At 60.6% G+C, this 43,748-nt stretch carries 39 protein-coding genes and 1 pseudogene (1 of these 40 running past the window's edge); 39 read left to right on the top strand and 1 reads right to left on the bottom strand.

Features of this window, described 5'->3' with window-relative positions:
* The 34 genes from M0808_RS05815 to fliJ all read left to right on the top strand — a co-directional run.
* Positions 1-305 carry the end of a glycosyltransferase gene (locus M0808_RS05815; RefSeq protein ID WP_247840262.1) on the top strand. Its footprint begins 3,289 nt before the window's first position, so 305 of the gene's 3,594 nt are visible here — the last part of the coding sequence; its start codon lies beyond the left edge, outside the window; its stop codon occupies positions 303-305.
* 214 nt (positions 306-519) lie between these two features.
* Positions 520-4,173: a calcium-binding protein gene (locus tag M0808_RS05820; RefSeq protein ID WP_247840264.1), complete on the top strand. Its 3,654-nt coding sequence runs from the start codon at positions 520-522 to the stop codon at positions 4,171-4,173.
* Between the two features lie 96 nt (positions 4,174-4,269).
* Positions 4,270-6,276, top strand: coding sequence for a calcium-binding protein (locus M0808_RS05825; protein ID WP_247840265.1), 2,007 nt, complete (start codon positions 4,270-4,272; stop codon positions 6,274-6,276).
* Between the two features lie 255 nt (positions 6,277-6,531).
* Positions 6,532-7,305 (top strand): glucose-1-phosphate cytidylyltransferase, encoded by a 774-nt coding sequence (rfbF, locus tag M0808_RS05830; RefSeq protein ID WP_095139348.1) that lies wholly within the window; start codon positions 6,532-6,534, stop codon positions 7,303-7,305.
* Positions 7,287-8,369, top strand: a complete 1,083-nt coding sequence (gene rfbG, locus M0808_RS05835) for a CDP-glucose 4,6-dehydratase (protein ID WP_247840267.1) — start codon at positions 7,287-7,289, stop codon at positions 8,367-8,369. The genes rfbF and rfbG overlap by 19 nt, the downstream gene beginning before the upstream one ends.
* Positions 8,366-8,926, top strand: a complete 561-nt coding sequence (gene rfbC, locus M0808_RS05840) for a dTDP-4-dehydrorhamnose 3,5-epimerase (protein ID WP_247840269.1) — start codon at positions 8,366-8,368, stop codon at positions 8,924-8,926. The genes rfbG and rfbC overlap by 4 nt, the downstream gene beginning before the upstream one ends.
* Positions 8,923-10,149: a class I SAM-dependent methyltransferase gene (locus M0808_RS05845; RefSeq protein WP_247840271.1), complete on the top strand. Its 1,227-nt coding sequence runs from the start codon at positions 8,923-8,925 to the stop codon at positions 10,147-10,149. Before rfbC ends, M0808_RS05845 begins: the two co-directional genes overlap by 4 nt.
* Complete coding sequence (locus M0808_RS05850) at positions 10,146-10,997, top strand: NAD(P)-dependent oxidoreductase (RefSeq protein ID WP_247840273.1); 852 nt, start codon at positions 10,146-10,148, stop codon at positions 10,995-10,997. The genes M0808_RS05845 and M0808_RS05850 overlap by 4 nt, the downstream gene beginning before the upstream one ends.
* Positions 10,994-12,064: a class I SAM-dependent methyltransferase gene (locus M0808_RS05855; protein ID WP_134785732.1), complete on the top strand. Its 1,071-nt coding sequence runs from the start codon at positions 10,994-10,996 to the stop codon at positions 12,062-12,064. The genes M0808_RS05850 and M0808_RS05855 overlap by 4 nt, the downstream gene beginning before the upstream one ends.
* A 17-nt stretch (positions 12,065-12,081) precedes the next feature.
* Complete coding sequence (locus M0808_RS05860; RefSeq protein ID WP_027614220.1) at positions 12,082-12,819, top strand: cephalosporin hydroxylase family protein; 738 nt, start codon at positions 12,082-12,084, stop codon at positions 12,817-12,819.
* Positions 12,820-12,874: 55 nt separating this feature from the next.
* Positions 12,875-15,790, top strand: a complete 2,916-nt coding sequence (locus tag M0808_RS05865; RefSeq protein WP_247840275.1) for a TIGR00180 family glycosyltransferase — start codon at positions 12,875-12,877, stop codon at positions 15,788-15,790.
* 30 nt (positions 15,791-15,820) lie between these two features.
* Entirely contained in the window at positions 15,821-16,822 is a 1,002-nt protein-coding gene (gene pseB, locus M0808_RS05870; protein WP_027614222.1) for a UDP-N-acetylglucosamine 4,6-dehydratase (inverting), read from the top strand.
* Complete coding sequence (gene pseC / locus M0808_RS05875) at positions 16,819-17,976, top strand: UDP-4-amino-4,6-dideoxy-N-acetyl-beta-L-altrosamine transaminase (protein ID WP_247840277.1); 1,158 nt, start codon at positions 16,819-16,821, stop codon at positions 17,974-17,976. Before pseB ends, pseC begins: the two co-directional genes overlap by 4 nt.
* A 31-nt stretch (positions 17,977-18,007) precedes the next feature.
* Positions 18,008-18,628, top strand: a complete 621-nt coding sequence (locus tag M0808_RS05880) for a pseudaminic acid biosynthesis-associated methylase (RefSeq protein ID WP_003222837.1) — start codon at positions 18,008-18,010, stop codon at positions 18,626-18,628.
* Positions 18,625-19,320 carry a pseudaminic acid cytidylyltransferase gene (gene pseF / locus M0808_RS05885; protein WP_247840279.1) on the top strand — a complete coding sequence of 232 codons (696 nt, stop codon included), beginning with the start codon at positions 18,625-18,627 and terminating at the stop codon, positions 19,318-19,320. The genes M0808_RS05880 and pseF overlap by 4 nt, the downstream gene beginning before the upstream one ends.
* Entirely contained in the window at positions 19,317-20,822 is a 1,506-nt protein-coding gene (gene pseG / locus M0808_RS05890; RefSeq protein ID WP_247840281.1) for a UDP-2,4-diacetamido-2,4,6-trideoxy-beta-L-altropyranose hydrolase, read from the top strand. The genes pseF and pseG overlap by 4 nt, the downstream gene beginning before the upstream one ends.
* Positions 20,815-21,867, top strand: a complete 1,053-nt coding sequence (gene pseI, locus M0808_RS05895) for a pseudaminic acid synthase (RefSeq protein WP_097090146.1) — start codon at positions 20,815-20,817, stop codon at positions 21,865-21,867. Before pseG ends, pseI begins: the two co-directional genes overlap by 8 nt.
* A gap of 227 nt (positions 21,868-22,094) precedes the next feature.
* A complete protein-coding gene (locus M0808_RS05900; RefSeq protein ID WP_096796272.1) occupies positions 22,095-23,021 on the top strand; it encodes a ketoacyl-ACP synthase III in 927 nt (308 codons plus the stop codon).
* A gap of 85 nt (positions 23,022-23,106) precedes the next feature.
* Positions 23,107-24,396 carry a 6-hydroxymethylpterin diphosphokinase MptE-like protein gene (locus tag M0808_RS05905; protein ID WP_096796271.1) on the top strand — a complete coding sequence of 430 codons (1,290 nt, stop codon included), beginning with the start codon at positions 23,107-23,109 and terminating at the stop codon, positions 24,394-24,396.
* Entirely contained in the window at positions 24,393-24,665 is a 273-nt protein-coding gene (locus M0808_RS05910) for a hypothetical protein (protein WP_123589240.1), read from the top strand. Before M0808_RS05905 ends, M0808_RS05910 begins: the two co-directional genes overlap by 4 nt.
* Positions 24,666-24,902: 237 nt before the next feature.
* Positions 24,903-25,754, top strand: a complete 852-nt coding sequence (locus M0808_RS05915) for a flagellin domain-containing protein (RefSeq protein WP_007920059.1) — start codon at positions 24,903-24,905, stop codon at positions 25,752-25,754.
* 73 nt (positions 25,755-25,827) lie between these two features.
* Positions 25,828-26,187 carry a flagellar protein FlaG gene (locus tag M0808_RS05920; protein WP_027614231.1) on the top strand — a complete coding sequence of 120 codons (360 nt, stop codon included), beginning with the start codon at positions 25,828-25,830 and terminating at the stop codon, positions 26,185-26,187.
* Between the two features lie 83 nt (positions 26,188-26,270).
* Entirely contained in the window at positions 26,271-27,740 is a 1,470-nt protein-coding gene (gene fliD, locus M0808_RS05925) for a flagellar filament capping protein FliD (protein WP_027614232.1), read from the top strand.
* A gap of 129 nt (positions 27,741-27,869) precedes the next feature.
* A complete protein-coding gene (fliS, locus tag M0808_RS05930) occupies positions 27,870-28,268 on the top strand; it encodes a flagellar export chaperone FliS (RefSeq protein ID WP_027614233.1) in 399 nt (132 codons plus the stop codon).
* An 11-nt stretch (positions 28,269-28,279) separates the two neighbouring features.
* Positions 28,280-28,576: a hypothetical protein gene (locus M0808_RS05935; RefSeq protein ID WP_007966233.1), complete on the top strand. Its 297-nt coding sequence runs from the start codon at positions 28,280-28,282 to the stop codon at positions 28,574-28,576.
* Positions 28,577-28,748: 172 nt separating this feature from the next.
* Positions 28,749-30,224 carry a sigma-54 dependent transcriptional regulator gene (locus M0808_RS05940; protein WP_003222863.1) on the top strand — a complete coding sequence of 492 codons (1,476 nt, stop codon included), beginning with the start codon at positions 28,749-28,751 and terminating at the stop codon, positions 30,222-30,224.
* Positions 30,225-30,349: 125 nt separating this feature from the next.
* A complete protein-coding gene (locus M0808_RS05945; protein ID WP_179353308.1) occupies positions 30,350-31,543 on the top strand; it encodes an ATP-binding protein in 1,194 nt (397 codons plus the stop codon).
* Between the two features lie 5 nt (positions 31,544-31,548).
* Complete coding sequence (locus M0808_RS05950) at positions 31,549-32,928, top strand: sigma-54 dependent transcriptional regulator (RefSeq protein WP_247840283.1); 1,380 nt, start codon at positions 31,549-31,551, stop codon at positions 32,926-32,928.
* Between the two features lie 252 nt (positions 32,929-33,180).
* Positions 33,181-33,510 carry a flagellar hook-basal body complex protein FliE gene (fliE, locus tag M0808_RS05955; protein WP_003222869.1) on the top strand — a complete coding sequence of 110 codons (330 nt, stop codon included), beginning with the start codon at positions 33,181-33,183 and terminating at the stop codon, positions 33,508-33,510.
* Between the two features lie 15 nt (positions 33,511-33,525).
* Positions 33,526-35,313 carry a flagellar basal-body MS-ring/collar protein FliF gene (fliF, locus tag M0808_RS05960; RefSeq protein ID WP_027614236.1) on the top strand — a complete coding sequence of 596 codons (1,788 nt, stop codon included), beginning with the start codon at positions 33,526-33,528 and terminating at the stop codon, positions 35,311-35,313.
* Positions 35,306-36,325, top strand: a complete 1,020-nt coding sequence (gene fliG, locus M0808_RS05965; protein WP_007920042.1) for a flagellar motor switch protein FliG — start codon at positions 35,306-35,308, stop codon at positions 36,323-36,325. Before fliF ends, fliG begins: the two co-directional genes overlap by 8 nt.
* Positions 36,326-36,329: 4 nt before the next feature.
* Positions 36,330-37,136, top strand: coding sequence for a flagellar assembly protein FliH (gene fliH / locus M0808_RS05970; RefSeq protein WP_183781883.1), 807 nt, complete (start codon positions 36,330-36,332; stop codon positions 37,134-37,136).
* On the top strand, positions 37,126-38,484 hold the full coding sequence (gene fliI, locus M0808_RS05975) for a flagellar protein export ATPase FliI (protein ID WP_047599980.1): 1,359 nt from the start codon (positions 37,126-37,128) through the stop codon (positions 38,482-38,484). The genes fliH and fliI overlap by 11 nt, the downstream gene beginning before the upstream one ends.
* Positions 38,485-38,490: 6 nt before the next feature.
* Positions 38,491-38,940 carry a flagellar export protein FliJ gene (fliJ, locus tag M0808_RS05980; RefSeq protein WP_095139370.1) on the top strand — a complete coding sequence of 150 codons (450 nt, stop codon included), beginning with the start codon at positions 38,491-38,493 and terminating at the stop codon, positions 38,938-38,940.
* Between the two features lie 35 nt (positions 38,941-38,975).
* Here the strand turns inward: fliJ and M0808_RS05985 are convergent, their stop codons facing one another.
* A complete protein-coding gene (locus M0808_RS05985) occupies positions 38,976-39,320 on the bottom strand; it encodes a hypothetical protein (RefSeq protein WP_247840284.1) in 345 nt (114 codons plus the stop codon).
* A gap of 136 nt (positions 39,321-39,456) precedes the next feature.
* Between M0808_RS05985 and M0808_RS05990 the strand changes: the two are divergent.
* The 5 genes and pseudogenes from M0808_RS05990 to M0808_RS06010 all read left to right on the top strand — a co-directional run.
* Positions 39,457-39,567: pseudogene (locus M0808_RS05990) on the top strand (flagella biosynthesis chaperone FliJ); the annotation flags it as partial.
* A gap of 193 nt (positions 39,568-39,760) precedes the next feature.
* The gene (locus tag M0808_RS05995) at positions 39,761-40,066 is read left to right on the top strand and encodes an STAS domain-containing protein (protein WP_247840286.1); all 306 of its coding nucleotides are present in this window, start codon (positions 39,761-39,763) and stop codon (positions 40,064-40,066) included.
* A gap of 5 nt (positions 40,067-40,071) precedes the next feature.
* Positions 40,072-41,769, top strand: coding sequence for a fused response regulator/phosphatase (locus M0808_RS06000; protein WP_247840288.1), 1,698 nt, complete (start codon positions 40,072-40,074; stop codon positions 41,767-41,769).
* 37 nt (positions 41,770-41,806) lie between these two features.
* On the top strand, positions 41,807-42,154 hold the full coding sequence (locus M0808_RS06005) for an Hpt domain-containing protein (RefSeq protein WP_135295222.1): 348 nt from the start codon (positions 41,807-41,809) through the stop codon (positions 42,152-42,154).
* A 106-nt stretch (positions 42,155-42,260) separates the two neighbouring features.
* Positions 42,261-43,655 carry a flagellar hook-length control protein FliK gene (locus M0808_RS06010; protein WP_247840290.1) on the top strand — a complete coding sequence of 465 codons (1,395 nt, stop codon included), beginning with the start codon at positions 42,261-42,263 and terminating at the stop codon, positions 43,653-43,655.
* Positions 43,656-43,748: the final 93 nt, after the last annotated feature.

The following is a 43,748-nucleotide window of genomic DNA, read 5'->3' on the forward strand; positions in this document are numbered from 1 at the left end:
TGGCCCTCGCGCCGCTGGAATTCCACGTGTTCAATGACTGCAAAAGCAACTTGCGGCTGTTGGAGTACGGTGCCTGCGGCTATCCGGTGATCTGCACCGACACCGAGGCCTATCGTGGTTATCTGCCGTGTACCCGGATCAAGACCAACAGCACGGACGAGTGGCTGCAAGCGATCCGGATGCACCTGGCCGATCCGGATGCCAGTTACCGCATGGGTGATGAGTTGCGTGAGGTAGTGCTGCGTGACTACGTGTTGCGTGGCGATAACCTGCGGTATTGGGAGTATGGCTGGCTGGCGGATTGATCTGCGTTCGGCTACCGGAAAAAGGCGACCTGAAGGTCGCTTTTTTTTGTCCGTGAAATGCGTGTCAGCGTTAAATGCCGACGGATTTGCGCGCGGATTAAAGCTTTGGTTTTTCCCTGTCGATATCAACGTATTCTCGATTTATCAATGTGCTTGGCGGGGGATGATCGCCACGCAAGCAGGGGCCGGTTCATAACAAGGCAAGGAAGAAGTAATGGCAGTTATAAACGGAACAAACGGCGCGGATACGCTGACCGGTACCAGTGGGGATGATGAAATCAATGGCCTGGCCGGCAATGATCTGATCAGGGGAAGTGCCGGAGCAGACAAGATCGATGGCGGTACCGGGACTGATACGGTGGACTATTCCACATCGGCTGATGGGATCAACGTCGACATCCGCTCTAATGCTGTCGGTCTTGCGGGCATCGGCGGCGACGCTCAGGGTGACACCCTGAGCGGCATTGAAAAGGTGATCGGCACGGCGTTCAACGACACCTTCAATCTCGATACGGCCACCGCGACGTTCGAGGGCGGAGCGGGGGATGATGTCTACGTTCTCAACGGCAGTGGCGGCACGGTTATCGAACAGTCGAGTGGCGGTAACGATGAAGTACGCAGCAACTTCGCCCAGATTTACCTGAGCGCCAACGTCGAGCGTCTGACCTATACCGGAACCGGTTCATTCACCGGTTGGGGCAATGCCAGCGACAACGTCATTACAGGAGGCGTTGGCAACGACTTCCTGTATGGCGGCGCGGGTGCTGATCAGTTTATCGGTGGTGCCGGTATCGACACGGTCGGCTATACCGATAGCACTGTCGGTGTCAGCATCAACCTGAAAACCGGCGTCAATTCCGGGATCGCGGCGGGGGATACCTACACCGGCATTGAACGAATCCTCGGCTCGAACGGCAACGATACATTCGTCGCCGATAGCCGGGTATTCGCCTTTGACGGCGGCGCCGGAGTGGCGGATGTGGTGGATTACTCGACATCCACCGAGGCGATCAATGTCGACATCCGCTATAACGCTGTCGGTCTCGCGGGCATTGGCGGCGACGCTCAGGGTGACACCCTGTTCGGCATTGAAAAGGTGATCGGCACGGCGTTCAACGACACCTTCAATCTCGATTCGGCCACTGCGACGTTCGAGGGTGGAGCGGGGGATGATGTCTACGTTCTCAACGGCAGTGGCGGCACGGTCATCGAACAGACGGGTGGCGGTAACGATGAAGTACGCAGCAACTTCGCCCAGATTTACCTGAGCGCCAACGTCGAGCGCCTGACCTATACCGGTAACGCGGCATTCACCGGTTGGGGCAACGCCAGCGACAACGTCATTACGGGGGGCATTGGCAATGACACCCTGTATGGCGGCGCGGGTGCCGACCAGTTCATCGGTGGTGGGGGTATCGACACGGCTGGCTATGCCGACAGCACTGTCGGTGTCACCTTGAATTTCAAGACCGGGGTCAACAGTGGCATCGCGGCGGGCGATACCTACACCGGCATTGAGCGAATCCTCGGCTCGGGCTTCAACGATACCTTCATCGCCGACAGTCGGGTGTTTGCATTTGACGGCGGTGCGGGAACGGCTGACGTGGTGGATTACTCGACGTCTGTCGAGGCGATCAATGTCGATATCCGAGCTAATGCTGTCGGTCTCGCGGGCATTGGCGGCGACGCTCAGGGTGACACCCTGAGCGGCATTGAAAAGGTGATCGGCACGGCGTTCAACGACACCTTCAATCTCGATTCGGCCACTGCGACGTTCGAGGGGGGAGCGGGGGATGATGTCTACGTTCTCAACAGCAGTGGCGGCACGGTCATCGAACAGGCGGGTGGCGGTAACGATGAAGTACGCAGCAACTTCGGCCAGATCTACCTGGGCGCCAACGTCGAGCGTCTGACCTATACCGGCAACGCTTCATTCATCGGCTGGGGCAATGCCAGCGACAACATTATTACCGGTGGTGCCGGCAACGACCTGTTGTATGGCGGCGCAGGTGCCGATCAATTTATTGGTGGCGCCGGCATAGATACCGCCAGCTACGGCGACAGTACTGTTGGCGTCAGCATCAATTTGAAAACCGGTGTCAACAGCGGCATCGCAGCGGGCGATACCTACACCGGCATTGAGCGAATCCTCGGCTCGGGCTTCAACGATACCTTCATCGCCGACAGTCGGGTGTTTGCATTTGACGGCGGTGCGGGAACGGCTGACGTGGTGGATTACTCGACGTCTGTCGAGGCGATCAATGTCGATATCCGAGCTAATGCTGTCGGTCTCGCGGGCATTGGCGGCGACGCTCAGGGTGACACCCTGAGCGGCATTGAAAAGGTGATCGGCACGGCGTTCAACGACACCTTCAATCTCGATTCGGCCACTGCGACGTTCGAGGGGGGAGCGGGGGATGATGTCTACGTTCTCAACGGCAGTGGCGGCACGGTCATCGAACAGGCGGGTGGCGGTAACGATGAAGTACGCAGCAACTTCGGCCAGATCTACCTGGGCGCCAACGTCGAGCGTCTGACCTATACCGGCACCGGGTCATTCACCGGTTGGGGCAACGCCATCGACAACATCATTACAGGGGGCAATGGCAACGACATCCTGTATGGCGGCGCGGGTGCCGACCGGTTCATCGGTGGTGCCGGTTTTGACACTGTCGGCTACGGCGACACGACTATTGGCGTCACCATCAACCTGAAAACCGGGGTTCACACAGGGATTGCAGCAGGGGATACCTACACCAGTATCGAGGCTTTGACCGGCACGATAGCCGGTGACATTTTCATCGCCGACGGCGCGGCCATGGCTTTTGACGGGTTAGTAGGTGCGGACATGGTCAGCTATGAACAATCCGACAGCGCCGTGACCATTGATTTGAAAACTAAGGTCAATGCGGGTGACGCGGCCGGCGATACCTACACCGGAATCGAGTTTTTCCAGGGCAGCAGCTTCAACGACACCCTGTCCGGAACCGCATTCGGTGACAACTTCATTGGTGGCTCCGGTGCGGACCTGATCGATGGGCGTGAAGGGCATGACACTGCCTGGTACATCAACAGCAAGGCCGCTGTGAACATCAATCTGCAGACCAACGTCAACGAAGGCGCCGATGCTCAAGGTGATGTGCTGCTCAATATCGAGCGAGTGATCGGCAGCCAATTCGACGATACGCTGACCGGAAGTTCGGCAGTCGATTTTCTTGAGGGCAGCACAGGCAACGACGTGATTTATGGCGGCGACGGGGCCGACTTCATTTATGGAGGCCTGGTTTCCCTGGCCGGGCCGTTAGCCAGTTCGGCACCCAATGTAGGGGCTGAGGCTGATGCACTCTATGGCGGCAATGACAACGACACGATTCTCACCGCATCCAACGACACTGGCAGCCGTGCGTATGGCGAAGCGGGCGATGACACCATCACCGTAACTCATGGCATCGCTGATGGTGGTGAAGGCAATGACAAGCTGATCGGTACCGGCCTGGGCTTCTCGCTGTTTGGCGGCGTGGGCAAGGATAATCTGGTATTGCAGTCCGTCGGTTCGGCCTTCGGTGGTGAAGGTGACGATATCTACACCATCGACACTTCGGCATTGGTCAACATTCAGGACGACGGTACCAGCCGTGGCGACAAGATTGTGCTGTCGTACATTCGCGCTTCGGAACTGCAAGTCGACCGTGTCGGTGACGACCTCTACCTGCACCGTTACAGCGTTTCAGCCGGACAGACGCCGGATGAGGGCGTGCGCCTGAAGGATTGGTTTGCCGGTTCCGACACTATCGAGCAGATCGTGACGGCCGATAATCAGACCATCAATCTGCCGGCCAACAGTGATGCATTCGCGATGTTTGGCTGACCACTGAATCGCACACCTGCAATCGCAATGCGGCCGCAGGTGTGCGCTTGGCAGCTGAAGGACCAACCTGGTTTCAACCAAGCAAGGAAGAAGCAAATGTCAGTGATTTATGGAACGAGTGAAGCCGATGTCATGGGCGGCAATGAAGGCAATGACGAACTCTACGGACTGGAGTCGGATGATCAGATCTGGGGTACCACGGGGTCCGATCTGCTGGATGGCGGGGAGGGGTTCGATTCAGTGAGTTATCAGATGATGCCGAACGGCGTCAGCGTCGATTTCCGAGAGGGGCTGGCCACTGTCACCAAGGTGGACGGCTCCGTCGATACCCTGGTCGGCATCGAAAAAGTCATCGGCAGCTTTGACAATGACACCTTGGTCAGTTCGGTCAGCGGTATCACGCTGGAAGGTGATAACGGCGATGACGTGTACATCGTCGGTAGCGAAGGTGTGACCATCGTCGAAGCGGAACGCGGCGGTTACGACGAGCTGCGCACCAGCGTCAACACCCAGAGGATGGATCCGTTCCTGGACAAAATGATCTTCACCGGCACCGGCGACTTCAAGGGCTACGGCAATGCCGAGGCGAACGTGATTGTCGCCGGTGCAGGCAATGACGTGCTGTGGGGTGGCGACGGTGGCGATCAGTTCATTGGCGGTGAGGGCTTCGACACAGTCAGCTATACCGACAGCCTTGAAGGCGTCAGTATCGAGCTCTCGAGCATGTGGGGCGCCACCGGCATTGCATTCGGCGATACCTACTCGAGCATCGAGGCCGTGCGGGGTTCGAATTTCAACGATGTGATCTTCGCCGGCGCAAGCGCAATGGTCATGGACGGTGCCGATGGCTTTGACGCCGTCGATTACAGCCGTTCCAACGACGCGGTCAGCATCGAGTTTCGTGATGGCGAGGGCTTCGGTTCTGGCGGCTACGCCGAGGGCGACACCTTGATCAATGTGGAAAAGGTTGTCGGGACTAACCTGGACGATCACTTCACTGCCAACTCGGGCGGCGTGACCTTCGAAGGTGGCTGGGGCAGTGACGTCTATACGATCAACAGCGAGGGTGTGACCATCGTCGAGACAGACTCAGGCATGGGGTTTGACGAGCTGTACACCAGCCTGTCGGTCATGAAGATGGACCCGTTCATCGAGAAAATGACCTACACCGGTACAGCCGATTTCACCGGTTATGGCAATGATTCCGACAACTACATCTTCGGCGGCAGCGGCGATGACCTGTTCTACGGTGGCGCCGGACGGGATGTGTTCGTCGGCGGCGCGGGAACGGACATCGTCAGCTATGACGACAGCGATACGGGTGTGGTGGTCAACCTGTCGAGGATTGGCCAGAACGGTACGGCCGAAGGGGATATGTATTACGACGTAGAAGGTCTGCAAGGCAGTCGTTTCAACGATGTGATGGATGCCGGCCGCGAGGACGCGATCCTGGAAGGTGGCAACGGCGACGATGTGATCAATGGCAACGATGGCAACGATCACCTTTACGGCGGACTGAAATCCGGTCTCGACGGTGATGTCGCGCAGGCCGATACACTGTCTGGCGGTTCGGGTGATGACGTCATCGTCAGCGCTGTGAATGACCTGGGTACAGTGGCCCACGGCGACGGAGGCAATGACACCATCACGGTCCACAACGGCAGTGCCCTTGGTGATGACGGTCATGACGTGCTCACCGGCACCGGCAACAGTTATCTGTTGTCAGGTGGCAGCGGCAACGACGTGCTGAACCTCAATCTTCCGGGGCAGTCCGGTACTGGCGGCACCGCACTGGGCGGTATGGGTGACGATATCTACATCGTGAACAGCACCGGGCTGGTATCGATTCAGGACGAGGGCTGGGATCTCAACGACACCCTGATCCTCAACACCATCACCAACGCCAGCCAGTTGAACGTCACCCGCATCGGCGATGACGCCTACCTGCACAGCGCCAACGACGGCAGCAGCGGTGTGCCGGACAACGGCGTGAAACTGGCGGGATGGTACGCCGGGTTCAACAACATCGAGCACCTGCAGACTGCCGACGGCCAGGTCTACGACCTGCCGGCGACGGTTGATGGGTTCGCCATGTTCGGCTGATCACTCGATCTGTTGATGCACCGCAATGAAAGGGATGAATCCGCTGCTGGATTCATCCCTTTTTTCATGCCTTACGGCGCACCCGACGCAGCGCTCGCGGAGCTGGCGCGTTTCCTGCAAGTCCCCCTCAAATCGCCATAAAACGAGCGCTCGCGGTCATCGCAGCGGCGCCGAAGGCGGCAAAAGGGTTAGCCAGACGGCCCGCATCGCTCAACAAAGCCATGCGCAGCCCGGTGACGAACGAGAGGGGAGACGATGAAGGCAGTTATTTTGGCGGGTGGCCTCGGCACGCGCATCAGTGAAGAGTCGCACCTCAAGCCCAAGCCCATGATCGAGATCGGCGGCAAGCCAATTCTCTGGCACATCATGAAGCAGTATTCCGCTCACGGGATCCACGACTTCGTGATTTGCCTGGGCTACAAGGGCTATGCGATCAAGGACTTCTTCGCCAACTACTTCCTGCACACCTCCGACGTCACGTTCGACATGCGCAACAACCGCATGGACGTGCACCAGAACTACAGCGAGCCGTGGAGCGTCACCCTGATTGACACCGGCGAGGAAACCATGACCGGTGGCCGTCTGCTGCGTGCCGGCCGTTACCTCAAGGATGAAGAGGCGTTCTGCTTCACCTACGGCGACGGCGTTTCCGACATCAACATTGCTCAACTCGTCGATTACCACAAAGCCCACGGGCGTTTGGCCACCGTCACCGCGGTGCAGCCGCCGGGACGTTACGGTGCCCTTGAGCGCCAGGGCGATCAGGTGCTCGGTTTCACCGAAAAACCGCGCGGCGACGGTGGCTGGATCAACGGCGGCTTTTTCGTGTTGTCGCCCAAAGTCCTGTCCTACATCGCTGGCGATGAAACCACCTGGGAAGCCGAGCCGCTGGCACGTCTGGCAGAGGATGAACAGCTGAACGCCTTCGAACACGAAGGCTTCTGGCATCCGATGGACACCCTGCGCGACAAGAACCACCTCGAAGCGTTGTGGCAGAGCGGGGAGGCCCCATGGAAGCAATGGGCCTGAGTGCGGATTTCTGGCGCGGCAAGCGCGTACTGATTACCGGCCACACCGGTTTCAAGGGCAGTTGGCTGACCCTGTGGCTGCAAAGCCTCGGCGCGCAAGTCAGCGGTTTTTCGCTGGATCCGTCGACCGAACCGAGCCTCTATGAACTGGCGCGGGTTCACGAAGGGATCAACGATCAGCGCGGTGATCTGCGCGATCTCGGCGCGTTGCTGGAGATCATCGCCGACACCGAGCCGGAGATCGTCTTGCACCTGGCCGCGCAGCCGCTGGTGCGTGAAGGTTATCGCGACCCGCTGGGCACTTATTCCAGCAACGTCATGGGCACGCTGAACCTGCTCGAAGCGATCCGTCAGGTCGGTTGCGTGCGCGCCTGCGTGCTGGTGACCACCGACAAGGTTTACGCCAACAAGGAATGGCTGTGGCCGTACCGCGAAGACGAAGCCCTCGGTGGCCACGATCCCTACAGCAGCAGCAAGGCTTGCTGCGAACTGTTGGCGCAGTCTTACGCCGCGTCGTTTTTCCCGGCTGACAAGTACGCCGAACACGGTCTGGCCCTGGCCACCGCGCGCGCCGGCAACGTGCTGGGCGGCGGTGACTTCGCCCCTGAGCGGCTGATTCCCGACGTGCTCAAAGCCTGGACTGCGGACGAGCCGGTGATCCTGCGTTATCCGCAAGCGGTGCGCCCGTGGCAGCACGCGCTGGAACCGCTGGCCGGTTACCTGCAACTGGCGGCGGGGCTCTACGAACAAGGCCCGGAATACGCCGGGGCGTGGAACTTCGGCCCGGGCGAGGCGGACATGTGCAGCGTCGGCGAAGTGGTCGAACTGCTCGCCAGTCGCTGGCCACAGGCACGTGGTCTGCGCATCGAAAAAAGCGAACTGCACGAGGCTGGCCTGTTGCGCCTCGACAGTAGCCGCGCCCGTCAGGTACTCGGCTGGCAGCCACGCTGGACCTTGCAGCAATGCCTGACCCAGACCCTCGACTGGCATCTGGCGTGGCAGAACGGCGATGACATGCGCAACGTCACTCTCGGCCAACTGAACCTGTACCGAGGCGCGCTGTGAGCGAGTTTTCCTTGAAACCGTTGCCGCTGGCCGGGCTGTTCAACGTCCAGCACAGACGCTTCGAAGATCAGCGCGGGCATTTCGCCCGGCTGTTCTGCGAAGGCAGCCTGAGCGCGTTCGGCAGCGAATTTCATATCCGCCAGATCAACCATTCCTGCACCCGCGAGAAGGGCAGCGTGCGCGGTCTGCATTATCAGAATGCCAATGCGCCGGAAGCCAAGCTGATCACTTGCCTGCGCGGTGAGGTGTGGGACGTGGCGGTGGATCTGCGTCCGGATTCCGCAACCTTTCTGCACTGGCACGCCGAGCACCTCAAGGCCGGCGACGGTCGCAGTCTGTTGATTCCGGCCGGGTTTGCTCACGGCTTCCAGACCCTGACCGCCGACGCCGAACTGCTTTACCTGCACAGCGCTGATTATGCGCCGGAGCATGAGGGCGGCTTGTCGGTGAACGATCCACGGCTGGCGATTGCCTGGCCGTTGCCTGTCAATAATTTGTCAGCGCGTGATTCCAGCCATCCTGCGCTCGATCAACACTTTGCCGGAGTGCGTCTATGAACTGCCGTGGGTGCGCCGCACCGCTGAGCCTGCCGCTGATCGACCTCGGCACCTCGCCACCGTCCAACGCCTACGTGCATGCCGAGCGCCTGGAGCAGGCCGAACAGTGGGTGCCGCTCAAGGTCGCCGTGTGCCAGCAGTGCTGGCTGGTGCAGACCGAGGACTACACCCGCGCCGACAGCCTGTTCGACGCCGAGTACGCCTACTTCAGTTCGTTCTCCAGCACCTGGCTGGCCCACGCCGAGCGTTATGTCGCCGAGATGGTCGAGCGCTTTGACCTGAGCGCCGACAGCCGTGTGGTCGAAGTCGCAGCCAACGACGGTTACCTGCTGCAGTACGTCGCCGCTCGCGGCATTCCGTGTCTGGGTGTCGAGCCGACCCGCAGCACCGCGCAAGCGGCGCGGGAAAAGGGTCTGCAGATTCGTGAAGTGTTCTTCGGTCGCGACAGCGCTGCGCAGCTGCACAGCGAAGGCTGGGGCGCCGACCTGATGGCCGCCAACAACGTGCTCGCGCATGTGCCGGACATCAATGATTTCCTTGGTGGTTTCGCCACGCTGCTCAAGCCGACCGGCGTCGCTACTTTCGAATTTCCGCAACTGCTGACGCTGATGGCTGGCGCGCAGTTCGACACGCTGTACCACGAGCACTATTCCTATCTGTCGCTGACCGCCGTGCAGACCTTGTGCGAGCGCAATGGTCTGGAAGTGTTCGACGTCAGTCAGTTGAGCACTCACGGCGGTTCGCTGCGGGTGTTCGTGCAGCGCCAGGACGGAGAGCGTCGTTCTGTGCAGCCGGCGGTGCAGCAACAGTTGCAGGCCGAGCTGGATGCTGGGGTGAAAACCCCTGAGTACTACGCGACCCTCGCGCCGGCTGCCGAACGCATCAAGCATGAACTGCTGCGCTTCCTGTTGCAGGCCAAGGCCGACGGCAAGCGGGTGGTCGGTTACGGCGCGGCGGCCAAGGGCAACACCTTGCTCAACTACGCCGGGGTCAAGCCGGATCTGCTGGCGTGGGTGGCCGATGCCAACCCGCACAAGCAGGGCAAGTTCCTGCCGGGCAGTCGTATTCCGATTGTTGCGCCGGCGCAGATCGACATCGAAAAACCGGATTACGTGCTGGTGCTGCCGTGGAACCTGCTGCACGAAGTCAGTCAGCAACTGGCGCAGGTACGCCAGTGGGACGGGCGCTTCGTAATCGCCGTGCCTGAGATGAAAGTCCTGTGAACGTCCTGGTCACCGGGGCCACGGGCTTCGTCGGCCGGCATCTGGTCGCGGCGTTGCTCGCCCGTGGCTGCGCGGTACGTGCGGTGGCGCGTAATGTCGAGACTGCGGCGAGCATGCCGTGGATCAATCACGTCGAATTCGTCGCGACGGATATTCACGCGGCGGATCTGGACATTGCGGCGCTCACCGACGGTATCGACGTCCTCGCGCACCTGGCTTGGCCGGGGTTGCCGAACTATCGGGCGCTGTTCCATTTCGAGCACAACCTGATGGCCGACTACCGCTTTATCAAAGGCGCGGTCGAGGCGGGTGTGAAGCAAGTGCTGGTGACTGGCACCTGCTTCGAGTACGGCATGCAAAGCGGCCCGCTCAGCGAAAATGTCGAGCCGCGGCCGAGCAATCCTTACGGTCTGGCCAAACACACGCTGCAGCTGTTTTTGCAAAATCTGCAGCAGGAAAAACCGTTCACCTTGCAGTGGGCGCGTCTGTTCTATCTGCATGGCGAAGGGCAGAACCCCAACAGTCTGCTGGCAGCGCTGGACCGGGCGATCGATGCCGGGGAGGCGTCGTTCAACATGTCTGGCGGCGAGCAACTGCGGGACTTTTTGCCGATCGCCAGCGCCGCCGATTACCTCGCCACGATCGTCCATCAGCGCGATTTCAACGGCGTGATCAACTGCGCCAGTGGCCAACCGGTATCGGTGCGCGCACTGGTTGAACAACGGCTGCGCGAGCGCGGTGCGGCACTGAAACTGAACCTCGGCCATTACCCGTATCCGAGCCATGAACCAATGGCGTTCTGGGCCGTGACCGAGCGTTTGCAACAGCTACTGGGAGAGCCGCAATGAGGCACGAGTTGTATCGGGTCACCGACCTGCCGGTGTTGCAGAACCGCACCTTCGCCGACCCGGAGTCGGCAAAGGCTTCGGCCAGCGCCGACATGCTGCTGGTGCAGGATGAGCGCAGCGGCCTGATCTTCAACGCCGCGTTCGACGCCGACAAGCTCAGCTATGACGCTGACTATCAAAACGAGCAGGCCCATTCGGGCCAGTTCCAGAAGCACCTGAGCGACGTCGAAGGCATCATCGCCAAACACTTCAAGGGCCAGGAACTGATCGAAGTCGGCTGCGGCAAGGGCTACTTCCTTGAGCTGCTCAAGGGCCTCGGTTATTCGATCACCGGGATCGACCCGGCCTACGAAGGCGAGAACGCCGACGTGATCAAGGCGCCGTTCACCCGTGGTCTTGGCCTGGCGGCGGACGCCATCGTGCTGCGTCATGTGCTGGAACACATCGAAGACCCGGTGAGCTTTCTGGCGGTGATCGCCGAAGCCAATCAGGGCGGGCAGATCTACATCGAGGTGCCATGCTTCGACTGGATCCTCGAGCACAAGGCCTGGTTCGACCTGTTCTACGAGCACGTCAATTATTTCCGCCTCGATGACCTGCGCCGCATGTTCGGCACCGTGCACGAGGCCGGCCACCTGTTTGGCGGCCAATACCTGTACATCGTTGCCGACCTTTCGACGTTGCGCCTGACTCCGCAGCAACCGGTGCCACGCCTGACGCTGCCGGACGGTTTCACCGCCAGCCTCGAGCGCGCGGTGCAGATCATTCAGTCCGCACCCGAGCAGGGTTCGGCGATCTGGGGTGCATCGTCCAAAGGCGTGATCTATTCGCTGTTCCTGCAACGCGCGGGTGTCGCGGTGGATCGTGTGGTGGATATCAACCCGGCCAAACAGGGGCGTTATCTGCCGCTGAGCGGCGCGCGGGTGTCCTCGCCGCAAGAGGCGATGGATGCCTTGCCCGAAGGCGCCCACCTGTTTGTGATGAATTCCAATTACCTCGAAGAAATCAAGCGGATGACCGGTGGACGCTACGTCTATCACGCCGTCGATAGCGCTTCGTTCCAGTGACCATTGAGACTTTGAACATGACCGACAACAGCATCAACCAAGCTTTCGAAGCCGAGTGCCGCGAGCAGATCGCCCAGCAGGGTGACGACCAGAAACTGACTGGCCTGGCCCGTGATTTCTTCAACGAATCGGCCAAACACAAGTACAGCTACCACTTCTCGTGGATGGGTCGCCCGATCATCCAGCTGCCGCAGGACATGATGGCGATGCAGGAGATCATCTGGCAGGTCAAGCCGGATCTGGTCATCGAGTGCGGCATCGCCCACGGCGGTTCGATCATCTACTACGCCTCATTGCTGGAACTGCAAGGTCACGGTGAAGTGCTGGGCATCGACCTCGACATCCGCCCGCACAACCGTGAAGCGATCGAAAGCCACCCGATGGCCAAGCGCATCAAGATGATCGAAGGTTCGAGCATCGACCCGGCCATCGCCGCTCAGGTGCAGGCTGCGGCCAAAGGCAAGAAGGTCATTCTGGTGCTCGACTCCAACCACACCCACGACCACGTGCTCGAAGAGCTGCGCCTGTACGCGCCGCTGGTCTCGGTCGACAGCTACTGCGTGGTGATGGACACCGTGGTCGAAGACATGCCGGCCGATTTCTTCCCGGATCGTCCATGGGGCCCGGGCGACAATCCGAAAACCGCGGTGTGGAAGTACCTGGAAGAGAACCAGGACTTCGAGATCGACCAGCAGTTGCAGAACAAGCTGCTGATCACCGTGGCGCCGGACGGCTATCTGCGTCGCGTTCGTTAATTCGCACCATCACCAAAGCGTTATCTCGGCGAGTCGCCGGTTGTGGAGAGAAGTTATGCAAGGCAAGTACAGTTCTGAACTGGCGCTACCGCTCAACGAGCTGTTGACCGTGGTGCTGATTACTCACAATCGGCCGGCGTTCCTGCGTCGGGCGGTGAAGTATTACAGCAGCTTGCCCTGCCGGATCATGGTGCTCGACTCGACGGTCGAGCGGCCTGAAGGGGATTTTTCCGCCGTCGATTATCACCATGTGCCGCAGTTCGCCTACTGGGGCATGCAGGCCAAACTGGCTTATGGTGTGGAGCAGCTGACCACGCCGTATATGGTGCTGGCGGCTGACGATGACTTCATCCTGCACGATTCGCTGGCCGAGTCCGTGAACTTCCTGCAGGCGAATCAGGACTACGGCATGTGCCACGGCTATTGCCTGATGTACCTGTCTCTGGCCCATGGCGTGAACTACTACCGTCGTGACAAGAAAGTCCAGGAAGACTATTCGTCCGAGCGGGCGCAGGATCGTGTCATCGATTACATGAGCCAGTACATTCCGCCGTTCTACGCGGTGACCCGTACTGACCTGATGAAAAACTGGCATTCGGCGTTGCCACCGGGTACCAATTTCCAGTGGCAGGAAATCGGTCACGTCTATTACCTGCTGGCCAGTGCCAAGGCGCGGATCCTGTCGATGCCTTATGTGGTGCGTGAGATCAACTACGGTGTCTCCGAGCACAATACCGATGTGTATCACTCGCTGACCTACGCCGACGGCAAATCGGTCGCTGAGCGAGAGGCCTTTGCCGAGTTTCTCGCCTCCCTGCCAACCGCCATTCAAGGGCTCGACGCCGGACAGCTCAAGGCGTTTGCCCTGCAGAGTTTCGAGGCCATGGCCGACAGCTTGAAGACTGGGCGCGCGCTGACTGCAGAACTGATTTTCGAATCCACCTGGAACCAGAACCTTAGGCATCCAGATCGTCGTTTCGGCCCGTTGCAGTACGTCGAGATGCCGTTTTACAACCAGCCGTTCTTCGATCGTCTGGAACAGTTCGAATTCATGCTGCACGCCATGCCCGCCGGCCGTATGCAACTGGAAGGACTTGAAGGCATATGGACGCGTCAGGCACACCTGCTGCAGGCACGTAACAACGATACGCCGGAAAGTGTGGTCGACCGTTTGTGGCAGGCGCACGACCTCAATGCTTTCAACCAGACAGTCGTCAAACGCCTTGCCGCACATCTCGACACCCTGGGTGAAGACGAAGCCGCCCAGTCGGTGAACGAATGGATTGCTCGACTTGAGGCGCTGACGGTTGAAGATCATCAGGCGGTCTTCGAAAAAATGAAGTCCGGTCGCCTGCTGCAGTGGCTGGCCGCGCGTGAGCCGTCGGCGCAACAGATCGAGTCGATCACTCGACAGCTGTCGGCCCATGACGGTGGCCCGCAGTTCGGCATTTTCCTGCTGGATCTGGATGACCAGATCGACAAGGTGCAGGTCTCGCTCGACAGTCTGCTCGAGGGGCACTGCAAAGCGTTCAAGATTGTGGTGTTCACCACGGGCGAACCGCCGGTAGCGACCACCGCGCAAAACACCCTGCACTTCGTGCGCGTCACCCAGAGCAACTATGTCGACAAGTTGAATCAGAGCGCCCAACAGTCACCGTGCGACTGGCTGCTGCTGGCGCAAGCGGGCGACGAGTTCACCGCTGGCGGCTTGTTGCGGGCCAGTCTGGAACTGATGTCCGCCACAGGTGTGCGTGCCGTGGCCACCGATGAAATCCAGCGCAAGGAAAACGGTGCGCTGGTCGACGTCTTCCGCCCGGGCTTCAATCTGGACCTGCTGCAAAGCGTTCCAGCGCTGATGGCGCGTCATTGGTTGATTCGCCGCGAAGTGTTGCTCGAAGCCGGTGGCTATCAGGCCGACTTCAGCAAGGCCCTGGAACTGGATCTGCTGTTGCGCATAATCGAACAGGGCGGCATTGGCGGCCTGGCGCACCTCGACGAGCCACTGCTGATCACCCAGGCCTCGGTGCTGGAAGAGAATGCCCACGAACGTCAGGCGCTGCTGCGTCACCTGACCAATCGCGGATACAAGGCCAGGGTCACCTCGGCGACGCCCGGTACTTATCAGATTGATTACCGTCATGCCGAACAGCCGCTGGTGTCGATCATTGTGCCGGCCATCGATGACCTGCCGGCACTGCGTCGCTGCCTGGAAGGCGTGTTGCTCAGAACCCGTTACAGCCGCTATGAAGTGCTGATTGCAGCGAATCCGAATCAGTCGGCCGAGGTCAATGACTGGCTGGGCACGCTGCGTAACCCTAAAGTCAATGTGCTGCGTGCCGATCAACCGCTCGGCGAGACGGCGTTGTACAACGCCGCCAGCGAGCAGGCGCAGGGTGAGTATCTGGTGCTGTTGGCCGCTGACAGCGAAATCGTCAATCCGAACTGGATCGACTCGTTGCTCAATCACGCGCAGCGTCCGGAAGTGGCTATCGTCGGTGCCAAACTCGTTGATCGTGACGGCAAGATCGCCCATGCCGGTTTGATTGTTGGTCTGAACGATGGCGTGGGCTCGCCTTTCATCGGTGAAAAACATGCCGCTGAAGGCTACATGCAACGCCTGGCGGTCGAGCAGAATTATTCCGCGGTGTCGAAAGTGTGTCTGATGATCCGCAAAGAACTGTTCAACGCACTGGGCGGTCTGGACGAAGTGACGTTCGCCGACGGCTTGAGTGATGTCGATCTGTGCCTCAAGGCCGGTGATGCGGGTTACCTCATTGTGTGGACGCCGCTGGTGCAGGTTGTGCATCCGGGCCTCTTGCCGCAAGCGCCATCAGCCCTGGCTGCTTTGCGTGAGAAGTGGGGCGGCGCCTTTGCGCAGGACAGTGCCTATAACGCCAACCTGTCCCTCATCGGCAAAGGTTTTACCTTGGGTGAAAGCACGCCGGTCAACTGGTCGCAGTTACTCGCTTGAGTCCGTCGGACAAGCAACAGGAATCAGCACATGTTCAACGGTAAATCGATCTTCATCTCTGGCGGCACCGGCTCGTTCGGGCGCAAATTCATCGCCCGTCTGCTTGAGCAATACCAGCCCAAGCGCGTGGTGGTGTTCTCCCGCGATGAACTCAAGCAATACGAAATGCAGCAGACGTTCAACGCGCCGTGCATGCGTTATTTTCTCGGTGACGTGCGCGACGCCGACCGTCTGCGGCAGGCCATGCGCGGCATCGACTACGTGGTGCACGCGGCGGCGCTCAAGCAGGTGCCGGCGGCGGAGTACAACCCGACCGAGTGCATCCGCACCAACGTCAATGGCGCGGAGAACATCATCGCCGCCGCCATCGACAATGGCGTGAAGAAAGTCGTCGCGCTGTCCACCGACAAGGCCGCCAGCCCGATCAACCTGTATGGCGCAACCAAGCTGCTCTCGGACAAACTGTTCGTCGCCGCCAACAACATTGCCGGCGAGCAGCAGACCCGTTTTGCCGTGGTGCGCTACGGCAATGTGGCGGGCTCGCGGGGGTCGGTGGTGCCGTTTTTCAGCAAGCTGATTGCCGACGGTGCGCAGGAGTTGCCGATCACCGACGAGCGCATGACCCGATTCTGGATCACTCTGGATCACGGCGTGCAGTTTGTCCTCGACAGCTTTGCGCGGATGCACGGCGGCGAAGTGTTCGTGCCGAAGATCCCGTCGATCCGCATCGTCGATCTGGCGCGAGGCATGGCCGAGCATCTGCCGCACAAGAACGTCGGTATTCGTCCCGGGGAAAAACTGCATGAACTGATGGTGCCGCTGGACGATGCGCGGATGACCCTGGAATTCGAAGACCACTACACCATCCAGCCTTCCATCCGCTTTACCAGCGTCGATGTCGATTTCTCCATCGACAAGCTTGGCGAACATGGCCGGCCGGTGAGTGAAGATTTCGAATACCGCTCCGACACCAATCCGCACTACCTCTCGGTCGGGCAGATCGCCGAGCTGCACGCGAAGTTGTCGGCATGATTCCCTACGGTCGGCAGAGCGTTGATCAGGCGGACATCGATGCAGTGGTCGAGGTGTTGCAATCGGACTGGCTGACCCAGGGCCCGACCATCGAGCGCTTCGAGCAGGCAATGGCCGAGCGTTGCCAGGCTGACTTCGCCGTGGCGGTGTGCAACGCCACCGCGGCGCTGCACATCGCCTGCCTCGCTGCCGGCCTTGGCCCGGGCGATCGCTTGTGGACCACGCCGAACACTTTTCTGGCCTCAGCCAACTGCGGGCGCTATTGCGGCGCCGACGTGGATTTCGTCGACATCAATCCGCTGACCTGGAACCTCGATGCCTTCGCCCTTGCCGCGAAACTCGATCAGGCCGAACAGGACGGCACACTGCCGAAAGTGTTGGTGGCGGTGGCGTTCTCCGGGCAGAGCTGCGACCTGCGCAAGATTGCCGAACTGGCCGAGCGCTACAACTTCACGGTGATCGAAGACGCCTCGCACGCGGTGGGCGCCAGCTACGCCGGGCGCCCGGTGGGCTGCGGGGATTTTGCGGCGATGACCGTGTTCAGTTTCCACCCGGTGAAGATCATCACCAGTGCCGAAGGCGGCATGGTCCTGACCAATCGCCCGCAACTGGCCGAGCGTCTGCAACGCCTGCGCAGCCACGGCATGACCCGCGATCCGCAGCAGATGAGCGAACCCAGCCACGGCCCGTGGTATTACCAGCAGATCGAGCTGGGTTTCAATTACCGGATCACCGATTTGCAAGCGGCGCTGGGTCTGTCGCAACTGGGCAAACTGGACGGGTTTATCGCCCGTCGCCGCGAACTGGCGGCGCGTTACGACCGGTTGCTGGCGTATCTGCCACTGAGCTTGCCCAGCGCGCAGCCGGAGGCAGAATCGGCGTGGCACCTGTACGTGGTGCGCCTGCAGACCGAGCGCATCGGCCTGACCCACCGTCAGGTGTTCGAAGGCTTGCGTGCCGCCGGCATCGGCGTGAACCTGCACTATATTCCTGTGCATTTGCAGCCGTACTATCGCGACCTGGGTTTTGCCGAAGGCGACTTCCCCGAAGCCGAGCGTTATTACGCCGAGGCGATCAGCCTGCCGCTGTATCCGTTGCTCACTGACGAGCAGCAGGATCATGTGGTCGAGCAATTGCGCCGGCTGACCGAATAAACCCCGCTGCGGCGGCGAATGAGACTGTGCAATGCGTGATCTGAGTGAGCAGGAAAAATTCTGGCAGGGCGATTTCGGCAACCAGTACGTGGATCGCAACGTCGGTCAGCCGCTGGTCGCGGCCAATCTGGCGTTGTTCGCCAAGGCCCTGAGCCGCGCCGGGCGCATCGACAGTGTGGTTGAGCTGGGCACCAATGCCGGCAACAACCTGCAGGCGCTGCATCAACTGCTGCCGCAAAGTGAGTTGTTCGGCGTTGAGATCAATGAAAGCGCCTGTGCTCAGGCGCGGGCACTGGGCATCGCGCAGATCTGGCACGGCTCGCTGTTCGATTTTCCCCGCGAGCGCAGCTACGACCTGACCCTGAGCAAAGGCGTGCTGATCCATCTGGCGCCGGAACTGCTGCCGACTGCCTATGCGCAGCTGTATGAGCTGAGCCAGCGCTACATCCTGATCGCCGAGTACTACAACCCGGCGCCGGTGGAGGTGTCCTATCGCGGCAACAGCGGCAAGCTGTTCAAGCGCGATTTCGCCGGGGAAATGCTCGATCGATATGCCGATCTGCACTTGCTCGATTACGGCTTTGGTTATCACCGTGACCCACAATTCCCGGTGGACGACATCACCTGGTTCCTGCTGGAAAAACGTCCTTGAACAGCGTCGCAATCATCCCGGCCCGTGGCGGCAGCAAGCGCATCCCGCGCAAGAATCTGTTGCCGTTCGACGGCGTGCCGATGATCGTTCGCTCGATCCGTACGGCGCTCGACAGTGGCCTGTTCGAACAGGTCGTGGTCAGTACCGATGACGCCGACATTGCCGAGCTGGCGCTGGCCCATGGCGCGCAAGTGCCGTTCCTGCGCCCGGCTGAACTGGCGGATGATTTCACCGGCACCGCTGCGGTGATCGTGCATGCCTTGCAGCAACTGCCAGCCTTCGATTACGCCTGCTGCGTGTACGCCACGACGCCGTTGTTGCAGGCGCGCTTCCTGCGGCAAGGATTTGAGCTGCTGCAGCAGCACCCGGACAAAGCCTTTGCGTTCTCCGTATGCAGCTTTGGTTTCCCGGTGCAGCGGGCGCTGACGCTGGACGGGCAGGGCGCATTGACCGCGTTGTACCCGGAATTTCGCAACACCCGCTCGCAGGATCTGCCTGAAGCTTTTCAGGACGCCGGCCAGTTTTACTGGGGCCGTCGCGAGGCGTGGCTGCGCGGTGACGTGTTGTATTCACCCGCGAGCCTACCGGTGCTTCTGCCGCGGCATCTGGTGCAGGACATCGATACGCCGCAAGACTGGAAACGCGCCGAATACCTCTACGCCGCGCTCAAGGCCGGCGGAGAACTGCAATGAGAGTGCTGATCCGCGCTGACGCTTCGCCGACCATCGGCAGTGGCCACATTGCCCGTTGCCTGACGCTGGCGCGAGTGCTGCGCAAACAGGGCAGTCATGTCGCGTTTGCCTGTCGGCGGTTGCCCGGGCATCGGCTCGATGCCTTGGCTGCCGAAGGTTTCGAGACCTTCGCCTTGCCGGACGTCTACCCCGACGAAGACCCGCAGCAAGCCATTGAATCGATGCTGCCGTGGCAGGCGGACATTGAGGCGCTGGATGCCTTGCTGGCAGGTCACGCTGCATTCGACTGGATCATCGCCGACCACTACGGCCTCGATCATCATTGGCAAACCGCTGCCCGTCGTTGGGCGCCACGGATTGCGGCGGTGGACGATCTCGCCACCCGCCGTTACAGCGTTGATCTGCTGCTCAATCAGAACCTGTCCGGCCTCAGCGAGAACTACGCGCCGCTGCTGCCCGAAGGCTGCCGCACCTTACTCGGCCCGCGCTACGCCATGCTGCGCGAAGAATTCGTCTGCCCGGCCATCGAGATCAAACCCAAGGCCCGCCGTGTGCTGGTGAATTTCGGTGGTTTCGACGCGGCGATGCAGACCCACCACGCGATGCTGGCGCTGCAGGATTTCACCGAACTGGAAGTGGATTTCGTCGCCGGCGCAGACAATCCGGCATGGACACAAATGCAGGCACTGGCCGCAACACGGCCGCACTGGCGCCTGCACAGTTTCGTCAGCGATTTCCAGCAACGCATGACCGCGGCCGATCTGTTTATCGGCGCCGGTGGCGGCACCAGTTGGGAGCGTGCAGCCCTCGGCCTGCCGACCCTCTGCATCGCGGTATCGAACAATCAGCAGGCCAACGGCGAAGTCATGGCAGCGGCGGGGGCGCATGTGTTCATGGGCGCCCGCGAGCAGGTCAGCGTCGAACAACTGCGCGACGCCATCGGTTTTGTCGTCGACAATTTTTATCTGCGCCAGAGCCTGGCCGAGCGTTCGCGGCAACTGGTCGATGGGCGCGGTGCATTACGCGTGGCGGCGGCGTTGGCCGGTGCGGTGCTCAAGCTGCGCCCGGCGACCCTCGATGATGCGCAATTACTGTTCGACGGGCGCAATGCCGAGGCTGTGCGGCGCTGGTCACTGGACACGGCTGCGATCGAATGGCCGCAGCACCTGAACTGGCTCAATGCGAGTCTGCGCAACCCGCAGCGTCTGCTGTTGATTGCCGAGGCGGATGACGGCGCGGTCGGCGTCTTGCGTTATGACCTGCGCGGCTTTGAAGCCGAAGTGTCGCTGTATCTGCTGGAAGGACGGCTCGGTCTCGGCTGGGGCAGGGCGCTGCTGGCGCGAGGCGAGGCGTTCGTCCGCGAGCACTGGCCGCAGATGACCGTTATCACCGCTCAGGTGCTGCCGGGCAATCGCCCCTCTTTGAATGTGTTTCGTGACGCCGGATTCACCCAGAGTGCCTGCGCGTTCACCAAGGTTTTGAAGGATCACCGCGATGAGTAGTTTCAAGATTGGCGAGCGTCTGATCGGTGCCGATGCGCCGCCGTTCATCATTGCCGAGATGAGCGGCAACCATAACCAGTCGCTTGAGGTGGCCCTGCAGATTGTCGAAGCCGCCGCCAAGGCTGGCGCGCACGCCTTGAAGTTGCAGACTTACACCGCGCAGACCATGACCCTGGATCTGGCCGAGGGCGAGTTTTTCATCAAGGACCCGAACAGCCTGTGGGCCGGCACTTCGCTGTTCGACCTGTATGAGAAAGCTCATACCCCATGGGAGTGGCACGCGCCGATTTTTGCCCGGGCCAAAGCGTTGGGCATGCTCGCGTTCTCGACGCCGTTCGATGACACGGCGGTGGACTTTCTCGAAAGCCTCGATGTGCCGGCGTACAAGATCGCCAGTTTCGAAAACACCGATCTGCCATTGATCCGCCGTGTGGCGGCGACCGGCAAACCGCTGATCATCTCCACCGGCATGGCCAGCATCGCCGAGCTCGACGAAACCGTGCGCGCCGCCCGCGAGGCAGGGTGCAAGGATCTGGTGCTGCTCAAATGCACCAGCACTTACCCGGCAACCCCGCTCAACAGCAATGTGCGCACGATCCCGCATCTGCGTGAACTGTTCGGTTGCGAGGTAGGTCTTTCCGATCACTCCATGGGCGTTGGCGTGTCCGTGGCCGCTGTGGCGCTCGGGGCGACAGTGGTGGAGAAACACTTCACCCTCGACCGTTCGGCGGGCGGGGTCGATGCCAGTTTCTCGCTGGAGCCAGCGGAACTGGCCAGTCTGGTGGTGGAAACCGAACGCGCCTGGCAGGCCATGGGCCAAGTGCATTACGGCGTCACCGAGGCCGAGCGCAAGTCGCTGGTCTATCGCCGTTCGCTGTACGTCACTGCCGACATGGCGGCCGGTGAAGCCTTTTCCGGGGACAATCTGCGCGCCATTCGCCCAGGTCTCGGTCTGCCGCCCAAGCACACCGATGCCGTCCTCGGTCGCCGCGCTCGTCAGGCGATCAAACGTGGCACGCCGCTGGACTGGTCGTTGGTCGAATAACCCGATCTGCAACCGATTCGGCAAAATAGCGTGACCTGCGAGTCATAACGCGCATCTTCACTGTATTGTATTGACCGGGGAGATGGCGCCTGGCCGTGTAATCGGTTCCAGTGATAGCCCTTTGCGCTCCCCGTGGCTGCCCGTTGTGGCGGCCGTTTTCTGTTTGTCGGCGCCCCTCGAATCCTTGCGAGCGGTGGTTTTGGGCTGTTTTTTATTGGGAAGCCGTAATGATTGGCATAAAAAGCATTGCGAGCTACGTTCCTGTAGCCGGCGTGGACAATTACGCACAAGGTGCAAAATTCGAGAAGGATGAAGAATTCATCCTTGGCAAAATCGGTTCGGCCTTCCTGCCGCGCAAAGACGCTGAACAGGAAACCTCCGATCTGTGCGTGGAAGCGGCCAATGCGCTGTTTGCCAGCAACCCTGAACTGAAGCGTGAATCGATCGACGCACTGATCGTCGTCACCCAGAACGGTGACGAAGAAGGTCTGCCGCACACCGCGGCGATCGTCCAGGACAAGCTCGGCCTGCCGACTAATGTCGCGGCATTCGACATTTCCCTGGGCTGCTCCGGTTACGTCTACGGCATCTACGCGATCAAGGGCTTCATGGAAGCCGCCGGCCTGAAGAACGGCCTGCTGATCACCGCTGACCCGTATTCGAAAATCGTCGACCCGGAAGACCGCAACACCACCATGCTCTTCGGCGATGCCGCCACGGCGACCTGGATGGGCGAAGATCCTTCCTGGGCGCTGGGCAAGGCCAAGTTCGGCACCGACGGTTCCGGCGCACCGCACCTGAAAGTCACCGATGGCGTGTTCTTCATGAACGGGCGTCAGGTGTTCAACTTCGCGCTGCTCAAAGTCCCGGCGCACTTGCACGAATTGCTCGACGACTCCGGCCTCAAGGCTGACGACATCGACGCCTTTTGCATTCACCAGGGCAGTGCGGCGATTGTCGATGCGGTGGCCCGCCGTTTCGAAGGCGAGCCGGAGAAGTTCATCAAGGACATGGTCGAGACCGGCAATACCGTGTCGTCGAGCATTCCGTTGCTGCTGGAAAAACACGTACTCGATTCCGACTGGCAGCGCATTGCCCTGAGCGGTTTCGGTGTCGGTCTTTCGTGGGGCTCGGCGATCATCTATCGTCCTTGAGTCGGTCAAAAACGGCGGATACAAAAATAGCGTTCAAGGTTACCCTTGAGCGCTATTTTTTTGCCCGAACGAAACGCGAGGCGTCATGAGCGAGTTTTTCCAACCCAACGCCCAGGTCATCCAGCAACGCTGGCCGGCGTTGTTCGAGCGGCTGATGGCGGAAGACACCTCAGTCGTTCAAGCCGAACTGGTGCAGGGCTTGGGCTCGACGCTCAGTGTCAATGGCATTCAGCTGACCAGTCGCCACGACCGCATCCATGAAGCCCGCATCCAGGCGGCCAGCCTGGCGGAAAAATCGCAGTTGCATGTCTACGGCACTGGCCTCGGCGATTTGCCAACGGTGCTGCTGGAGCGCGCTGGCCTTGAGCGGTTGTACGTGCATATCCTCAATGGCGCGGTGTTCGCGCTGGTGCTGCAACTGCTCGATCAGCGCCCGTGGCTGGAAGATCCGCGTGTGCAGCTGTTCTATGCCGGTGATCTGTCAGACATCTGCACACCGTTTTTCGCCCTGCCGGCGGAGATGCTGCTGGCTGATGATTTCAACGCGAAGATCCGCGATCGGCTGGTCAGCGAAGTGCACTTGAGCTTCAACAATCGCGAGTTCGATCCAAACTTGCCGTTCATTCAACAGCGTTTGCAGGATTGCCTGCCGGTGTTGCTGGGTGATGACGATGTGGCGCAGTTGTTCGGCAGCGCCAATGGCCGGGAAATCTATGTGATCGGCACCGGGCCGACCCTGGAAGGGCATTTCCAGCGTCTGGCGGCGGTGCATGCGCAGGCTGAACGTCCATTGTTGATGTGCGTCGATACCGCTTACCGGCCACTGCGCGAACACGGCATCGTCCCGGATCTGGTGGTCACCATCGATCAGCGCATCAGCTTCCGGCATTTGCCGTTCGAGGACTCCGCTGGCATCCCGCTGGTGTATCTGCCTATGAGCGATCCTGCGGTGCTGACCGCCTGGAAGGGCAAGCGTTACGGCGGTTACTCGGCCAGCCCGGTGTACGCCGCGTTGCGTGAGCAATATCCGCGCGGACAACTGCATGTCGGTGGCAGCGTGATTCATCCGGCGGTGGATCTGGCGGTGAAGATGGGCGCCTCGCGCATTACCCTGTTTGGCGCTGACTTTGCGTTCCCGATGAACAAGACCCATGCCGGTTGGAATGATGGTGATCTGGGGCCGGGGGTCGATCAGGCGCGGCACTGGGTACAGGACGGCCATGGCCAGCGGGTCAGCACCCAGCTGAACTTTCGCGGCTATCTGTGTGTGCTGGAGCGCTATATCGCCGCGCATCCGCAGGTGCAGTTTTTCAACAGCAGTCGCGCGGGCGCACTGATCGCCGGGACGCAGTTCAATCAGGAGTTTGTGCAATGACGACGATTGAGCAGTGCGTCGACGAGTGCCGTCAGTGCGCCGGACTGTTTCGTCTGGGGCGTGATGTCGAGGCGGCGCTGGATATGGTCGATGTGTTCGAGGGCGCGCAGCAGTTGCTGATAACTGCGCCTGCGCCGATTCAGCAGGACTGGTCCTTTGTGCTCACGCACATGCTCGACTGTCAGGAGCGTCAGGACTGGCTGGGGTTGGCTGACTGGATGGAGTACGAGCTGATCGAAGTGTTGCAAAAAGCACGATCGGCAAAGTGAGCGACCGCACTGGCCCGCGGCTTTACGCGCGGGTCGGTTTTATGGCGTCATTTTTTCGCAGGTGGGAGGGCGCTAAGCCCTTGTTTTCTCGGGGGTGGCAGGGTGATGGCAAATTTTTTTCAAAAAGCCCTCAAGCAACTTGCCAACCCGACGATAACTATTACGAAGGTTCTCTAGGCCATTCCAGGCGGTTGCCAGGGCCGGAAGCCGCAGTACCCAACCAACGAGGAATTCGTCATGGCTTTAACAGTAAACACCAACACCACGTCGCTGAACGTTCAAAAGAACCTGAACCGCGCTTCCGACGCTCTGTCGACTTCGATGCAGCGCCTGTCTTCCGGCCTGAAAATCAACAGCGCTAAAGACGACGCTGCTGGCCTGCAGATCTCGAACCGTATGTCTTCGCAGATCCGTGGTAACACCCAAGCCATCCAGAACGCCAACGACGGTATCTCCGTTGCTCAGACCGCTGAAGGCGCTCTGCAAGCGACTACCGACATTCTGCAGCGTATGCGTGAACTGGCTGTTAAAGCACGTAACGGCACCAACGGCACTGCTGACCAGACCGCTACCAACGCTGAATTCGCTCAGATGTCTGACGAAATCACCCGTATCTCGGCATCGACCAACCTGAACGGCAAAAACCTGCTGGACGGTTCGGCTGGTACTGTGACCCTGCAAGTTGGCGCAAACACTGGTTCGGCTAACCACATCGACCTGGTACTGAGCTCCAAGTTCGACGCCGTCAGCCTGTCGGTTGGTAGCGGTACTCTGTCCCTGACTGGTGCTACCGTAACTGGCGCTTCGCAGAACATCGACAACGCGATCACCGCAATCGACGCCGCTATCGCTGCAATCGGTGCAACTCGTGCCAGCCTGGGTGCTTCGCAAAACCGTCTGACCAGCACCATCCAGAACTTGCAGAACATCACCGAGAACACCACTGCTGCACAAGGTCGCGTACAAGATACCGACTTCGCCGCAGAGACTGCTAACCTGACCAAGCAGCAAACCCTGCAACAGGCTTCGACCTCTGTTCTGGCTCAAGCCAACCAACTGCCTTCCGCTGTACTGAAGCTGCTTCAGTAATTTCGGAATGAGTTTGGGCGGGAGGGTGCGCTGGTCGCGCTCTCTCGCTTTTTTACGTTAGGAGGTGATGAGCATGGACATGAGCGTAAAGCTTAACGTGTCTTATCCGGCTCCCAAGCCAGCGACGCCTGTTGCTGATAAGCCGTCGGAGACGCCAAAAGTTGCACCGGCCGACGCTCCGGTCGCTGACAGGAAAAGTCAGCAAACGGATGACGCCAAGTTGAAACTGGCGGTGCAAGAGATCGAGAAGTTCGTTCAATCGATCAAGCGTAACCTGGAGTTCTCGATCGACGAGCACTCTGGCAAGGTCATCGTCAAGGTGATCGCAAGCGAGACGGGTGAGGTGGTACGCCAGATCCCCTCCGCAGAAGCACTCAAGCTCGCAGACAGCCTCGCCAACGCAAGCCATGTGTTGTTCGACGCCAAAGTCTGATAGCTGGCATGAATAGTGTTTGTCTTTCTTGAATGACGCCTGGATGGGTCAAAAGTCTGGCAACAATCTGAAGGGAGATGCACATGGCAAGTCCAATTCTACCGGGTTCCGGACTGGGTTCCGGCCTGGACATCGGCGCGATCGTGACCGCGCTGGTCAACGCCGACAAGTCGCCGAAGCAGACGCAGATCGATTCCGCGACCAAAACCAATACCCTGAAGATTTCCGGTGTCGGCACGTTGAAGAGTGCGCTGACCGCGTACCAGACGGCGATGACCAACCTGGGCAGCAAGACCAACCCGGCGTTTGCCGGCTTCACGGCGACCTCGAGCAACACAGCGATTCTCGGCGCCACCTCCGATAACACCGCGGTGTCGGGGACTTACAACGTTGTTGTCAACCAATTGGCCACTGGCTCGAAAGTTGCCAGCGCTTCTTTCGCCGGCGGTGCTGCCAGTGCCATTCCGAGTGGTACCCTGAAAATCAGTCAGAATGGCACTGATTACAATGTCACGATCCCGGCTAATGCAACCTTGCAGAGCACCCGTGACGCGATCAACACGGCTCAGGGCGCCAATGGCATTTCTGCCAACATCGTGACCGACAGCAGCGGTGCTTCACGCCTGGTGATCAGCTCGAACAAGACGGGCGCAGGTACCGACCTCTCTGTCAGCGGGATTGCCGGTCTGGAGATCGACGGTACTCAGCCGATGGGTACCAATCCGGCGGCAGGCGCCTCTGGCAACGTCAATGGCCTTGCACAAGATGCCAAGGTGACCATCGACGGTCTTCAGGTTTCCAGCAAGAGCAACACGGTCAGTGGTGCAATCAGCGGCCTGACCCTGAATCTGACCACTGTCAGTCCTGAAGTTGGTGGCGTTGCCACGCCGACCGTTGTCAGCGTCGATACCAACACCAAGGGGCTGCAGGCTTCGGTTCAGGCGTTTGTTGACGCCTACAACACCCTGAAGACCACCATCGACACGCTTTCCAAGGCTACGCCTGATGAAGACGGCAAACTGACAGTGCAGGCGGCGTTTACCGGTGACTCGTTGCCGCGTTCGCTGATCGCCGACATCCGTGGCCAGTTGACTGCTCCTGCTGGTGCAAAGGGGTCTTTGTCCTATCTGTCGGAGATCGGTGTGATGACCGACCGCAACACCGGCAACCTGACGTTTGATACTGCTGCGTTCACCAAAACCATGGCTCAGCCCGGCAAGGCTGGCCAGGTGCAGCAGATGTTCACCGGGACCGACGACACCAACGGTCTGCTGGCACGCATGAACAAGGCAGTGGATCCGTATCTGAAGGCGCCTGCCGGTAGCGCCCCTACTGCCGTAGGCCTGCTTGATCAGCGCATGTCCATCCTGAACAACAACACCCGGAACCTGACCAGTCAGCAACTGGCGCTGGATCTGCGTGTTGCCAACCTGACCAAGACGTTGACTGCCAAGTACAACGCCATGGACTTGCTGGTAGGGCAGATGAAGGCGACGGCGAGCAATATCACGTCGTTCTTCAGCTCGCTGAACGCTCAGCAGTCCGCGAAGTAACCCGCAAGAACGACAAAAACCCGGCTACGCTTTATCGGCGTGCGCCGGGTTTTTGTCTTTTGATCTAAAGTTCTGTGATTCGTTGGCGATACACTGGTTATACGAGTCATTGTGGCAATGAGGTAGAACATGAACCCAATGTTAGCCCTTCGGCAATATCAGAAAGTCGGCGCGCACGCGCAGACATCCGAGGCGAGCCCGCACCGTCTGGTGCAAATGCTGATGGAAGGCGGGTTGGCCCGCATCGCTCAGGCCAAGGGTGCCATCGAGCGCAAGGATATTCCTGGCAAGTGCACCTCGATCAGCAAGGCCATTGGCATTGTCAGCGGGCTGCGCGAAGGTCTGGATCTGGAAAAGTGTGCCGATGAACTGGCCGATCTGGACGGGCTGTACATCTACATGATGAAGCGTCTTGCCGAGGCCAACATCAACAGCGATCCGCGCATTCTCGATGAGGTCGCCGGCTTGCTGAGCACGGTAAAAGAAGGCTGGGATGCCATCGCCCCCGAGCCTGCTCCGCAGTTTTAAAGGAGAGCACCATGAGTCTTGTATTGCAGCGAATCGCCGACACCCGTGAAGCGCTGGTCAGTGCGCTGGCCGAACGCAACTGGGAAGCCATTGGCGAGCTGGATCTGGCTTGCCGTTCCTGCATGGAAGACGTCATGGCCGAGGCCTCGCTGGATGAGGAGGCCTTGCGCAGTAACCTTGAGGAATTGCTCCATGTCTACAAGGAGCTACTTGAGGCGGCCATGGGTGAGCGCCAGGCGATAGCCAACGAGATGTCGCAGATCACCCAAGCGCAAAAGGCGGCAAAGGTTTACCATCTGTTTGGTTAATTAACCCCCAGTTAATCCAGACATGTGCGCCATAAATTTGACTGTGCACGGTTTTTTGACTTAACTAGTGGCTGTTTTCAGATTTCAGGCGTCTACAGGCACAAGGTGTCCTGCAAGCGTCTCGCTTGCCCCATTTTTCGGGCATTGAGTTGACTAGGGAAGTTGCTATTGCATGTGGCGTGAAACCAAAATTCTGCTGATCGATGACGATAGCGTCCGCCGCCGCGACCTGGCGGTGATTTTAAATTTTCTCGGCGAAGAAAATTTACCCTGCGGCAGCCATGACTGGCAGCAGGCTGTCGGCTCTTTGTCATCGAGTCGTGAAGTCATCTGTGTACTGATCGGGACGGTAAATGCTCCGGGTGCACTTTTGGGCTTGTTAAAGACACTCTCGACATGGGATGAGTTCCTTCCGGTTTTGCTGATGGGCGATAATTCTTCCGTCGACCTGCCGGAAGACCAGCGCCGCCGGGTGCTTTCGACCCTGGAAATGCCGCCCAGCTACAGCAAACTGCTCGACTCCCTGCACCGTGCCCAGGTCTATCGCGAGATGTACGACCAGGCCCGCGAGCGTGGCCGTCATCGCGAGCCCAACCTGTTCCGCAGCCTCGTCGGCACCAGCCGGGCGATTCAGCACGTCCGTCAGATGATGCAGCAAGTGGCCGATACCGACGCCAGCGTGCTGATCCTCGGCGAGTCCGGCACCGGCAAGGAAGTGGTTGCGCGCAACCTGCATTACCACTCCAAGCGTCGCGACGCGCCTTTCGTGCCGGTCAACTGCGGGGCGATCCCGGCAGAGCTGCTGGAAAGCGAACTGTTTGGCCACGAGAAGGGCGCCTTCACCGGTGCGATCACCAGCCGTGCCGGGCGTTTCGAACTGGCCAACGGCGGTACGCTGTTCCTCGACGAAATCGGCGATATGCCGCTGCCGATGCAGGTCAAGCTGCTGCGCGTGCTGCAGGAACGCACCTTCGAACGCGTGGGCAGCAACAAGACCCAGAGCGTCGACGTGCGCATCATTGCCGCGACCCACAAGAATCTCGAAAGCATGATCGAGATCGGCACCTTCCGCGAAGACCTTTACTATCGCCTGAACGTGTTCCCGATCGAGATGGCGCCGCTGCGTGAGCGCGTCGAAGACATCCCGCTGTTGATGAACGAACTGATCTCGCGCATGGAACACGAAAAGCGCGGTTCGATCCGTTTCAACTCGGCGGCGATCATGTCGCTGTGCCGTCACGGCTGGCCGGGCAACGTCCGCGAGCTGGCCAACCTGGTGGAGCGCATGGCGATCATGCATCCGTACGGGGTGATCGGCGTGGTCGAGTTGCCGAAGAAATTCCGCTACGTCGACGACGAAGACGAGCAGATGGTCGACAGCCTGCGCAGCGATCTCGAAGAGCGCGTGGCGATCAACGGTCATACGCCGGACTTCACCGCCAACGCGATGCTGCCGCCGGAAGGCCTGGACCTCAAGGACTACCTCGGTGGTCTGGAGCAGGGCCTGATCCAGCAGGCGCTGGACGACGCCAATGGCATCGTCGCGCGTGCCGCCGAACGCCTGCGCATTCGTCGCACCACGCTGGTGGAGAAGATGCGCAAGTACGGCATGAGCCGGCGCGAAGGAGACGAACAGGCGGATGATTGACGCCTGTTTTTCAACGCCTTCATTTATAAGCAGTTTTTTTTAGGCACGGGTATTGCTACAGCCCTCGCAACGTTCCGTTTAACTGACGGTCAGCCAAGCGAGAGAACACAATGCCCCACGCCCAGATGTCATCTGCCTCCCATGCCGAGGGGCAACCGTCGTCCGTAGAGCAGGCGAGCCGTCAGGGTCTTGAGCACGCGTTCGCGCTGTTCAATCAGATGTCCAGCCAGTTGACCGACTCCTACAGCATGCTTGAAGCCCGGGTCACCGAGCTCAAGGGCGAGCTGGCGGTGGTCAGTGCCCAGCGCATGCAGGAGCTGGCCGAAAAAGAACGCTTGGCCAACCGTCTGCAAAACCTCCTCGATCTGTTGCCCGGTGGCGTCATCGTGATCGACGGCCACGGCATGGTGCGCGAAGCCAACCCGGCGGCGATCGATTTGTTGGGGCTGCCGCTGGAAGGCGAGTTGTGGCGCCACGTCATCGCCCGTTGCTTCGCCCCGCGTGAAGACGACGGTCATGAAATCTCTCTGAAAAACGGTCGGCGCCTGTCGATTGCAACCCGCTCGCTGGATGCCGAGCCGGGGCAGTTGGTGCTGCTCAACGACCTGACAGAAACCCGCCACCTTCAAGATCAACTGGCGCGCCATGAGCGTCTGTCGTCGCTCGGACGGATGGTCGCCTCGCTGGCCCATCAGATCCGCACGCCGTTGTCCGCTGCGTTGCTCTACGCCAGTCATTTGACTGAGCAGGAATTACCGGTCGCCACCCAGCAGCGTTTCGCTGGCCGCCTCAAAGAGCGCCTGCATGAGCTGGAGCATCAGGTGCGCGACATGTTGGTGTTCGCCCGTGGCGAGCTGCCGCTGACCGACCGCATCACCCCGAATACTCTGATGCAGGCGCTGCAAGCGGCGGCGCTGACCCATGTGCAGGATCTGCCAATCCGCTGGCAGTGCGACAGCCATGCCGGCGAACTGCTGTGCAACCGCGACACCCTGGTCGGGGCGATTCTCAATCTGATCGAAAACGCGATTCAGGCCAGCGATGGCAACGTGCGCCTGAAGGTGCATTGCTACACCCGCGACAACAGCCTGCGCCTGTGCGTCAGCGACAGTGGCAGCGGCATTGATCCGCTGGTGCTGGAGCGTCTCGGCGAGCCATTTTTCACCACCAAAGTCACCGGCACCGGGCTTGGCCTGACCGTGGTCAAGGCAGTGGCGCGGGCACATCAGGGAGAATTGCAGCTGCGCTCGCGAGTCGGGCGCGGCACGTGCGCGCAGGTGATCCTGCCGCTGTTTTCCGCTGTACACGGAGCTGAGTAAACGTCATGGGCATCAAGGTTTTGCTGGTCGAGGATGACCGCTCGTTGCGCGAAGCGCTGGCCGATACGCTGTTGCTGGCGGGCCACGACTACCATGCAGTCGGCAGCGCCGAAGAGGCGTTGCAGGCGGTCGAGCGCGAAGCGTTCAGTCTGGTGGTCAGCGACGTCAACATGCCCGGTATGGATGGCCATCAACTGCTCGGTTTGCTGCGTGCCCGGCAGCCGCAATTGCCGGTGTTGCTGATGACTGCGCATGGCGCCGTCGAGCGCGCAGTGGATGCGATGCGTCAGGGCGCGGCGGATTATCTGGTCAAGCCGTTCGAGCCCAAGGCTCTGCTGGACCTGGTGTCGCGCCATGCCTTGGGCAGCATCAGCACCACAGATTGCGAAGGTCCGGTGGCGGTCGAGCCGGCCAGTGCGCAGTTGCTCGAACTGGCGGCGCGGGTGGCGCGCAGTGATTCCACGGTGCTGATTTCCGGCGAGTCCGGTACCGGCAAGGAAGTGCTGGCGCGTTACATTCACCAGCAATCCCACCGTGCGAGCCAGCCGTTCATCGCGATCAACTGTGCGGCGATTCCCGACAACATGCTTGAAGCCACGCTGTTTGGTCACGAGAAGGGCTCGTTCACCGGCGCCATTGCGGCCCAGGCCGGCAAGTTCGAACAAGCCGATGGCGGCACCATTCTGCTCGACGAGATTTCCGAAATGCCCCTGGGCCTGCAAGCCAAGTTGCTGCGGGTGTTGCAGGAGCGCGAGGTCGAGCGCGTCGGCGCGCGCAAGCCGATCACCCTGGATATTCGCGTGGTGGCGACCACCAACCGGGATCTGGCGGGCGAAGTGGCGGCGGGGCGTTTCCGTGAAGACTTGTTCTACCGCTTGTCGGTTTTTCCCCTGGCCTGGCGTCCACTTCGCGAGCGCACTGCCGATATCTTGCCGCTGGCCGAGCGGTTGCTGAACAAACACGTCAATAAAATGAAGCATGCGGCGGCGAAACTTTCGCCAGAAGCCCAGGCTTGCCTGACCCACTACCCGTGGCCGGGCAACGTGCGTGAGCTGGATAACGCGATTCAACGCGCGCTGATTCTGCAGCAGGGCGGTTTGATCCAGCCGCAGGATTTCTGCCTGACCGGCGCAGTGACCTACACCGCGGCGCCGGTGCAGCCGTTGGTGCGCGAGATCGAAGTCGAGGCTGAATCCGCCGGGGCGCTGGGCGATGACCTGCGGCGCCGGGAGTTTCAGATGATCATCGACACCCTGCGCACCGAGCGTGGCCGGCGCAAGGAGGCTGCGGAAAAGCTCGGTATCAGCCCGCGTACCCTGCGCTACAAACTGGCGCAGATGCGTGATGCCGGGATGGACGTCGAAGGGTATCTGTTCGCCACCTGAAAGTTGACGCGAATAACGGTGGGAGGGGGCTTGCTCCCGAAGAGGTCAGGTCTGTCACATCATTGTTGAATGACACGCCGCCTTCGGGAGCAAGCCCCCTCCCACAGTTGTTTTGCGGTGATCCCGACATAGCGCACAGACCACAGCGGCATTTATGAAACAAGACCAGCCGAGCTGGCACCCTTGTTGCTAACACCTGTGTACCCGCCGAGTGAGTGTCAAAAAATTGCGGGCCGCCCAAGAGAGTAGACCATGAGCCAAGGTATTGAATTCAATCGGTTGATGATGGACATGAAGGCCATGAAAATGGACGCCATGGCCACGCCGAAATCGACTGCCGCCGTCCCTGAACTGGCAGGCAGCAGCTTTTCCGACATGCTCGGTCAGGCCATCAACAAAGTCAGCGATACCCAGCAGGCGTCGACTCAGTTGGCCAACGCATTTGAAATCGGCAAGAGCGGCGTCGATCTGACGGACGTGATGATCGCCTCGCAGAAAGCCAGCGTGTCGTTCCAGGCTCTGACCCAGGTGCGCAACAAACTGGTTCAGGCTTATCAAGACATCATGCAGATGCCGGTTTAAGGACGAGATTGAGTCATGGCAGAAGCAGTCGCCGATAACGTTCCGGCCAAGGCCACCCCGATAGACGGCAAACCGCCGCTGTTCGGCCTGTCCTTCCTGGAAAACCTCTCCGAGATGACCATGCTGCGTCAGGTGGGCCTGTTGGTCGGCCTGGCTGCGAGCGTGGCGATTGGCTTTGCCGTGGTGCTGTGGTCGCAGCAGCCGGATTACCGTCCGTTGTACGGCAGCCTTGCCGGCATGGACGCCAAGCAGGTCATGGACACCCTGGCCTCCGCCGACATCCCTTACACCGTCGAGCCGAACTCCGGCGCCTTGCTGGTCAAGGCTGACGACCTGTCCCGTGCGCGGATGAAACTCGCGGCCGCTGGTGTCACTCCCAGCGACGGCAACATCGGTTTCGAAATTCTCGACAAGGAACAGGGTCTGGGCACCAGCCAGTTCATGGAAGCGACGCGTTACCGTCGCGGCCTCGAAGGCGAACTGGCGCGCACCATCTCCAGCCTGAACAACGTCAAGGGCGCCCGCGTGCACCTGGCGATTCCGAAAAGTTCGGTGTTCGTGCGTGATGAACGCAAGCCAAGCGCTTCGGTACTGGTCGAGCTGTACTCCGGGCGTTCGCTGGAGCCGGGTCAGGTGGTGGCGATCATCAACCTGGTGGCGACCTCCGTGCCTGAATTGAGCAAATCGCAGATCACCGTCGTCGATCAGAAGGGCAACCTGCTCTCCGATCAGGCGGAAAACTCCGAAATGACCATGGCCGGCAAGCAGTTTGATTACAGCCGCCGCATGGAAAGCATGCTCACCCAGCGCGTGCACAACATTCTGCAGCCGGTACTGGGCAACGATCGCTACAAGGCTGAAGTGTCGGCCGACATCGATTTCAGTGCCGTCGAATCCACCGCCGAGCAGTTCAACCCGGACCAGCCGGCGTTGCGCAGCGAGCAGTCGGTCAACGAACAACGCACCGCCAGCAATGGTCCGCAAGGCGTGCCGGGTGCCCTGAGCAACCAGCCGCCAGCGCCGGCCTCGGCACCGCAGACCACCGGTGGCGCGCAGGGCTCTACCGGCATGATTCAGCCCGGTCAGCCACTGGTGGATGCCAACGGTCAGCAGATCATGGACCCGGCCACCGGCCAGCCAATGCTCGCACCGTACCCGGCGGACAAGCGTCAACAATCCACCAAGAACTTCGAACTTGACCGTTCCATCAGCCACACCAAGCAGCAGCAGGGTCGCCTGAATCGTCTGTCGGTGTCGGTGGTGGTCGACGATCAGGTCAAGGTCAATGCGGCCAACGGTGAAACCACCCGCGCGCCGTGGAGCGCCGATGAACTGGCGCGCTTCACCCGTCTGGTGCAGGACGCCGTTGGCTTCGATGCCAGCCGTGGCGACAGCGTCAGCGTGATCAACATGCCGTTCTCCGCCGAACGCGGTGAAGTGGTTGCCGATATTCCGTTCTACTCCCAGCCATGGTTCTGGGACATCGTCAAACAAGTGCTGGGTGTGTTGTTCATCCTGGTGCTGGTGTTTGGTGTGCTGCGTCCGGTGTTGAACAACATCACCGGCGGCGGCAAAGGCAAGGAGCTGGCCGGTCTGGGCAGCGACGTGGAACTCGGTGGCATGGGCGGCCTGGACGGCGACTTGGCCAACGACCGCGTGAGCCTCGGTGGTCCGCAGAGCATTCTGTTGCCGAGCCCGAGTGAGGGTTACGACGCACAACTGAATGCAATCAAGAGCTTGGTGGCCGAGGATCCGGGTCGCGTGGCTCAGGTCGTGAAAGAGTGGATTAACGCAGATGAGTGATAACCGAGCCGCAACCGTCAAACTGAACAAGGTCGACAAAGCCGCGATTCTGCTGCTGTCCCTGGGTTCGACCGATGCCGCGCAAGTGCTGCGCCACATGGGCCCGAAAGAGGTTCAGCGGGTCGGTGTGGCCATGGCCCAGATGGGCAACGTCCATCGCGAGCAGGTCGAGCAGGTCATGAGCGAGTTCGTCGACATCGTCGGCGACCAGACCAGCCTCGGCGTCGGCTCCGACGACTACGTGCGCAAAATGCTCACCCAGGCGCTGGGTGAAGACAAGGCCAACGGCCTGATCGACCGCATCCTGCTCGGTGGCAACACCAGCGGCCTCGACAGCCTGAAATGGATGGAGCCGCGCGCCGTTGCCGACGTGATCCGATATGAACACCCGCAGATCCAGGCGATCGTGGTGGCGTACCTCGACCCGGATCAGGCCGGTGAAGTACTGGGCAACTTCGACCACAAGGTGCGTCTGGACATCATCCTGCGCGTCTCGTCGTTGAATACCGTGCAACCGGCGGCGCTGAAAGAGCTGAACCAGATTCTCGAGAAGCAGTTCTCCGGCAACTCGAATGCCTCGCGCACCACCCTGGGTGGCATCAAGCGTGCGGCGGACATCATGAACTTCCTCGACAGCTCGATCGAAGGCCAGCTCATGGACTCGATCCGCGAAGTCGACGAAGACCTGTCCGGTCAGATCGAAGACCTCATGTTCGTGTTCAACAACCTGGCCGATGTCGACGATCGTGGCATTCAGGCGCTGTTGCGCGAAGTGTCCTCCGACGTGCTGGTACTGGCCCTCAAGGGTTCGGACGAAGGCGTCAAGGAGAAGATCTTCAAGAACATGTCCAAGCGTGCGGCCGAACTGTTGCGCGACGACCTCGAAGCCAAAGGCCCGGTGCGCGTCAGCGACGTGGAAACCGCGCAGAAAGAAATCCTCACCATTGCCCGTCGCATGGCCGAAGCCGGCGAAATCGTGCTCGGTGGCAAGGGCGGCGAGGAAATGATCTAAGCCCATGGACAAGCATGACGAGTCAGTGACGGATCTGATCCGCGCCCGCGATGTTCGTGGTTTCGAATCCTGGGCGCTGCCCAGCTTCGATCCGCCAAAACCGGAACCCGAGCCGGAACCGGAGCCCGAACCGCCGGAAATGGAAGAAGTGCCGCTGGAAGAAGTCCAGCCACTGACCCTGGAAGAACTCGAAAGCATCCGTCAGGAGGCTTACAACGAGGGCTTTGGCATCGGCGAGAAGGAAGGTTTTCACAGCGCCACGCTCAAGGTGCGCCAGGAAGCCGAAGTGGCGCTGGCGGCGAAACTGGCCAGCCTCGAGCAACTGATGACCCACCTGTTCGAGCCAATTGCCGAGCAGGACACGCAGATCGAAAAGTCGCTGGTCGACCTCGTGCAACACATCACCAGACAGGTGATCAAGCGCGAGCTGGCCATCGATTCCAGCCAGATCGAACACGTCATGCGCGACGCGCTCAAGCTGCTGCCGTTGGGCGTGGAAAACGTGCGTCTGTACGTCAATCCGCAGGACTTCGAGCAGGCCAAGGCCTTGCGCGAGCGTCACGAGGAATCCTGGCGCATCGTCGAAGACGACTCGCTGCTGCCGGGCGGTTGCCGGGTTGAAACCGAGCACAGCCGCATCGACGCCAGCATCGAGACCCGCGTGACTCAGGTCATGGCTAAACTGTTCGACCAGTTGCACGAACAGGCTCTGCACCCGGCCGCGCCGGACCTGAGCCTGGACATTCCTGAAGAAAGCCAACTGGCGGCTGCGCCTGAAGAGCCGCTCGCGGACACCCCCGATGCGCCTTGAACGCACCAGTTTCGCCAAGCGCCTCAGCACCTATGCCGAAGCCACTGAAATCGCCGGCGCGCCGATTCTCGAAGGCCGCCTGCTGCGCATGGTCGGCCTCACCCTAGAAGCCGAAGGCCTGCGCGCCGCCATGGGCACACGCTGCCTGGTGATCAATGACGACAGCTATCACCCGTCCCAGGTGGAAGCGGAAGTCATGGGGTTTTCCGGCAGCAAAGTCTTCCTGATGCCGGTCGGCAGCGTCGCCGGCATCGCCCCGGGCGCCCGTGTGGTGCCGCTGGCCGAAACCGGTCGCCTGCCGATGGGCATGAGCATGCTCGGTCGCGTACTCGACGGCGCAGGACGGGCGCTGGACGGCAAGGGCGGGATGAAGGCTGAAGACTGGGTGCCGATGGACGGCCCGACGATCAACCCGCTCAATCGCGACCCGATCCACGAACCGCTGGACGTCGGCATCCGTTGCATCAACGGTTTGCTGACGGTCGGGCGCGGTCAGCGTCTGGGCCTGTTCGCCGGTACCGGTGTCGGTAAATCGGTGCTGCTGGGCATGATGACGCGCTTCACCGAGGCCGACATCATTGTCGTTGGTCTGATCGGTGAGCGGGGTCGAGAAGTTAAGGAGTTCATCGAGCACATCCTCGGTGAAGAAGGCCTCAAGCGTTCGGTGGTCGTCGCCTCGCCGGCGGACGATGCGCCGCTGATGCGTCTGCGCGCGGCGATGTACTGCACGCGCATCGCCGAGTATTTTCGCGACAAGGGCAAAAACGTTCTGTTGCTGATGGATTCGCTGACCCGTTTCGCCCAGGCCCAGCGGGAAATCGCTTTGGCCATCGGTGAGCCGCCAGCGACCAAGGGCTATCCGCCCTCGGTGTTCGCCAAACTGCCGAAACTGGTGGAGCGCGCCGGTAACGCGGAGAAGGGCGGCGGTTCGATCACCGCGTTCTACACCGTGTTGTCCGAAGGCGATGACCAGCAGGACCCGATTGCCGACTCGGCGCGGGGCGTGCTCGACGGCCACATCGTGTTGTCCCGGCGTCTGGCCGAGGAAGGGCACTACCCGGCCATCGACATCGAAGCGTCGATCAGCCGAGTGATGCCGGCCGTGGTTTCGGCGGAGCACATGCAGCGCGCGCAGTACTTCAAGCAGCTGTGGTCGCGCTATCAGCAGAGCCGCGATCTGATCAGTGTCGGCGCTTACGTCGCCGGTGGCGACCGCGAGACCGATCTGGCGATCTCGCTGCAACCGCAACTGACCCGCTACCAGCGGCAGGGGCTGAACGACAAGATCAATATGGGCGAGAGCCAGGCTTACCTCGAAACCCTGTTCGCGCCTGCGGCGGGCGGGTAACCGGCCATGGCCGTGAGCCGAGCTGCGCGTCTGGCACCGGTGGTGGAAATGGCCGAACAGGCCGAGAAAACCGCCGTGCAACGCCTAGGTTACTTTCAGGGTCAGGTCAAAGTCGCTGAAAGCAAACTCGCCGACCTCGACGCCTTTCGTCTGGATTATCAGGAACAGTGGATCGTGCGCGGCAGCGACGGGGTTTCCGGGCAATGGCTGCTGGGGTATCACGGCTTTCTGGCACAACTGGACACCGCGATCGACCAGCAGCGCCAGAGTCTGGTCTGGCACCAGAACAACCTGATCAAGGCGCGCGATGCCTGGCAGCAGGCATTCGCCAAGGTCGAAGGCCTGCGCAAACTGGTGCAGCGCTACCGCGAAGAGGCGCAACGCCTCGAAGACAAGCGCGAGCAGAAGCTGCTGGACGAGTTGTCGCAGCGCTTGCCGCGGCACGATCCGTATTAACGTGCCGCAGCAGTGGTGCTAGAGGATGGACGGAGTCATTTGTCCAATATTGTGAAACTGAACATTGCGGAGAAACCTAGAAGCTTTGAGTCACTTACTACGGTGTAGAAAGCGAGTATCTGTTTGCCCAAAATATCCCAATGATTGGCAGAATCGATATAAGCACCGTATGTCTCATGATCAGCAATGGTTGTATCAGTATGCAATGTGGGATAGACGGCGTCGCACACCAGGTAAAACGTGATTAGTTCGCCTTCTTTACCAGTGTATTTTGCCAGCAAGGCGGATTTACCCTTTAGGTATTCATCATGAGTGATGATGCTTGGTGACGCGGTGTTACCCAGGGACGGTGCTTCGAAAAGTGCATTAGGCGAGTTCATGATGCAGTCCTTTGACCTGAGCGCAGCGAAATTGCTGCCACTTGATTAAGGGCTATGCCTCTTTCCTCGATCTACTGTCAGATCTGACAGTGGCGACAAGCGGCAGTCGCGAAGTGGCTGCAGGGCATAGCTTCTCCTTCGCAAACGGGTACCGCGCTACGGCGAAGAGGCGCAACGCCTCGAAGACAAGCGCGAGCAGAAGCTGCTGGACCAGTTGTCGCAGCGCCTGCCGCGACACAACCCTTTTCAAATTGCTCAAAAACTCCCTGTGGGAGCGGGCTTGCTCGCGAAGGCGTCGTGTCAGTCAACACCTCAGTCAACTGACCGATTGCCTTCGCGAGCAAGCCCGCTCCCACATTTGCTTCTGCGCTGAGCCTTGCCCCAACCTTGTCCAGGTGCTAAACCTTGTACACGTTCGTCAATGACAAGGAAGCCAGTCAATGTCAGTCGTTACAGAAGTCTCTCCGGATGGTCAAAAACTGACGATTTCGGTCAGGGGGCGGTTCGATTTTGGGCGCCATCAGGAATTTCGCGAGTCCTATGAGCGGCTTAACAGAAAACCCGACTCCTTCGTGGTTGATCTGAAAGATGCCACCTACCTCGACAGCTCCGCGCTGGGCATGCTGCTCCTGCTGCGCGATCACGCCGGCGGCGACGACTCGGATGTACGCGTGATCAACAGCAACTCCGACGTGCGCAAGATCCTCGCCATCTCCAACTTCGACAAACTGTTCGACATCAGTTGACGGCCATGCAGGCGCAAGAGCCGCTGACTATCCTGATCGCCGAAGACAGTGCCGCCGACCGGTTACTGTTGTCGACCATCGTCCGCCGTCAGGGCCATGAAGTGCTGACCGCCGCCAATGGCGCCGAAGCGCTGGAGGTGTTCAAGCGTCAGCCACCGCATCTGGTGCTGATGGACGCGATGATGCCGGTGATGGACGGCTTCGAAGCGGCGCAGCAGATCAAGGCGCTGGCGGGGGAAACCCTGGTGCCGATCATTTTCCTGACCTCACTGACCGAGAGCGAAGCGCTGGCCCGTTGTCTGGAGGCGGGTGGCGACGACTTTCTGGCGAAGCCCTACAACCAGGTGATCCTCGCCGCCAAAATCAAGGCGATGGATCGCTTGCGCCGCTTGCAGGCCACAGTGCTGCAGCAGCGCGATCTGATCGCCAGACATCACGATTACCTGCTCAACGAACAGCGCGTGGCCAAAGCCGTTTTCGACAAGGTCGCGCATTCGGGTTGCCTGAGTGCACCGAATATTCGTTATCTGCAATCGCCCTATGCGTTGTTCAACGGCGACCTGCTGCTGGCGGCCTACACCCCGGCCGGCGACATGCATGTGCTGCTGGGGGATTTCACCGGCCACGGCTTGCCGGCGGCGGTGGGGGCGATGCCGCTGGCCGAAGTGTTTTACGGCATGACCGCCAAGGGCTACGGCCTGGCTGAAACCCTGCGCGAGATGAACGCCAAGCTCAAGCGCATCCTGCCGGTGGACATGTTTTGCTGCGCGACCATGCTCTGTCTGAGTTTTCAGCGCCGCACGGTGGAAGTGTGGAACGGCGGCATGCCTGACGGTTATCTGCACCGGATCGCAACCGGCGAACGTGTGCCGTTGGCGGCGCGGCATTTGCCGCTGGGGGTGCTCAGTCCGCAAGCGTTTGATGATCGCACCGAAGTACAGACCATGGCCGTGGGTGACCGGGTGTTCCTGCTTTCGGACGGGGTGATCGATACCACTGACGCCGACGATCGCTTGTTCGGTGTCGAGCGTTTGCAGCAACTGTTTGCAGCCAATCGTGAGCCGGACAACCTGTTCGCCGAGATCGAGCAGGCCTTGCACGCCTTTCGCGGCGAGCCCCGCGACGATGTGAGCATGGTCGAGATCAGCTTGCTGGAGGCGGCGCAGGTGATGCCGGCGGCGCCGGTGTATTCCGACAGCGGCCAGTCGTGCCCGCTGGACTGGTCGGTAAGCTTCGAGTTTCGCGGGGCGACGCTCAGGCGCTTCAATCCATTGCCGTATCTGCTGCAGTTGTTGCAGGAAGTGCACGGTTTGCGCACCCAGGGCGGGGCGATCTACAGCGTGCTCGCCGAGCTGTACTCCAACGCGCTGGAGCACGGTGTTCTTGGCCTGGATTCCAGCCTGAAGCGTGATGCCAGTGGCTTCGCTCGTTACTATGAACAGCGCAACGAGCGGCTCGAAGCCCTGCAGGACGGTTATGTGCGCGTGCATCTGCAGGTCAAGCCGCAAGGTGCCGGTGGTTGTCTGGTGATCCGCGTCGAGGACAGCGGCAAGGGTTTTGACGTGGCGCGGGTGATGGAGCGGCCGCTGGATGGTGTCCGTCTGTCGGGGCGCGGGGTCAGTCTGATCCGCCAGTTAGGGCATAACGCCAGTTGGTCGGACGAAGGTCGCAGTGCTTGCGTGGAGTTTTTCTGGGAGGGTTGAGGCATAATTCGCCGATTCTTGATCAAGGAGTGAACAAGTGACTGACCAACATGTGGATCGCGAAGTACTCGATGCGTTGCGCGAAGTGATGGAAGACAGCTATCCGGATTTGCTGGATACCTTCCTGACCGATTCTGAAAGTCGCTTGCATCAATTGCAAAAGACCGCCGACGCCAAGGTGTTGGCCGAGGTCGCCCATAGTTTCAAGGGCAGCGCCAGCAACATGGGGGCTGTCCGGTTGGCGACGCTCTGTCAGGAGCTGGAGGCGGATGCCAAAGGCAAAAGCCCTGCGGAAATCGTCAAACTGGTGGCCGACATCAGTTGCGAATTCGCGGAAGTCCGTCCTGTCTACGAAGACGAACGCCAGCACGCCCTGACCCATTGAACCCTGCCGTCCGGCGCTTTTCGCAAGCGCCGGACAAATCTGGCCCGACACTTGCAATAATCCCCGTCAACTGTACCTACGATCCCAGTGCAGCGGAGACCGTGTCATGCCTGCGACCCCCAATGTTCTTCTTCAATCTGCCGCCCAGGCCAAGGCGCAAGCCGCCGCCGTGAAAACGCCGGTCATGGCCGCAGACACCGGGGACAAGGCCTCAAGCTTCGCTCAGGTGTTCGCCGATCAAGGCCCGAAAAAGACTCTTGCGAACTCTGACAGTTCGTTGAAACCGGCGCGCGACAAGGTTGCCGACAACAGCGACAAGAAAGATTTCGCCAAGGATAAGTCTGCCGCCACGCAACAGACCGTTGCCGATAGCGGCAATGCCTTGCCTGCCGACAAGACCGCGTCGACCACCACCGATGATCAGGCCGCCGCTGACAAGGCCGCCGCCGATGCTGCCGCCGACAGCGCGCAGACGCCAGTGGCCGACACCACCCCGGTGGATCCGGCGCTGGATCCGGCACTGGCGCAAACCGTGCAGCCGCTGGTGACCGCGCCGGTGGTGGCAGCGCCAGTCGCTGCAACACCGGAACCGGCCAAAACCGAAACGCCGGTCGTGGCCGCCACTTTGGCGCCAGCCGTGGTCAAAGATCCGGCGGCATCAACCGATAGCGCGTTCGACCCGGCGGCCGATCCACTCGACTCGTTGCCGGCGCTGCGTATGGCGATGGAGCAGGGCGGGCACATTTCCGCCAGCAGCCAGGCCCAACCCAAAGCTACACCGGCCCAGGCTCAGGCCGACGGTGAATTGACTGCGGCGCAGAACTTCGCTGCCGGCATGGCGAGCATGCTCGACGTGCAGGCCGACAAGGACAGCACCAGTCAGAATGGTGAAAAGGCCTTCAGCGGCCTGATCGACGATGGCCTGAAAGATCTGAAGGCTGCTACCAGCGACACCCGTGTCGATGATTTCGCCAACCGTCTGGCGGCGCTGACTCAGGCGGCCACTCCGAAAACCGCGAACGCGGTGCCGGTGAATCAACCGATCGCCATGCATCAGAGCGGCTGGACCGAAGAAATCGTCAACCGCGTCATGTACCTGTCCAGCGCCAACCTGAAGGCGGCGGATATTCAATTGCAGCCGGCGGAACTCGGGCGTCTGGATATTCGGGTCAACATGGTTCCGGACCAGCAGACCCAGGTGACCTTCATGAGCGCGCACCCAAGCGTGCGCGAAGCGCTCGACGGTCAGATGCATCGCTTGCGTGACATGTTTACCCAGCAGGGCATGGGCCAGGTCGACGTCAATGTCTCCGACCAGAGCCGTGGCTGGCAGGGTCAGCAGGGGCAGGAACAGGCGCAGCAGGGCCAGAGCGGTCGCACCAGCGCTGCGGGTGGTCGACTGGATTCGGCGGAAGAGGAGCTGACGCCGGCGGCCGTGGCGGAAGCTGCTGCGCAAACCACCAGCGTGATCGGCAGCAGCGCCGTCGACTATTACGCCTGAGCAAAATCAAGAGCCCCTCACCCTAGCCCTCTCCCACAGGGAGAGGGGACCGATTGGGGGATGCTCGCGAAGTACGCCGACCGGATACTTGCG

This window comes from Pseudomonas sp. MWU12-3103b, assembly GCF_023100615.1.
Lineage (GTDB): Bacteria > Pseudomonadota > Gammaproteobacteria > Pseudomonadales > Pseudomonadaceae > Aquipseudomonas > Aquipseudomonas putida_A.

What these genes read in the sequence shown, in the direction of transcription:
- M0808_RS05820 (WP_247840264.1), top strand. Translation starts at nt 520, where the DNA reads ATGGCAGTTATAAACGGAACAAACGGCGCGGATACGCTGACCGGTACC.
- M0808_RS05825 (WP_247840265.1), top strand. Translation starts at nt 4,270, where the DNA reads ATGTCAGTGATTTATGGAACGAGTGAAGCCGATGTCATGGGCGGCAAT.
- rfbF (WP_095139348.1), top strand. Translation starts at nt 6,532, where the DNA reads ATGAAGGCAGTTATTTTGGCGGGTGGCCTCGGCACGCGCATCAGTGAA.
- rfbG (WP_247840267.1), top strand. Translation starts at nt 7,287, where the DNA reads ATGGAAGCAATGGGCCTGAGTGCGGATTTCTGGCGCGGCAAGCGCGTA.
- M0808_RS05845 (WP_247840271.1), top strand. Translation starts at nt 8,923, where the DNA reads ATGAACTGCCGTGGGTGCGCCGCACCGCTGAGCCTGCCGCTGATCGAC.
- M0808_RS05855 (WP_134785732.1), top strand. Translation starts at nt 10,994, where the DNA reads ATGAGGCACGAGTTGTATCGGGTCACCGACCTGCCGGTGTTGCAGAAC.
- M0808_RS05860 (WP_027614220.1), top strand. Translation starts at nt 12,082, where the DNA reads ATGACCGACAACAGCATCAACCAAGCTTTCGAAGCCGAGTGCCGCGAG.
- M0808_RS05865 (WP_247840275.1), top strand. Translation starts at nt 12,875, where the DNA reads ATGCAAGGCAAGTACAGTTCTGAACTGGCGCTACCGCTCAACGAGCTG.
- pseB (WP_027614222.1), top strand. Translation starts at nt 15,821, where the DNA reads ATGTTCAACGGTAAATCGATCTTCATCTCTGGCGGCACCGGCTCGTTC.
- pseC (WP_247840277.1), top strand. Translation starts at nt 16,819, where the DNA reads ATGATTCCCTACGGTCGGCAGAGCGTTGATCAGGCGGACATCGATGCA.
- M0808_RS05880 (WP_003222837.1), top strand. Translation starts at nt 18,008, where the DNA reads ATGCGTGATCTGAGTGAGCAGGAAAAATTCTGGCAGGGCGATTTCGGC.
- pseG (WP_247840281.1), top strand. Translation starts at nt 19,317, where the DNA reads ATGAGAGTGCTGATCCGCGCTGACGCTTCGCCGACCATCGGCAGTGGC.
- pseI (WP_097090146.1), top strand. Translation starts at nt 20,815, where the DNA reads ATGAGTAGTTTCAAGATTGGCGAGCGTCTGATCGGTGCCGATGCGCCG.
- M0808_RS05900 (WP_096796272.1), top strand. Translation starts at nt 22,095, where the DNA reads ATGATTGGCATAAAAAGCATTGCGAGCTACGTTCCTGTAGCCGGCGTG.
- M0808_RS05905 (WP_096796271.1), top strand. Translation starts at nt 23,107, where the DNA reads ATGAGCGAGTTTTTCCAACCCAACGCCCAGGTCATCCAGCAACGCTGG.
- M0808_RS05910 (WP_123589240.1), top strand. Translation starts at nt 24,393, where the DNA reads ATGACGACGATTGAGCAGTGCGTCGACGAGTGCCGTCAGTGCGCCGGA.
- M0808_RS05915 (WP_007920059.1), top strand. Translation starts at nt 24,903, where the DNA reads ATGGCTTTAACAGTAAACACCAACACCACGTCGCTGAACGTTCAAAAG.
- M0808_RS05920 (WP_027614231.1), top strand. Translation starts at nt 25,828, where the DNA reads ATGGACATGAGCGTAAAGCTTAACGTGTCTTATCCGGCTCCCAAGCCA.
- fliD (WP_027614232.1), top strand. Translation starts at nt 26,271, where the DNA reads ATGGCAAGTCCAATTCTACCGGGTTCCGGACTGGGTTCCGGCCTGGAC.
- fliS (WP_027614233.1), top strand. Translation starts at nt 27,870, where the DNA reads ATGAACCCAATGTTAGCCCTTCGGCAATATCAGAAAGTCGGCGCGCAC.
- M0808_RS05935 (WP_007966233.1), top strand. Translation starts at nt 28,280, where the DNA reads ATGAGTCTTGTATTGCAGCGAATCGCCGACACCCGTGAAGCGCTGGTC.
- M0808_RS05940 (WP_003222863.1), top strand. Translation starts at nt 28,749, where the DNA reads ATGTGGCGTGAAACCAAAATTCTGCTGATCGATGACGATAGCGTCCGC.
- M0808_RS05945 (WP_179353308.1), top strand. Translation starts at nt 30,350, where the DNA reads ATGTCATCTGCCTCCCATGCCGAGGGGCAACCGTCGTCCGTAGAGCAG.
- M0808_RS05950 (WP_247840283.1), top strand. Translation starts at nt 31,549, where the DNA reads ATGGGCATCAAGGTTTTGCTGGTCGAGGATGACCGCTCGTTGCGCGAA.
- fliE (WP_003222869.1), top strand. Translation starts at nt 33,181, where the DNA reads ATGAGCCAAGGTATTGAATTCAATCGGTTGATGATGGACATGAAGGCC.
- fliF (WP_027614236.1), top strand. Translation starts at nt 33,526, where the DNA reads ATGGCAGAAGCAGTCGCCGATAACGTTCCGGCCAAGGCCACCCCGATA.
- fliG (WP_007920042.1), top strand. Translation starts at nt 35,306, where the DNA reads ATGAGTGATAACCGAGCCGCAACCGTCAAACTGAACAAGGTCGACAAA.
- fliH (WP_183781883.1), top strand. Translation starts at nt 36,330, where the DNA reads ATGGACAAGCATGACGAGTCAGTGACGGATCTGATCCGCGCCCGCGAT.
- fliI (WP_047599980.1), top strand. Translation starts at nt 37,126, where the DNA reads ATGCGCCTTGAACGCACCAGTTTCGCCAAGCGCCTCAGCACCTATGCC.
- fliJ (WP_095139370.1), top strand. Translation starts at nt 38,491, where the DNA reads ATGGCCGTGAGCCGAGCTGCGCGTCTGGCACCGGTGGTGGAAATGGCC.
- M0808_RS05985 (WP_247840284.1), bottom strand. Translation starts at nt 39,320, where the DNA reads ATGAACTCGCCTAATGCACTTTTCGAAGCACCGTCCCTGGGTAACACC.
- M0808_RS05995 (WP_247840286.1), top strand. Translation starts at nt 39,761, where the DNA reads ATGTCAGTCGTTACAGAAGTCTCTCCGGATGGTCAAAAACTGACGATT.
- M0808_RS06000 (WP_247840288.1), top strand. Translation starts at nt 40,072, where the DNA reads ATGCAGGCGCAAGAGCCGCTGACTATCCTGATCGCCGAAGACAGTGCC.
- M0808_RS06010 (WP_247840290.1), top strand. Translation starts at nt 42,261, where the DNA reads ATGCCTGCGACCCCCAATGTTCTTCTTCAATCTGCCGCCCAGGCCAAG.